Raw genomic sequence first — 55,915 nt, 5'->3', positions numbered from 1 at the left:
ACCTTGAGGCCCGGGTTGGCTGCCTTCACGGCCTTCAGCGCGTCCACGGTGCGCTGCTGGACCGTGCCGTTGCTGTAGGCGTCTGCCTCCAGGTCGATGTCGATGGCCTTGAGGCCGTAGGCGTTGATGACCTTCTGGTAGGCCGCGGCGAGTTCGCCCGCGCTGGAGCAGGAGCTCTCCAGCTTGTTGCCGCTGTAGCCGCCGAAGGACGGAATGATGTCGCCGCCGCCCGCCCGCACGGTGGTGACGGTCCGCTGGTCGACGCCGCCGGTCAGCGGTCGGCTGCCGTCCCACTGCGGGGTGCAGTACCCGTTGCTCAGGACGAAGGCCAGCGTGAACCACTTGACGCCGGTGGCGTTCATGACGGCGGCCGGGTCGGGCGGACTGCCCCAGCCGTTGTAGAGGTACGGGGCGACCGCCATCGGCGCGACCGGGGCCGGGCCGCCGGACCCGGTCGCGGTCCACTTCTGGTTGGCCGCGGCGATGCCGTTGCAACCGTAGATCTGAACGGCCGTGCCGTTGGCGGAACTTGCTCCGGCCACGTCGAGACACTTGCCGCCAAGACCGGTGATGGTGCCGGTGGCGGCCGCCGCGGGTGATGCGGTGAGAGCGCCGGCCGAGAGAGTCAGTACTGCGGTCGAGAGGGTGATGCGCAGTGCGGTGGAACGCGTGCGGGGGCGTTTGGCCATGGGGGCAGCCCTTCACGGGTGGCTGATGGTGGGGGGTGGGGTGCGTTCATGTGGGTGAACGACGAGCGCATGCGTGGAGGCTTGGTGATCGGTGAACTTAAAGGTCTGAACCAGACACGTCAAGAGATGAAGCACGAAGACGCCGGAATTGGCATGCGGGCAGTAGGAGTTGAAGACGCCTGCCGCTTTTCGGGCACTGATACGGCCGTCGCCCCGTCAGGTGGCGGGACGACGGCCGACCGACCGGACGGGCCAGTAGCCGGACGGGCCAATAGCCGGGCAGGCCGGCGGCCAGGCAGGCCGGTGCAGGACCAGCGATGCGGCCGTCAGGGATTCAGGGACGCCGGTGAGCGCCCGTGCGACGTCCGTCGGAGCCGCCCGCTCCCTGGCACGCGAGGGACTCGGCGGTCGGCGCCGCGAGGATACGTGGGCTCCCGCCACCGCGAGCCCCCGACCGGGCCGCGCCCCCGAGACACGCAGCCGCGGTCCCGAAGCTCTGCCCAGGCCGCTTCGAACGGCCCAAGTACCGGGGAACGCCGTTCACTTGTTAAACGGCGGGCATCCATTCCGCCCGCGCTGGGTCACCGCCACGACCTCCGAACGCTCGCCTCCGCCACGCCGAGATCCCCGAGGGCCCTCGCGTCATTTTCGCCAGAACAGGTGATGCGTCACGCCGCTCGGGCTGGGCACGACCTCCAGTTGGAACCGGTCGAGCAGCTCATCGGGCGACTCCCAGAGTTTGAGGCCGGACCCGAGCTCCACCGGCGAGACCACTACGTGCAGGGTGTCGACGAGGTCGGCGTCGAGGAACTGCCGGATGGTGGTGACTCCACCACCGAGTCGGACGTCCTTGCCCTGTGCCGCCTCCCGCGCCTGTTCGAGCACCGCGGCCGGGTCGCCGTCGACGAAGTGAAAGGTGGTGTCGGAGAGCGTGATCGAAGGACGCCCGTGGTGGGTCATGACGAACACCGGGGTGTGAAACGGGGGCTCGTCGCCCCACCAGCCGCACCAGTCGTGGTCCAGCCACGGCCCGCGCTGGGGGCCGAACTTGTTGCGGCCCATGATCTCGGCGCCGATGTTGCGTGCGAAGTCCCGCGTGAAGTAGTCGTCGAGGCCACGGCTCCCTCCGGCATCGGTGCGCATGGGCCAGCTCGCCGTGGCACCGGCCCAGCCGAACAGCCTTTCGGCGTGGGCGAGGCCGAACGGGTTCTCAAGGCTCTGGCTCCGGCTCTCACCGGCACCGATTCCGTCGCTTGAGACGTTGAAGTTCATGACTCTCAGCAGCTGCTCCATGTGTCTCCTCATCAGGTCCTGTCGCATCCCATGTGGCGATGCGCTCCACATCAGTACGTCGAACGGGAGATGGCCGGATCGACAGCGGCCCGTAAGTTCTCCGCAGCGTGCCCGGGCGTGGGGGCAGCCCAGCCGACCGTAACAAGGCGGCCGACAGCTGCGTCGGCGCTCCGTACCGGCGCGCCCTGCACGGCTGCCTGGCGTGTTCGACGGCATTCCGTCCGCCGAGAGGTGGAGTCACCTACTCACCGGCGCGGGCCATGAGCAGCGGCTGGAAAAAGCCTGTCTCCTGCGGCATCCGCCACTCGGGGTCGACAAGCCCGGCCTCGGCTGCGAGGCCGGCCAGTCGGTCCCGGCCAAGTGCCCAGTACGTGGTCCGGCGGACCTTGACGCGCCATGCTCCGCCTGCCGGAAGGAGTTGGAAGTGCTCCAAGTCGTAGTGCTCGCCGTCGTCGTGCCAGTCCCAGAGCTGGAAAGTGACGGTGCGTTCTTCGCCGTCGCCGCAGTCGACGTCCTTGTGGACTTGTGGAGGCATCGAGGTGGGGCGGTCGCCCAGCAGGTCGTCGTAGTTGCGTGTGCTGACCAGCAGCAGGCCGGCCGGACGCAGTACGCGGCGCATCTCGGTCAGGGCGGCGTGTACATCCTGCTCCGTCAGCAGGTGAGGCAGCGAGTTGTCGGCGCAGACGACTGTGTCGAACCGGCCGGCAGGAAACGGGAGGCGCCGCATGTCGGCAGCGGCCGTGCGCAGGCTCAGGTTCCGAGAGGCGGCCTCACGTGCGGCGCGGGCGGCGGCGCGGGGGCTGAGGTCGGTCCCGGTGACCCGGTGCCCGCGCTGCGCCAGAGCGATGGCCTGCGTGCCGATGCCGCAGGAACAGTCGAGAACCGCCGCGCGATCTTGGCCGATCAGGGCGTCGAGGGCGTTCCCCTGCCTGCGGATGCTCGCGTCCCAGTCCGGATAGATCAGGTGGTAGTCGTCAGCCAGTTCGTCGTAGAAGTGCGCCACCGATGTCTCGGGCATGGGCCGAGATTACCGTGCCACCCTCTACGGGCCCGTGCTGGTCCAAGCGCTGCGCGCTCCGGCAACGCAGCGGCGTCACTCTTCCTCGTGCCCCATTCCCTGGGCTGAGCGCTGTGTCATAACCTCCTGCAGGACGATGTCGGATGATCTGTGTATCCACGGTGTGGAGGCGATGGTGCTCAGAAGGGCCACGCGGTTGCTCGCGGGCGCCATGGCCGTGACCTGGGTGGTGCTCGTCGGGCCCAGTGCACCAAGCGGTGCTGTTTCCGCCAGGTCACTGCCTGTCGGAGCCGTCAGGGATGTCGTACCGAACCGGGTCATGACGTGGAACATCTGCAACCCCTGCGACAAGAGCAACGTCGACCGGGCGGCGGAGATCGCCGCGTTTGCGCCCCAGGTCGTCGGCCTGCAAGAAGCATGCGTAGGTGACGTGGAGAGGATCCGGGAGTATCTCGAGAACCTTCACGGACTCGTCTACCACGTCGAGTACGGGACGGTTCTTCGGAATTGGGGACGTTGCGGGGGTATGCCGTGGAGTCCGGGGGCCTTCGGCCAGGCGATCCTCTCGGCTGCACCGATGACTGACCTCGTCAACGTGGAGTATCCCGACGGTGGTTCGGAGGACCGTGGGTACATGGCGGTCACCACGACTGTGGGCGGCCGGCTCGTCCGGGTCTTCAACACACATCTCGCCCAACGACAGCAAGAGGCAGTCCGAGCAGGTCAGGTCGGCGTACTCGCCGCAGAGGTCGCCCGACACGACCGCGCGATCGTTGTCGGGGACTTCAACGCTGTGCCGGACGCCCCTGAACTCTCCAGGATTTGGGCACTGGCCGCGGATACAGACCCCCAGTGCCATCCCTCGCCCACTGGCAGCTGCAAGCCGACCACCGACTGGCAGGGCAAGTTCGACTACGTCTTCCTGCGAGGCGTCGTCCGGCTCGATCACCATGTGCATCCGACCCCGTACTCGGACCACCACCTGCTGTACACCGACCTGGACCTGACTTAAGTGGCATCCCGGCCGAGTCGGCCGACGACGGTCTGTTCGCCCTTCAAGCCATAGGTCCGCGCATCGCTTCAGCGGCAGCAGAACCGGAGAGCCCGCCCGACGGAGTCATTCGGCACGAGTCGCGCCGGCTCAGTGCTCCCGCTTGCCGTGGTAGCACTCGGCGAGGCGTGCCAGTGCGACGGCGGCGAGAAGGAGGCCGAAGTCGCGCAGTGCGATGTCGTAGTAGTCGGGGATGGTCAGCAGGTTGACGATGATGCCGGCCAGCCAGCCGGCCACCAGCCAGGCTCCGAAGCGGGGAGCCAGGGCCACGGCGATGCCTGCCACGATTTCGATCACACCCACGGCGTACATGGCTGCCTGGGCGCTGCCGGGCACGATGTCGTTGATCCACGGCGCGAGGTAGTTGGGCCAGTCCACGAGCAGGTTGGCGAACTTGTCCAGCCCGAACAGGATCGGCGCCACCGTGAAGGCGATGCGCAGGATCGCGAATGCCTGATAGCCGGGATCGGCGAACAGTGCGCGACGTGGGGTGGCGGACGTGGTGGTTGTGGTTGCGGAGGACATGGCAACCTCTCCTTCTATCGACAACTCTCATTACTTATAGAAGCGCCGATCCCTTCTTTAGTCAATGGCTGTTGGTTTTACACTGGTGTTCGTGGACGACCCGAAGGAAGTACGCGACGCCGATGTCTCCGCCATCGCCGCTCTGGACGAGCCGACGCGCAGGAGGCTGTACGACCATGTGGTGCGCCAGCCCGGCCCCGTCAGCCGGGACGACGCGGCCGCCGCGCTGGGCCTGGCGCGCCAGACCGCGGCGTTCCACCTCGACCGTCTGGCCGATGAAGCCCTGCTCGACGTGGTCTACGAGCGACGCAGCGGACGGGCGGGCCCGGGGGCGGGCCGGCCTGCCAAGCTGTACCGGCGTTCGACGAAACAGATCGCGGTCAGCCTGCCGGACCGGCGCTACGAGCTCGCCGGACGACTCCTTGCACAGTCCGTGGAGGAATCCGGCGCAACCGGTGAGCCGGTACGGGATGTGTTGCACCGCAAGGCCGAAGAGCTCGGCACGCTGCTGGGCGAGCCGGGCGGCGGGAACCTTTTCGACCTGCTGGAGCAGCACGGGTTCGAGCCGCGGCACGAAGAAGGCGCCATTGTGCTCGGCAACTGCCCCTTCCATGCCCTGGCCCGTGAGTACACACAGACGGTGTGCGGCATGAACCTGCATCTGCTGCGCGGTGTCCTGCACGGGCTGGGCGAGTGCGGGTACACGGCATGCCTGTCGCCCAGCCCGGGCCGGTGCTGCGTCCGCTTGGAGCCTGTCGCCTGATCACCTCATGTCAGAAGCCGCGCCGCAAGCATCAGGCGGCGCGTCACTGTTCGCCGACGGGTGGCTGCCGGGCGAGGAACTCCTCGAACGCCGCCTTCTGCTTCGGATCCATGAAGCCTTGGCGGACGTTGCGGGCCTTCTCCTGCAGCCAGTGCGCCTCGTTGGGGTCCAGGAGCTCGGCGACCACGACGCCTCCGCGAGCGACCGCCGTGCGCCCGCCCACGCGACGGCGAAAGAGCGTGAACGGGCCGAATTCCGCTGGGTGGGCCAGCTCCGGCTTTTCCGTATCGGCCGGGCTCTCGTCCCGGGCGTCACTCGTCGGGTAGGCGTTCGGGGCCCAGTGCTCCCAGAGCGCCAGCGTGGCTGCGGGCACCAGCACGGCACGCTCCCCCACTTCAGTCCCCTCCCAGATGAACGTGACACTGACCGGCTCGCCGACCGCCTCGGCCAGCCCGAGCACCCTCTCCATCTCATCGTTGATCGGGTAACCCACCACTACATCCATCTCAATCCCCATGATGCCCGAGGCTACTGGCCGCCACTGACAGGACAGCCACGTCAAGGACGAGCAAGGAGACCTCGGCGCGGGTCACGGGCGCGGACCATCGCGCACGCACCTCAACGCATCGCCCACGGCCGGAGCTTGTCCGGGTTGCGTACCGCCCAGATGCGTGTGATCCGCTCGCCCACCACCTCGAACGCGAACACGGTCACGATCCGGTCGTGCTGCTGGACCACCAGGCCGGGCAGGCCGTTGACGGTGCGCTCGAGCAGGGTGTGCGCGGGCGCGACCTCGGCGATCCGCAGGTATGCGCGGGCGATCTCCTCGCCGCCGACGATCGGATCCAGGATGGTGAGGGCCTTGCCACCGCCGTCCGCGACCCAGACGGCGTCCGGATCGAGCAGGCCGATCATCGCGCCGATGTCCTTCGCCCCCCAGGCCGCCTTGAAGTCCCGCACCACCGCGGCATGACCGGCGCTCGGGCCCGCGTCGGCCCGTGCCTCGCGAATCCGCCGCCGGGCCGAGGAGGCCAGCTGACGGCAGGCCGCGGAGCTGCGCCCGACGATCTCGGCGACGTCCGCGAACGGGTAGCGGAAGACGTCGTGCAGGACGAACGCGACGCGCTCGGCCGGGGTCATCGACTCGAACACGACGAGGAAGGCCATGCTGACCGACTCGTCCAGGCTGACCCGGTCGGCAGGGTCCATGCCGCCGTCGGCCGCTCCCCCGCTGATCCACTCGGTCGGCTCGGGCAACGGCTCAGGGATCCATTCACCCACGTACGTCTCCCTCCTGACCCGCGCCGAACCGAGCAGGCTCAGGCAGACACGGCTGGCCACCGTCGTCAGCCAGGCGGCCGGGACCTTGATGTCCGCTCGCTGGGCATCGGTCAACGCATACCAGCGGGCGTAGGTCTCCTGGACCACGTCCTCGGCGTCGGCGAGCGAACCGAGCAGCCGGTACGCCAGGTTGATCAGCCGCTGCCGCTCGTCCATGACCACGTCCTCGCCGCTCACGCGCACCCGGTCCCCGTTTCTGGCTCGTATCCGATCGTCCACACATCTTCGACCGGACAGGCCGCCGAAATGTGAGGTCGGGCGTCCGCGTGACAGCGCCGCCTCACATTCCAGGCGGCTACATGGTCGAAGTGGTGAAGACGAGTACGCCATCCATGGCAGGAAGAAGATGATGACCGACTTTCAAGCCATCGCGGACCGCGTCGAGATCGACGCGCTGCGCGCCGAGTTCACCGACGCGGCGATGATGCGGGACCGTGCCCGCCTGGCTGCGCTGTTCACCGAGGACGGCGTGCTGCGCATGCCCGATGTGCCGATCGAACTGACCGGCCGGGAGGAGATCCGCGTCGGCGGCGAGCGGCTGCAGGCCCAGTGGGACTTCTTCGTGCAGAACACGCACCCGGGCTCGGTGGTGATCGACGGCGACACCGCGACCGGGCGGGCCTTCATGTACGAACTCGCCCGCCTCCGCACCGGTGTCGAGGGACAGAACTTCGCCGTCTACCACGACGTCTATCGGCGCACCCCGGACGGCTGGCGGTTCGCCGAGCGGGTCTACGAGATCAGATACCTCGACACCACCCCGCTCGGCGGCTCCGCGCCCGCGCCGAACAACCGGACCCCGCACGAGCAGCAGGAAGGCAAACAAGCATGAGCACGCCGACCACGACAACGACCGAGACGGACTTCGCCGAGCCGGTGCCCGCGCCGCGGCTCGAGCGGGCGGCCGCAGCGCTGCGTGAGCACGGCTTCGCCGTCGAGATCCTGGACGACATGACCGCTGCCCGCGGCCGTGTCGGTGAGCTGATTCCCGAGGGCGCGTCGGTCTTCACCGGGGCCAGCGAGACGCTACGGCTTTCCGGCATCGACGAGGACCTCAACGCCGGCGGACGCTACGACGCGATCCGGCCGAGGGTGCTGGCCATGGACCGGGCCACCGAGGGTGACGAGATCCGGCGGCTGATCAGCAGCCCCGACGTGGTCGTCGGCAGCGTCGCCGCGGTCACCGAGACGGGCTCGCTGGTCGTCGCCTCGGGCAGCGGCAGCCAACTGCCCGCCTACTCCGGCGGCGCCGGCCGGGCGATCTGGATCGTCGGCGCGCAGAAGGTCGTGCCCGACCTGCCGACCGCGATGCGCCGACTCGAGGAGCACGCCCTGCCGTTGGAGGACGAACGCGCCCGGCAGGTCTACGGCGTGCCGAGCGCGATCAACCGGCTGCTCGTACTGCACGCCGAGCCTCACCCCGGCCGCGTCACCGTTCTGCTGCTGCGCGAGGCCGTCGGGTTCTGATCCCCGGCCCGCCCGGCGGCTGGTGCGTGGCCCGTATCCGGCCGCCGGGACAGGTCTGCCGGTCGACGGCGCGGCTCAGTGCACGGTGTCGTCCAGGGCTTTGCCGATCTGACCGAGTGCGCTGGTCAGTCGCGTGTATTCGGCTTGGGACAGCGGTCCTACGAAGTACTGCTCGACGACCTGGGCGTGAACGCCTGCTGCGAGGACAAAGGCGGTGCGGCCCTGGTCGGTCGGTTCCACCAGGACACTCCTGCGGTCCGCGGGCGCCGGCACGCGCCTGACCAGACCGGCTTCCTCCATACGGTCGACCAGTCGGGTGATGCCGCTGCTGGTCAGCGTGAGGTCGTCGGCCAGCCGACGCTGCGAGACCCCCTCCCCGGGCTGCCGGCAGAGTCTGATCAGCACCTCGAACATCGTGTGGCTGATCCCGCACCGCTGCCGCAGTGCCGCGTCGATCCGCAGTTCCAGCCGGGTGGCGGCCTTGATCAGCAGACCGAAATCCCGGACCAGCGCGCTGTTGGCGGCACGCTCCGCTTCCTCGCCTTGCCCATTCCCTGCACCCACCCGTACAAGCCCTTCTCCGTGCCCTGCGCAACCTCTCCTGAGTTTACTGCCCCCTCACCTACCAATGTCTCAAATACTGACTACTCAATTGCTGAGCAGTCAATGATATTCTAGAGTCGACACACCTCCACCAGGGACCGGGGGCCTGGAGACCAAGGAAAGTGGGAGAGGACCATGGATCTGCAGCACTGGCTCGGGCGGGCCACTCAGGCGATACAGGACTGGGCCGACACCTACGGCCCCTACGACACGCACCCGTCACTGCTCGTCGACGAGAACCACTTCACCGCGGCCTTCGGCGAGTTCACGGGGCGGCTGAAGGACAACTACCCCTTCTTCCACCCGCGTTACGCGGGACAGATGCTCAAGCCCCCGCACCCCGCCGCCGTGGTCGGCTACCTCACCGCCATGCTCATCAACCCCAACAACCACGCCCTCGACGGCGGCCCCGCCACCGCGGCCATGGAGCGCGAGGCCGTCGCACAGCTCGCCGCGATGTTCGGCTACGACACCCATCTCGGCCACCTCACCACCAGCGGCACCATCGCCAACCTCGAAGCCCTCTTCGTCGCCCGCGAACTCCACCCCGGCCGCGGCGTCGCCTACAGCGCCGACGCCCACTACACCCACGGCCGCATGTGTCACGTCCTCGGCATGAAGGGCCACCCCGTCCCCACGGACAGCCAGGGCCGTATCCACCTCGACGCACTCGAGGAACTACTGCGCACCGGCGAGGTCGGCACAGTCGTCCTGACGGCCGGCACCACCGGACTGGGCGCGATCGACCCCGTCCACCTGGCCCTGCCCCTCGCCCGACGCCACGGCGTCCGCGTCCACGTCGACGCCGCCTACGGCGGCTTCTTCACCCTGCTCGCCGGCGTCGACGGCCCCGAAGGACTCCCGCCCGAGCCCTGGCAGAGCATCGCGCAGGCCGACTCGATCGTCATCGACCCGCACAAACACGGTCTGCAGCCCTACGGCTGCGGCGCCGTCCTCTTCCGCGACCCCGACGTGGGCCGCTTCTACCTTCACGACTCGCCGTACACCTACTTCACCTCCAGCGAACTGCACCTCGGCGAGATCAGCCTGGAGTGCTCCCGTGCCGGCGCGTCCGCCGCCGCTCTCTGGCTCACCTTCCAGCTCCTGCCGCCCACCCGCGAGGGCCTCGGCCAGGTCCTGGCCGCAGGCCGCCGGGCCGCGCTCCGATGGGCCGACCTGATCACCTCATCCAGTCGGCTGGAGCTCTACCAGCAGCCCGAACTGGACGTCGTCACCTATTTCCCGATCGTCGCCCCCGCCACCCTGACCGCCGTGGACACCGCCTCGGCGCGCATCCTCGCGGACGGCATGACCACCCCCGACCCGGTCTTCCTCAGCACACTCAAAGCAGACCGCGAGGCGTTCAGCGCCCGCCACCCCAAGATCACTGCGGATGCCGACAGCGCGCGCATCCTCCGCAGCGTCCTGATGAAGCCGGAATCCGAGCACCACATCGACCACATCCACGCCCGCGTCGAACACCTCACCGGCTGAACGTCAAGCGGTCAGCGCCTCGACCCTGCGCATCACCTTGCGGCAGAACTCGCCGACTCCGTCCGGGTCATCGATGAACTGGTTCGGCTTGATGCAGAACGTGGTGAAGCCCTGTTCCCACTGCTCCGGGATGGAGGCGAGGGCCGCGCCGAGGTCCGCCGTCGAGTGGTCGTCGGGGAAGACGGCCTGGGTGCCGCCGATCATCTCCAGGTCGGCGACGTCCCGGCCGGCGGCGGCCATGGCGTCCTTGAGCAGTTGCCTGTCCTGCGGTGTCGGCCTGCCCAGGGGGTGGAACCCGTGGCCGTACCGGACGAGTCGGCGCAGGACAGGTCCGTGCAGGCGCTGTCCGCCGAACCACAGCCGTGGGCCGTCCGGGCGGTGGGCCTTGGGCTCGAAGTAGACGTCCCGGAACGGATAGTGGTCGCTGTCATGCGAGATCGGGGACGGCCCCCAGGCCTTCGCCCAGACCTCCAGATGCTCGTCGAGCAGCCGGCCGCGCTTGCCGAAGGGCACTCCCAGAGCGTCGTACTCGTCCTTGCTCCAGCTGACCGTGGGCTGTACCAGCAGTCGGCCCTCGCTGAGGAGGTCGAGGGTGCCCAACTCCCGTGCCATGAGCAGCGGATGACGCAGCGGGGCGAGGACGGCCGCGGCGGCCAGTCGCAGGCGCTCGGTGACGGAGGCGATGGCGGCGAGCAGGAGGAGCGAGTTGGGCCAGGGGGTGCAGGGGTCCTGATTTCCCGGGAGGGCGTAGTCGCGGGGGTTGCCCATGATGCCGTCCACGGCCGCGTCGGGACCGAGCACGACGTGTTCGCTGACCATGACCGCGTCGAAGCCGGCGTCCTCGGCCTCGCGGGCCCACCGTACGGCCTTGGGCAGATCGGCTCGGCCGCCGGTCAGGGTCCAGTTCTCGCTGAGGACGAGGAGCATGCGGGGCGTGCTGGTCATCGTCGTTTCTCTCCCGTTTCCCGGACGCCGGGCGCCCGCTCGACGAAGTACTCCAGATCCTCGGGCGCAGGTCGCAGTACACCGTCCCGCACGGCGAGCGCCGTGGCTTCGGCACGTGAGGCGCAGCCGGTCTTGCGCAGCAGGTGCTCGATATGGCTGTGCACTGTCCGCGGGGAGAGGAACAGGGCCTGGGCGATGGTCTGGTTGGCCTGCCCTCGGGCCGCCCGCGTGAGCACCTCCAGTTCGCGTGGGCTCAGGCCGTACGGCAGTTCTGCGCGCTCCTCGTACACCAGGACCGCCGTGCGCGGGGCCCCCGGTCCCACCGTGCACCGGCGCAATACCACTCGGCGCCAGCCGGACCCGACCGGCCACAGCATCCGCAGCCGCAGTCCGCGCGCGAGGACGAACACCTCGACGAGACGGGCGAAGTCCCCGTCCTCCAACACTTCGGCGGGCGCCCGGCCCGGCAGTTCGATGGTGCCCTCGGCGGTGACGAGGCTCGCCCGTGCCCCGGACGGCAGGTCGTCGAGGCCACCGGCATGGGCGGTGGGGTCGGTGAGTGCGCCCAGCGCGGGCAGCAGCGTGGCGAGGAGGTGGCGCGCCTCAATGTCATAGGTGTCCGCCCCTTCGGTGGACAGGTGGATCAGGCCGACCAGGCGCCCGTCGTGGCGCAGCGCCCCGGTCAGTCCGTCGCGGAAGCCGGCGGGCCGCACCCGCTCGGCGTAGAACCAGCCGTGCCGGAAGCGCGGTCCGGGGTCGTCGGCGTCCTCGGAGATGGAGCGCGGCAGTTTCTGTCGTACGACGTTGGCGTACCAGGGGGTCGCGACGAACTCGGCGGCCAGCGCCTGGGAGGTCTCGGCGGTGTAGCCGACTCCCGCGATCTGCACGTGGGTTCCGGAGAGGGGATCGATTCCGAGCAGGGTCCCCGCGTCGAACGGCAGGGCCCGGCCGAGTTCCTGCATGGCCTGGCCGCAGGCCCTGGCGGTGTCACGTTCGCGGGTGAGCATGCCGATGCGGGTCGCGGCCGCGATCTGCTGGTGGCTGAGCATGCGAGCCTCCCGAAGGCCCTGGTTGCTGCGGGGAGATTGTTTGGGCCCTAACGATATGCGTGTCCGGAGTGCCCGACAAGCGGTTCACCGTTGTCGTGGCCCGATTCCGGCTGGTCGGTACCGGACTCCGGGAGAGTCGGTATTTGTACGGATGGCGAGACGGGGAGCCCGGGGCTTTTCTGTTCGGCACAGCCGGACGCCCGCCGCGACGGGCCCCTTTCCCTGGGAGAGCACCGCCATGACCAGATTCCCGCAGGCCGTTTCCCCGGCCTCACGCCGGCAGTTCCTCTCGTGGTCGAGCGGGGTCGCGGCGGCCACCGCGCTGGTCGCCGCGGGCTGTTCGGCGCCGGGCGGCGGCTCGGGCTCGGCGAAGGCCGAGAACGCGGCGGCCGGATCGCCGGACACGAAGTCCCTCGGCACGATCGGGCTGGACTATCCGTTCACCCAACTCCCGCTCTACTCAACCCTGGTGAAGCTCTCCGGCGCCGCCGCGAAGAAGCACCACGTCACCCTGCTGACCACGAGCGACGCGAGCAACGCCGACACCCAGGCCACCAACCTGGGTGCCTGGGTGGGTCAGAAGGTCCCGGCCATCGTGTCGTTCCCGATGGTCTTCGAGGCCACCGAGGCCATCGCCAAGAGGGCGTTGGACGCCGGGCTGATCTGGGTGACGTACGGCGGAACGCTGGAGCACCAGAGCGCCGACATCCAGTTCAGCTTCCTCAAGGGCGGCACGCTGCTCGGGGAGGCCGCCGCGAAGTGGGCGGGCGAGCACCTCGGCGGCAAGGGCAAGGTCGCCTTCCTCACCGACAGCACGATCCAGCTGGGCCGCGAGCGCACCAAGGGCATGATCGACGCCTTCACGAAGCACGCGCCGGGTGTCGACGTGGTGGCGAAGGAGCAAGCCATCGATCCGGACACCGGACTCTCCAAAACGCGGGCCGTCCTTGCCAAGCACCCCGACCTGAACATCATCCTCGGGGTCACCGACGCCGCCGCCTACGGCGGCTACAAGGCACTCCAGCAGACAGGCCGGGCGAAGGACGACGCGAGGACCTTCGTCGGCGGGCAGGACGGTGCCGCCCCCTCCCTGCTCGCCATCAAGCAGGGCACGTTCTACCGCGCCTCGGCCGCCCTTGCGCCGCAGGACATCGCCTCCGCGGTCGTCGACGTACCGCTCGCGGTCGCCGCCGGGAAGAAGAACCCGAGCACCCAGATCCCGATCACGCTCGTCCGGCACGGCGACAGCGCGCGGATCGACGCGCTGCTCGCCCAGAACTCCTAGGCGCCTGTCATGACAGAGCCGAATCTCCGGATCCGCGGGCTGAGCAAGTCGTTCGGCGGTGTCCGGGCGCTGGACGGCGTGGACCTCACCGTTCCCGCGGGCCAGGTGCACGCCCTTCTCGGTCACAACGGCGCCGGTAAGTCCACTCTGATCAAGTGCCTCGGCGGGGCCTTCCCCCCGGACGCAGGCACCATCGAGGTGGGCGGGAGCAGTTACGCGCGGCTGAGCCCGCGCGAGTCGATCGCCGCGGGTGTGGCGATCATCTTCCAGCAGCTCAGCGTCGTCGACTCCCTGACCGTCGCCGAGAACATCTTCCTCGGCCAGGAGTGGACCCGGTACGGGCGGATCGACCGGCGCGCCCAGGAGGAGGTGGCGGCCGCACTGCTGGCGCGGGTCGCGGCGCACTGCTCGCCGCGCGACCGGGTGGGCGAACTCCCCATGGGTCAGCGACAGTTGGTGGAGATCGCCAAGGCGCTCAGCCGCAGCGCCTCGGTGCTGGTCCTGGACGAGCCGACCGCCGCGCTGTCCGGGGCCGAGAGCGACGCGCTGGCCACGCGGGTGGAGGATCTGCGCGGCCAAGGGCTGGCCATCGTGTATGTCACCCATCTGCTGGCCGAGGTGGAACGGCTCGCGGACGCCGTGACGGTGCTGCGGGACGGGAGGGTGACCCATCGTTCGGTGACGTCGGGGCGGACGCGGGGCGAGTTGGTCGACGCCGTGGTCGGCACGAAAGCAGGCGGAGGAGACGTTCGCCCCGGCAGGGTGCGGGACCGCACCCCGGAGGTCCCGGGCCCGGCCGGCCTCACGGTGGACGGGCTGCGCGGTCCCGGGTTCGGTCCCGTCGACGTCACGGTCGCCCGGGGAGAGATCGTCGGCATGTACGGACTCATCGGCTCCGGGCGTACGCGCATCCTGGAGACTCTGTTCGGCAGGCGCCGCTGTGCCGGCGGTACGGTGCGCGTCGGTGACCGCGCCGTCGCGGCCGCTCGGCCCGCAGAAGCGCTGGCCGCGGGGATCGCCCTGGTCCCGGCGGACCGACGTCGCCAGGGCATGTTCCCGGTGCTGAGTGCGCAGGACAACGCGCTGCTGCCGACGATCCGATCGTTGGCCCGGCGGGGTGTGCGGATGCCGGCCTGCGAGCGGCGCGTCTTCGGTGCGCTGGCCGAAGCCGTCGGGCTGCGCCCCGCCCGGCCGCGGCTGCCCGCGGCCGCCTTCTCGGGCGGCAACCAGCAGAAGCTCGTGCTGGGCCGGTGGATCAACGACGTCCGCAGTGTCGACGTTCTCCTGCTCGACGAGCCCACGCAGGGTGTCGACGTGGGCGCCCGGCAGGACATCTATCAGGTGCTCTCCTCACTCTCCGCCGAGCGGGGCACGGTCGTGCTGTTCGCCTCCAGTGACCCCGAGGAGGTCGTCGCGCTCGCCGACCGCTGTCTGATCGTCCGCGCGGGCCGGATCGTCGGCGAGCTGAGCGGCCCCGAACTCACCGAGTCCGCCCTTCTGTCGGCCGTGCACGACCCACACCTCACCACCTCGCAAGGAGCGGCATGAGCACCGCGACCACCTCACCCGCCGACCGCCTCGTTCCGGGCCCGCGCGCCCTCGCCGTCAGCGGCCTCTCCATCCTGCGGCGGCATCCGCTGCTCGTCGTCCTCGCCCTGATGGTGCTGGTCTTCCAGCTGACCACCGGCAGCTTCCTGGACACGGGCAACCTGCGCGGGATCGCCACCGACGCGGCCACCCTCACCATCGTGGCTGTGCCTTTGGCGCTGCTGGTCATCAGCGGCTACCTCGATCTGTCGGTCGGCTCCACCCTGGCTCTCGGCGGGCTGGTCGCCGGCCGGCTCGCCGGGCAGCACCAGTCACCGGTCGTCGCGGTGCTCGGCGCGCTGGTCGTGGGTGGGGCGGTGGGCGCCTTGAACGGCGTTCTCTGCTGCTACCTGGGCCTGTCCGCGTTCATCGTGACGCTGGGCATGCTGACCGCGGTGCGCGGGCTGGCTCAGCAGCTCTTCCCGCTGCCGCTCAGCAGTTTCGGTTCGGGGTTCGCCTGGCTCGGCGGGGCCCGCGTCGCCGGGGTCGACGCCCCGGTCGTCATCGCCGTGTTCGTGCTCGTGGTGGGCGCCCTCTTCCTGGCGCTCACCCCGGCCGGGCGGCACGTCTTCGCCATCGGCGTCAACCGGGAGGCCGCCTATCTCTCCGGCATCGGCGTCCGTCGTACGCCCTTCGCACTGTTCGTCGTCACGGGCGCCGCGGCCGCGCTGGCCGGGGCCATCAAGGCGTCGGTGCTGGACAGTGCCGTCTCCGGAACCTCGGGCGCCGGCTTCGAACTGACCGTGCTCACCGCCGTGTTGCTCGGCGGCGTCGCGCTGGCCGGCGGTTCGGGCTCGGTCTTCGGGGTGCTGCTCGGCGTGCTCTTCCTGGGGTGTCTGCAGAACGGTCTCACACTGCTGAACGTGCCGGCGTTCTGGCAGCAGATGGCGCAGGGCGTCGCGCTGGTGGCGGGCGCCGCCCTCGCCCGCTTCGGCCCGCGGCTGACACGGTGACCCGTCCCCCGGCCCTTCTTATCGCAAAGAGGTATCGCGTGAGCGACAGCAGCCCCACCCTCATCCTGACCGGCGGTCAGGTCCTGACCGTGGACGACGCCTTCACGGTGACCGAAGGCGTGGCCGTGCGCGGCCGCGAGATCGTCGCCGTCGGCAGCGACGCCGAGGTCCGAGCCCTGGCCGGCCCCGGCACACGGGTCGTCGAACTGGGCGGCCGCACCGTGCTGCCCGGTATCAACGACTCCCATCTCCACGGCGCCGCGTACGGCATGACGAAGCCGCCCTTCGCGATCGCAGTCGGCCACCCGGCGGTCGAGTCGATCTCCGGGATCGCCGCCGCCGTGGACCGGGCCGTGCGAGCTTCCCGGCCGGGCGAGTGGATCACCGGGCTGGGCTGGGATCCCGGCTATCTGGCGGAGTGTCTCGCCGATGCGCGCCGGTTCCCGCACCGCCGGGACCTGGACACCGTGGCGCCGGACAACCCGGTCTGTCTGACCGACTTCTCCTCGCACATGGTGTGGGCCAACAGCGCGGCGCTGCTCCGGTGCGGCATCAATGCGGCAAGTGTGCCGCCGGCAGGTGGTGTCATCGACCTCGACACGGACGGCGAACCCACCGGCATCCTGCGCGAGGCGGCCCAGCAGCTCGTGCAGACCGCGCTCCCCTCCCCCACCGTCGCTCAGCGACGCCGGGCCATCCGGAACGTGATCGCCGAGCTCCACTCCCGCGGCATCACCAGCTACACCGAGCCCGGCCTCGGCCCCGGGGGCGCCACAACTCTCTTCGGCGGACTGGGCACCGACAACTGGACCGCGTACGCCGACCTCGCGGCCGCCGGTGAGCTGCGGGCCCGGGTGAGTGTCCTGCTGCTGCCCGCCGCCATGGGCGGTTCCGCCGACGACCTGCGCAAGGGCCTGGCCGAGCTACGGCCCCCGCGCTCCACCGACCCGCGCCTCCTGCACGCCATCGGCGTCAAGATCTTCGCCGACGGGGTGCCGCCGAACCGTACGGCCTGGATGAACGAGCCGTACGCCGACGGCGGTCACGGCGCACTGTGCGTGCACGGCGACACCCCTGCCCTCCAGGCCGACGAACTGCGCGAGATGATCCGGGTGGCCCATGAAGCGGGTTTCCAGCTGGGTGTGCACGTCACCGGTGACCGGGCCATCGACACGGTCGTGGACGCCTTTGTCGCCGCGAACGAGGCCGCTCCCCGGCCCGATGCCCGGCACTACGTCATCCACGGCGACTTCATCGGTGCCGGCAGCCTCGCCAAGCTGGCCGCGCACGGGTACGGCATCAACATGAACCCGGCCATCAAATGGACGATCTCCGACCTGATGGACGAGGTCGTCGGGCCCGAGCGGTCCGCTTACCAGTGGCCGGTGCGGTCCGCCGTCGAAGCCGGGGTCGCGGTCTGCGCGAGTTCCGACGCCCCGATCACGGAGCCCGACTGGCGCCAGGGGGTGGCCGCGATGATGTTGCGGGAGTCGAAGGCAAGCGGGCGGCGCAGTGGCCCGGAGCAGTGCGTGGGTCTCGCCGAGGCCCTGCGGGCATACACGATCCACGCGGCCCGCCAGGACTTCGCCGAGGAGTGGAAGGGGTCGATCGAGGTCGGCAAGGTAGCGGACCTGTGCGTGCTGGACCGCCCGCTTCTGGACCTGGACCCGCACGCGATCACGGACGCGGAGGTGGATCTGACGGTGTTCGACGGTCGCGTCGTCCACGAGCGACAGCTCTCCTCGTAGGCTCTCTTCGTACAATTTGAGTCCGAACGGTAAAAGAGAGCTAGGGAGCGCCCGTGCCCGGCCAGCGATCCATCACCGAAGCCGAGAAGCTCGCCGCGGCGAAACTCGGTGGCGTCCCGATACGACGGGACCAGATGGCCGCCGTGGCCAACATCTACCGGGCCGCCTCCGCTGTGCGCCAGCACCTGGAGAACTCCGTGCTGCGCAGCTCCGACCTGACCTGGACGGCGTTCGTCGTGCTGTGGGTCGTGTGGGTGTGGGGCGAGTCGGAGACCCGGCACGTGGCGGAGGAGGCGGGGATCTCCAAGGGGACACTCACCGGTGTGTCCCGGACCCTGGAGTCGCGGGGACTGGTCAAGCGGGCCGGCCACCCCTCGGACGGCAGGCTGGTGCTGCTCAGCCTCACCGACGAGGGTGAGCAGCTGATGCGGCGGCTGTTCCCGGAGTTCAACGAGGAAGAGGCGTTCGTCACCGGGCAGTTGACGGGCGAGGAGTGCCGGGACCTGGCCGAGGGACTGCGGCGCGTGGTGCTCCAGGTGGAGGAGCACGGCGAGGAGCGCCGCCAGTCCCTGCTGGGCGGCGCCGAGCCCGCGCCGCGCCGCAGCGGGCGGCGCGCGAAGGGCTGACCTCAGCGGGCAGCTCGCACCAGGGCCGCGAAGAGGCCGTGGTGCGCGGCGTCTTCGTGCGCGGTGTCCTCCGGGTGCCACTGCACGGCGGTGAACCAGCCGCGGGCGTCGACGAGTTCGAGGGCTTCGCAGGTGCCGTCGGCAGCGGTGGCGGTCACCCGCAGACCGGAGCCCAGCCGGTCGACCCGCTGGTGGTGGTAGCAGGACGCGTCCAGCTTCTCCACGCCCGCCGCGTCGGCGACGACCGACCCCGCTTGCAGCGTGACGGGGTGCACGACGTGCCGGTGTTCACCTTCGACGCCGCCCATGTCCTGTTCCAGGGTGCCGCCGAGGGCGACGTTGACGACCTGGAGGCCGCGGCAGACCGCCAGCAGCGGCAGACCCGATTCCAGGGCGTGGCGGGCGACTTCGAGATCGAAGGCGTCCTGGAGGTCGTCGACGTCGTAGACGCTGTCGTGGGCGTCGGGGGCGCCGTAGCGGTGGGGTGCGAGGTCGCCGCCGCCGGGGAGCAGCACGCCGTCGAAGCGGGTCAGGCGGGCGGCGACCTCGGTGTCGGCGGGGTGGATGCTCAACGGTTCGCCGCCGGCCCGCCAGACGGACTCGATCAGGGCGCGGGCGTTGACCTCGGCCGCGTAGCGCAGGGCCGAGGTGGTGGCGGCGAAGCGGGCGGGGATCGCGATGAGCGGTCTCGTCGCAGAGGTCACAACTGGATCCAGGTGGTCTTGAGTTCGGTGTACTTCTCGATGGCGTGGGCGGACTTGTCGCGGCCGTTGCCCGACTGCTTCATGCCGCCGAAGGGGACGCTCAGGTCGCCCTCCTCGTAGCAGTTGACCCAGACCGTGCCGGCCTTCAGGGCGCGGGAGACCGTGTGCGCGGTGGACAGGTCGGAGGTCCACAGGCCGGCGGCGAGGCCGTACTCGGTGGCGTTGGCCAGGCGTACCGCCTCGTCCAGGTCGTCGAAGGCGAGCACGGACAGGACGGGGCCGAAGATCTCCTCGCGGGCCAGCCGCATGTCCGGGCCCACCCGGTCGAAGACGGTGGGCTCCAGGTACGTGCCTCCGGTGCCGGTGAGGGTGCGGTCGCCGCCGGTCCGCAGCCGGGCGCCCTCGGCCAGTCCGGCCTCGACGTGGCCCCGTACGCGGTTCAGATGCGCCTCGCCGACCAGGGCACCCATCTCGGTGGCCGGGTCCAGGGGGTCGCCGATGCGCAGCTCGTGGGCCCGTGCCACGACCGCCTCGGTGACGCGTTCCGCGACGGAGGAGTGCACCAGGAGGCGGGAGGGGGCGGTGCACATCTCGCCCTGGTTGAAGAAGATGCCCCAGGCGGCGGTGGCGGCGGCCTTCTCGAGGTCGGGGGCGTCGGGAAGGACGATGTTGGGCGACTTGCCGCCCAGCTCCAGCCAGACGCGCTTGAGGTTGGAGTCGGCGGCGTAGTGCAGGAAATGGCGGCCTACGGCGGTGGAGCCGGTGAAGGCCAGGACGTCGACGTCGGGGTGGAGTCCGAGGGCCCGCCCGGCGACCGGCCCCTCGCCGTTGACGACGTTGAGGACGCCCGGCGGCAGTCCGGCCTCGGTGGCGAGCCGGCCGAGCAGGAGCGCGGACAGCGGGGAGTTCTCCGAGGGCTTGAGGACGACCGTGCAGCCGGCGGCCAGCGCCGGGGCGATCTTCCAACTCGCCAGTGTCAGCGGGAAGTTCCAGGGCACGACCGCACCCACGACTCCGGCCGGTTCCCGGGTGATCAGGGCCAGGGCGTCCGGGGCGGTGTGCGGCAACTCGTCGGTGAGCTTGTCGGCCAGCTGCCCGTACCAGCGGAAGGTGTTGATGGCGGCGCGCAGTTCGATGTCATGGGCGTCCGTGATCGGTTTGCCCATTTCCAGGCTGACGGTGAGCGCGAACGTCTCGCGCCGTTCCTCCAGCAGATCGGCGATCCGCAGCAGGGCCCGGCCTCGTTCGACCGGGGCCAGGCGCGGCCAGGGCCCGGTGTCGAAGGCACGGCGGGCGGCGGCCACGGCCGCGTCCACCTCGGCGGCTCCGCCGTCGGCGACCTGGGCGACCACCTGCCCGTCCCGGGGCGAGACGACCGCGAAGGCCGCTCCCCCGCCGTCCTCGTCGGCGCCGTCGATGTGATGGGCGCCGGGCACCTCGAAGGTCTTGGCGCGGCGCAGCCACTCGTCGTGGGTGATGTCCGGCATGCGTGGCCTCCAGCTCACAGCAGTACTGTCATTTGATCCCAAACGATATGATCCAGAAGAGCCCTCCACAAGGGCCCCCGACAACAGCCGAGGAGCACCCGCCGTGCGCGCACTCGTCGTCCAGCACGACCATCTGACGGAGCCGGGGCCGGTCGGAGCCCGGCTCGTGGAACGGGGGTACGACCTGACCACCGTGACCGTCGTACCCGAACACCGCCACCACGCGCCGGACGTGGCCTTCGACTTCCCCGAGGCCGCCGACTGGGATCTCGTCGTGTCGCTCGGCGCCCCCTGGTCGGTGTACGACACGGCGGCCGTCGGCAGCTGGATCGAGGGCGAACTCGCGCTGCTGCGCAAGGCCCACCACCTCGGCGTCCCGGTGCTCGGGGTGTGCTTCGGCGCCCAGGCACTGACCACCGCCCTCGGGGGCTCGGTCGAGCCGGCGCCGCGGCCCGAGATCGGCTGGACCGAGATCGACTCGCATGACCCCTCCCTGGTGGGCCACGGGCCCTGGATGCAGTGGCACTACGACCGCTGCGTGCTGCCGCCCGGCGCCGAGGAGGTGGCCGTGAACGCGGTGGGCGTGCAGGCGTTCCGGGCCGGACGGAGTCTGGGGGTGCAGTTCCATCCGGAGATCACGATGCGGATGCTGTGCGGCTGGCTGGCCAACGGCGGCACCGAGCAGGCCCTGCGGCACCACGTGAATGCCGGCCAACTGATGAACCGCACCCGCGACTTGGCGCCGGCCGCACGGGCGAACGCCCGCCGTCTGGTCGACGCGTTCCTCGACCGGGTCGCATGCACGACGCACTGAAACGCACGCTACGGCGCGCCGCCCGGTGCGGTCCGCAAGGAGACCGCACCGGGCGGCGAAGGTCAGCCGCTCACCGCCGCCTTCCCGCGCTTCAGCCGGGCCGCGACGACGCTCAGGACGAGAACGGCCGGGACCGTGAGTTCGAGCCACAGGGCGGTTGCCGAGTCGCCGCCGATGAGGGTGGTGAAGTTCTCGAGGATCAGCCAGATCGCACCGGCGATGCCCACGGCACCGAGAACCGGGGCGATCAGCGTGTTCCACGGCCGGGTGTCGAGGCGTTCGCGGCGGAAGAAGACGATCACGGAGGCGGAGGTCAGGAAGTACAGCAGCATGATCGCCAGAACGGCCACGCCGCTGCCCCAGGAGAACAGCGTCAGGACCGGGTCCTTGCCGGCCGCCGCGAAGGGGACGACCAGGACGACGGCGATCGCCGTCTGGACGAGACCGGCGACTCCGGGCGAGTGACGGCGGTTGATCGCCGACAGTTTGCGTGGCAGCAGTCCCTCGCGGCTGAGCGAGAACAGGTAGCGGTTGGCCGAGTTGTGGAAGGCGAGGATGCCGGCGAACAGCGAGGTGGCCAGCAGCACGGGCAGAACGTCGTTGACCCAGGAGCCGAACTGGGCGGCGATCGGGCTGAACACGAAGCCCGTCGAGTCGCCGCTCGCCAGCGCCTTGCCGGCCGCGGCCGCCGCCTTCGAGGCACCGTAGGAGGAGACCAGCATCCAAGAGGCGAAGGCGAAGAAGCCGGTGACGAGGGCGACGGCCAGATAGGTGGCCCGGGGCACCGTCCTGCGGGGTTCGCGCGCCTCCTCGCCGTAGATCGCGGTGGCCTCGAAACCGATCATCGACGCCACGGCGAACATCAGCGCCACGCCCGGCGCCCCCTTCACGGCCGCGCCCGGTGAGAACGACTGCGCGACGGCGAGACCCTCGGGCCCACCGCCCTTGAAGAAGGTGACGAAAGCGAAGGCGCTGAGGATGCTGAACTCCGCCAGGACGAAGACGGCCAGCACCCTGGCACCCATCTCGATGCCGGATGCCCCAAGGACCTGGACGATCACCATGGTGACCAGGACACACAGCCACCAGGGCGGGTTCAGCGAGGTGTGTTGCGCCAGCAGGGAGCTCACGGTCGCCCCGTACAGGCCGTACATCGCGGCCTGTACGGAGCAGTAGGCGAACAGCGCGATCCCGGCGCTGCCGGTGCCGACATGCCGTCCGAGACCCTTGCCGATGTAGACGTAGAAGGCTCCGGCGTCCACGACGTGCCGGCCCATGGCCACGAAGCCGACCGCGAACAGCAGGGTGATCACACCGGCGGCCACATAGGCGGCGGGTGTGCCGGGGCCGTTGCCGAGGGCGACGGAGATGGGGACGGCGCCTGCTATGCCGGTCAGCGGCGCCTGAGCGGACAGCACGAAGAAGAGGATGCCCAGAACACCCAGGGAGTTGGGCTTGAGCTTGCCTGCGGTGGAGGCGTCGGCCGCGGTCTGGTTGACGACCGCTGTCTGACTGTCCACTCGAATCACCTGCCAGGGAGGAAGAGGGATTTCGTTTCAGGCCAAACGAGTTGCCCCATGGTGGGCTGGAACTGTCCGTTTGACAAGGGGGTGGGTGAATGTGGGCCGCACAGCAAAGCGCAGGCCCTGGACGAAAGACGTCCAGGGCCCACGAAGGCGCAGGTCAGAGGCGTCAGCCGGGCGTCTCGCCGGAGGTCTGCGCCGCGGTGTCCCCATCGGCGTCGAGCAGCCGGAGCAGCCCTCGGAGCTCCTCGATGGCCGCGTCGGTGGTCCCGGGATCGCCGAAGACGAGCTGATGCAGCACGAGCCCGTCCAGAGCCGCGAAGATCAGCCGGGTCAGCGGGCGGTCGGCGCCGCCGCCGGGCAGCATGCGGGCCAGTTCGCGTCGGGTGGCGTCGAAGTACTCGTCGTACAGGGCGCGCAGGTGGGGCAGCAGTTCGGGGCGGCGCCGGGACTCCAGCAGCAGCTCGTACTGGAAGGCCTGAATGTCCGGATCCGCGGTGACCATCTCGGACAGGCCCACTGAGAAGTCCGCCACCTTGCCGGTGCCCGGCTCGAGCGCGCTGGTGTTCAGCGAGGTGCGGATCGCATGCGTGAGCGCCTCCTCGATCAGCGCGTCGCGCGAACCGAAGTGATGGACGACCAGCCCGTGCGTGGTCCCCGCCTCCTGCGCGACCGCCCGGTAGGTGAGCTTGCGCAGACCGCCCTGCGCCACGACCCGCACGGCCGCGTTGAGCAGGGCCTCCCGGCCCTCCCCGTAGTTCATGCGCCTGCGCGGTTCGCGGCCTTCGGAAGGCTCGGCGGATGCGGTCATGGCTGCGACCCTACCCGCCCGCTCCGGAGCCCGGTCAGGGGCCGGAGCGGGCCTGAGGACCTGCCCGGAGCAGGTCCCGGACGGCGCCCGCCGGCGCCCCGCCCCGGGCGCCCCTGCGCATCAGGCCCGGTACGCATCCGCCTCCTCGGCGGCATCAGCGCCGGGGCGGGCGGATGCCGCGGAACTCCCAGTCGCCGCCGAGCGCGGTGGACAGCACCTCCTCGGACTCGGTGGGCTGTGCGCCGACGTCGGTACGGATGGCGGTCGGGCCGGTGACGATGTGGTTGGTGAGCCGGCCCAGGCCCTCGACCTCGACCTCGACGACGTCGCCGGGCTGTACGGGGCGGGAGTTGGCCGGTGTGCCGGACAGCAGTACGTCACCGGGGTGGAGGGTGATGGTGCGGGCGATGTCGGCGACGAGGTAGTGCATGTCCCACTTCATCTCGTCGGTCGAACCGTCCTGTACGACCTCGCCGTTGACGTACGTGCGCAGCCGTTTGCCGTGGAAGTCCCAGTCGGTGACCAGCCCGGGGCCCAGCGGGCACAGGGTGTCGGAGCCCTTGACGCGGAGCATGGAGCCGGCGTCGGTGTCGCGGAAGTCGTGCAGGCCGTAGTCGTTGGCGACGGTGTAGCCGGCGATGTGGTCCCCCGCCTCGGCCGGGGAGATGTTCCGCGCGGTCCTGCCGATGACGATGGCGACCTCGCCCTCGTAGTTGAGCCACTTGCAGCCTGCGGGGCGGACGACGGCGCCCTTGTGGGAGTTGAGGGAGGAGGTCGGTTTGTGGAAGTAGGTCGGGGTGTCGGGGAGTTCGATCCGGAACTCGTCGACACGGCTGCGGTGGTTGAGATGGACGGCGATCACCTTCGACGGCACGACCGGCGGCAGGTGCCGAGCGTCCTCGATCTCGACGCGGCGGCCGTCCCCGGCGACGAGTTCGTCCGCGTCGACGGTGGTCCGGACGATCGCGCCGTCCAGGAGGATGCGGCGGTATTCGGGCATGGCGGCCTTCCTAGGAGCGGCGGTGGGGGTGGTGGGGGGCGGCGGCCACGGGTGCTCCCGTGCCGGTCCAGCCCTCGGCCGGGCGGTCGAACCAGAGGTGGACCTGGCCGGTGCCGACGGAGTTCTCGTACTCGCCGTACTGGCGGGCCCTGGCGACGCAGGCCTGCTCGCCGAGCGCGCCGGCCATCATCAGGTAGTGGAAGAACTTCGCCTCGGGCTTGTACTTCCAGAACTCGTCCATGGTCTCCAGGACCTTGTCGTGACGGCCCTGCTTGAACCAGGCGATGCGCTCGAGGTCCGCCTCGCGCGCCTCGGAGGTGCGGATGTGCACCGGGTCGCTGGCCTCGTGGTCCCGGATCTCACGCAGGGGCCAGAAGGTGTGCGAGAGGGCGCCGGAGGCGATCAGCAGGACCCGTCGTCCGGGGGTGGCGGCGATGCCGTCGGCCAGTGCCCGGCCCAGGCGCAGATGGTCCTCCATGTCGCCGGTCTGGCAGACACCGATGCTCACCCAGCGCTTGTCGGGCAGGCCCTCGCCGAGGAACTTCCAGAGGTTGATGGTGGCGTAGTAGATCGGCAGGCAGTCGTCCTCGATCGGAGTGATCCAGGTGCCGTGCTTGTCGGCGAACTGCGCGATGTTGTGCGCGAGTTCGGGGTCGCCGGGGAAGTCGTACGGCATCCTGCACATGCCGCGCGGCAGCTCCTCGGAGGTGAACAGGCCGGCGCGGCGCTGCTGGGCGGTGACGACGAACTCGACGGTGGTGGCCCAGTGCGAGTCGAGGACGACGACGGTGTCGTAGTCGTCGGCGCCTTCGCGCTCGAAGACGTCGCGGCGCAGCTGGTGCAGGCCGGTGACGAGGGTGATCTCCTTGCCCTCGTTGAGTTCCATCCGGTCGGCCGCCGGGAGCACGATGGTGGGGACGTGGGCGAGCAGGCCCGCTCCGACGATTTCACCCATGGTTGCTCCATCCGTTCGGCGCGGTCACGGTGTTCTTGAGGTCGCAGTAGAAGTCGAAGCTCCAGCTGCCGCCCTCTCGGCCGACGCCGGAGAGGCGGGAGCCGCCGAACGGTGCCCGCAGGTCGCGTACGAAGAAGCAGTTGACCCAGACCGTCCCGGCGACGAGCCGAGCGGTGACGCGTCGGGCGCGTTCGGGGTCGCCGGTCGCGACGGTGGCGGCCAGCCCGAAGCGTGTGTCGTTGGCGAGACGGACGGCCTCGTCCTCGGTGGCGAAGGTCTGCAGGGTCAGGACCGGGCCGAAGACCTCCTCCTGCACGATCTCCGAGTCCTGGGCGACGTCGGTGAGCAGAGTCGGTGCGTAGTACTGGCCGTCCTTGCGGTGCCCGCCGACGAGCGCGCGGGCGCCCGCCGCGACGGCCCGCTGCACGAAGCCGTCGATCTTCTCCAGCTGGCGGGGATGGATGTTGGGGCCGACGTCGGTGGCCTCGTCGCGTGGGTCGCCCTGCGTCAACTGCCCGGCCTTCTCGACGAACCGGCGCGTGAACTCCTCGGCCACCGACTCCTCGACGAGGAATCGGGTGGCGGCGAGGCAGACCTGTCCGGCGTTGTCGTACTGCTCCACCGCGAGGTCGACGGCAAGGTCCAGGTCCGCGTCGGCGAACACCAACAGCGGTGACTTGCCGCCGAGTTCGAGGCTGAGCGGGGTCAGGTTGGCGGCGGCCGAGGCCGCAATCCTCCGGGCGGTCGGCACTGAGCCGGTGAAACTGATCCGCCTTACGTCCGGGTGCGAGGTGAGTGCGTCGCCGATCTCGGAGCCGTAGCCCTGGACGAGGTTGAGGACCCCGGCCGGGAGTCCCGCCTCGGCCGCGATGTCGGCGAGCAGCGAGGCGGTCAGCGGGGACCACTCGGCGGGTTTGAGGACGACGGTGTTGCCGGCCGCGAGGGCCGGGGCGACCTTCCAGGTGGCCAGCAGCAGGGGCGCGTTCCACGGGGTGATGAGGACGCTGGGGCCCGCCGGGTCCCAGCTGACGTGGTTGCCGTGTCCGCGGGTCTCGAAGTCCTCGTGGTCGAGCTTCAGCAGCCAGTCCGCGAAGAAGCGGAAGTTGTGCGCCACGCGGGGCATCACGCCGCGGCGGTGGGAGCGGAGCAGGGCGCCGTTGTCCGTGGTCTCGACGATTGCCAGTTCTTCGAGGCGCTTTTCCACGCCGTCGGCGATGGCATGCAGAAGACGGGCGCGTTCGGCGCGGGAGGTGGCGGCCCAGGCCGGGAAGGCGGCCTTGGCGGCGGCGATGGCGGCGGCGGCCTCGGCCGGGGTTGCCCGGGAGATCTCGCCGATGGTGCTGCCGTCGATGGGTGAGATGTCGGTGAAGGTGTCTGGGGAGGCGACGCGCTCGCCGCCGATCCAGTGCCGGGTGTCGACGGCGACACCGCCGACGGTGATCTTGTCAGTCATGAGAGGGCTCCAGCTGAACGGGGGATGGGACTGCACCTCTGCGGGGGCGCGGTAGCCGCGCTCACCCGGCCGCCGCTTGCGACGTTCCGGCCTCCAACAGCCGCCCTCCGTCCCAGACCACACCGACCTGGCGGTAGTACGCGGCGATCGGCTCTCGGATCTCCAGTCGGGCCAGCTCCTCGGTGGGCGCCTCGAACAACTCCAACTCGGCTTCACCGACCCACGTTTGACCCCCTTCGAAGGAGGCCGCACCCGACTCGATCAGTTCGTCGAGGGCGAGGCCCTTGCCCTTCTCGATCGACGGCAGCCATCGGTGGTGCGCCATCGGGTGCGCGTTGACGAAGCCGTTGGTCTCCGACGGCTCGCGCAGGGTGACCACGGTCTGGGCCAGGCGCCGGTCGGCGGCGGCGAGGGTTGCCCCGAAGCGCGCGCCGGCCTCGATCCGGGGAGCGGGTCCGTAGGGATGCGGACGCGTCTGGTGGATCGAGCCGAACTTCTTCGGGTAGCCCTGGTGCAGGCCGCGGGCGATGGCGAAGTCCTTGTCGACCCAGATGTACACGCAACGGGTGTAGGTCCGCCCCTGGTACTTGCAGCGGACGACGGCGAACGCCTCTCTGTACTGGGAGAGCACGGGGTCGAGCAGCTCGTCCCCGGAGGCGGAGCACGACTGCCAGTCGGCCCAGATCAGCGCGACCGCGCCGGGGTCCTCATCGGCCGGCTCCAAGGGCTCGGGCAGCAGTTCACGCACCCGCGAGGGATCCGTGCGGTACTCGACGGTGAGCAGGTCTCCGGAGTAGCGCCAGGGCGGGGACGGGATCAGCGACGAGACTCCGCTCGCCGTCTTGGGGTGGAAGTATCCACGGACGCTGGTCATGGCGGGGTTCCTTACGCGGTGAGGGCGGGCTGTTGCTGCAGCTGGGCCCGGTATCGGACGGCGCCCATGGCGGCGGCCCGGCTGCCGAGCGCGACGACGCCGACGAGTCGGCCGGCTGTGTGGTAGCCGACCAGGACGTCGCCCTCCGGGTCGCCGTCCAGGATCCGTACGTCGTCCTTGCCGAGGGCCGGCGCCCCGAAGGACTGCAGCCGGAACTCGTGCTGGTCGCTCCAGAAGGTGGGCAGCGGCGCGAAGGCGGCCAACTCCTCATCCCTGCCCGCAAGATGGGCGACGAGGGCCTTGGCCGCGTGTTTGGCGGTGTCCGTGGGGATGGACCAGTGCTCGACCCGCCTGGGAATGCCGCCGTATCGGGCGTTGGGGAAGCGGGCGACATCGCCTACCGCGAAGGCCTCCGGACGTCCGCCGACCCGCAGTTGTGCGTCCGTGAGCACACCGTCGGACAGATCGAGCCCGTTGCCCTCCAGCCATTCCACGTTGGCGATTGAGCCGACCGACTCGACCACCAGGTCGGCGGGCAGCACCGTGCCGTCGCTCAGGACGACTCCGCTCACCCGCTCGCCGCCCTCGAATGCGGCGACGCCCGCGCCGAGCGCGAAGCGCACCCCGCGCTCCTGGTGCCGCTTCAGCAGTGCGCGGCCCAGCAGCTCACCGAGTGGAGCCACCATCGGCAGGGCCAGCGGATCCACGACGGTCACCTCGCGGACGCCGAGTCCCACGGCGGTGGCCGCGACCTCGCAGCCGATGAACCCCGCGCCGACCACGACCACCCGCACACCGGGCCGGGTCAGTTCGTCGCGCAGGCCCTGCGCGTCGGCGAGGGTACGGACCGTGTGGCGGCCGGCGAACGGACCGGGGCATTGCAGCCGCCGGGGCCGCATGCCGGTGGCGGCGACCAGGCCGTCGTACTCGATCGTCCCGCCGTCGTCGAGCTCGACGATCCGCTCGTCGAGCCGGGCCGCGACGAGCTTCGTGCCGAGCCGCCACTCCACGTCGGACGCGGCCGCCTTGGGCGTGAAGGCCAGCGACTCGAACGGCGCCTTGCCCGCCAGGACCTCCTTGGACAGCGGAGGCCGGTTGTAGGGCATGTGCGGCTCGTCGCCGACGACCGTGATCGCGCCGGTCCAGCCCGCCGCGCGCAGTTGCTCGGCCGCCCGCAGGCCGCCCATCGAGGCGCCGGCGACGACGATGCGTCCGGTCATGGTTGCGGTCATGGACTCAGTCCTCGATCCGGATGGCCTGCAGCGGACACACGTCGGCGGCCTCGTCGACCTCGTCGCGCAGCGCGTCGTCCGGGTCGGCCACGTAGGCCAGGTGTCCGTCGTCGTCCATCGAGAAGACGTCCGGGGCCGCGAAGACGCACTGGCCGTGGTCCTGGCACTTGTTCATGTCGACGACGACCTTCATGGCGGTCCTCCTGAGGGTGAGGGCGTCGGAGCAGGACGGGGAAAGGCGGTGGGAGGGGCCCGACCGGTGTGCGACCGGGCCCCTCGGCCAAAGGGGTGCGACAGTGCCGCACCCCTGACTCGTTTGGCTTCAAACAACATAGGAACCGACTCGACGCTGGTCAATACCTGTCCATGTGGATAAATTTTTGGGGCCATCCCCTTGCGGGACGGCGAACCCCCTCCATACCGTTCGGAGTCAAACGACTAACCCGGGCCTCTCCCCAGCTCGCCTCCGGCCCGCGTCGTCTTCACGCCACCCAGCCCATCCGCCCGAGGAGACATCGGTGAGCGCTCAAGACACCCCAGACATCCGCCGGCACCAGGAGCGGCTCGCCGCCGAGGGCATCGACGTCGTCCGGGTCATCTATCCCGACCTGATCGGCACGGATCGCGCCCGCGACGTCCTGCTGGACCACCTGCCGTCGGCCTGCGAGCACGGCCTCGCCTTCTGCCGGGCCGTGTTCCACACCAGTCCGCAGGGCGATGTCGTCCCGGTAGCCGGCGGTCTGGACGCGGGCCTGCCGGACGTGACCGTGCGCCCGGACCTCGACACCCTGACCGCGCTCCCCTGGGAGCCCGGAGTCGCCGTCTGTCTCGGCGAGGTCAGCGACCCGGCGACAGGGGGGCCGGCCGCCGAGTCACCGCGCGATCTGCTGCGCGCGGTCCTGGCCCGGTGCGCCGAGCACGGGCTGCTGCCCGTCGTGGGCCCCGAGCTCGAGTACTTCCTGCTGGAGCCGGCCCCCGACTCCCCCACGGGCTGGCGCCGCGCCCCGGAGACGACCGGCGCCGTCTACACCGCCGGCCTGCGCGCCGACCCCGGCAACCACCTGCTGCGCACCCTGCGCCGGCTGCGCGACCTGGGTCTCGGCGTCGTCACCGGCAACCACGAGTTCGACGGCGGCCAGTACGAGATCAACCTGACCCACTCCGACGCCCTGCACGCCGCCGACCGCGCCTTCCGTTTCAAGGCCGCGGTCAAGGAACTGGGCCGCCAGGAGGGCAACCTCGCCACCTTCATGGCCAAGCCCTTCGGCGACGCCGGCGGCTCCGGCTTCCACCTCCACCTGTCCTGCGAAAGTACCGACGGCGACAACGCCTTCGACGACCCGTCGGGCGCGTACGGCCTCTCCGCCACCGCCCGGTATGCCGTGGCAGGCATCCTCGCCCATGCCCCCGCGCTCGCGGCGCTGGCCAACCCGACCGTGAACTCCTACAAGCGCTTCGGGCCCGACACCCTCGCCCCCTGGCTGATCGACTGGGGGCTGGACAACCGCAGCGCCATGGTCCGCATCCCGCCCGAGCGCGGCTCCGGCGCCCGCGTGGAGATACGGCTCGGTGACGCCAGCGCCAACCCGTACCTGCTGATCGCCGGCACGGTCGCCGCCGCGCTGCTCGGCGTCCGGGCGGGTGAAGAACCCCCGGCCCCGCTGGAGGGCTACGGCTACGACACCGCCAGGTCCGCGGTGCTGCCGATGAACCTGTCCGCCGCCCTCGACGCACTGGAGGCGGACACCGCGATGACCGAGCTGCTCGGCAAGGACTTCACCGCCTCGTTCCTGAGCTACAAGCGCAACGAGGTCGAACGCTTCCAACGGCACGTCACCGACTGGGAGTTCACCGAGTACGCCTACCACCTGTGACATCACCCGTGCCGCTGAGGAGCCCCCGATGACCGAAATCCTGACCGACGCCGTGCGCGAACCCCTCCCGCTGAAGGACGTCGACCTCGCCGACCTCGACAACTTCACCGACGGGATCACCCCCTGGCGCATGTTCCACACCCTGCGCCACGAGGATCCGGTGCACTGGCAGCCCGAGGAGGCCCCCAACTCCGGCTTCTGGGCGGTCACCCGGCACGCGGACATCGCAGCCGTCGACCGTGACGCGCAGACCTTCACCTCCACCAAGTTCGTCAACCTCGAAGAGGTCGACGACGACCAGATCAAGAAGCGGGCCTCGATCCTGGAGCTGGACGGCGTACGCCATCGCGCACTGCGCAGCGTGATCCAGCGACAGTTCGGGGCGAGCGTCATCAACAGCTACGCGGACTTCCTGCGCGGCCTGACCGCGAAGACCCTCGACGCCGCCCTGGCCAAGGGCACCTTCGACTTCGTCAAGGAGGTCTCCGCCGACTTCCCCATCAACGTACTGGCCCGACTGCTCGATGTGCCGCCGCAGGACAACCAGCAGCTCATCGACTGGGGCAACCGCATCATCGGCAACACCGACCCCGACTACGCGGACGTGCTCCTGCACAGCGCCGAGAGCGAGAAGTACCGCGACCTGCCCTTCCGCTCCCCCGCCTCCCTCGAAGTCTTCGAGTACGGACGGGAGTTGGCGCGACAGCGGCGCGGCGGCGAGGGCACCGACCTCGTCTCCAGGCTGGTCAACACCACCCCACGCGACGGCATCCCGCTGTCCGCGCAGGACTTCGACAACTACTTCCTGCTCCTGGTGGTCGCCGGTAACGAGACCACCCGCCACACCATCACCCACTCGATGCTGGCCCTGCTGCAACACCCCGAGCAGCTGGCCCGGCTGCAGGAGGACCCCTCCCTTATTCCCGCCGCGGTAGAGGAGTTCCTGCGCTGGGCCTCCCCCGTCTACCACTTCCGCCGCACGGCCACCCGCGACGTCGAACTCGGCGGCAAGCAGGTCAAGGAGGGCGACAAAGTCGTCATGTGGTTCGCCTCCGGAAACCGCGACGAGGAGGTCTTCGGCAACCCCTACGACTTCGACGTCACCCGCACCGACAACGACCACATCACCTTCGGCAAGGGCAGCCCTCACCTGTGCCTGGGCAACCTGCTCGCCCGGACCGAGATCCGCATCATGTTCGAGGAGCTCATCCCGCGGCTGTCGGACATCCGCCTCGTCGGCGACGTTCCCCGCGTCCGCTCCAACTTCGTCAACGGCATCAAGAAGCTGCCGGTGGAGGTGACCCCGGCCTGACGGCAGATGCCGCACGGTCAGCGTCTCCAGCGGGCTCCGGCAGCGGCGGCGATGGTGGTGGTGGTGCGTTCACCCCCCGAACCGGTCCCTCAACTCCCGCTTCAGGATCTTCCCGCTGGCGTTGCGCGGCAGCTCGTCCACGAACAGCACGCGCTTGGGGGCCTTGAAGTGGGCGAGGTTCTCGCGGGCGTGAGCGAGGAGTTCGGACTCGGTGACCTCGCCCCGGGGGACTACGACGGCGGTGACGGCCTCGATCCAGCGGTCGTCGGGGAGCCCGATGACCGCCACCTCGGCCACCTTCTCGTGGGTGTAGAGCGCGTCCTCCACCTGGCGTGAAGCGACGAGCACTCCACCGGAGTTGATGACGTCCTTCACCCGGTCGACCACGGTGAAGTAGCCCTCGGCGTCCCGTACGGCGAGGTCGCCGGAGTGGAACCAGCCGTCGCGGAACGCCTCGGCGGTCTCCTCGGGCTTGTCCCAGTACCCCTCGCACAACTGCGGCGAGCGGTAGACGACTTCACCGGACGTCCCGTCGGGGACGTCCTTGCCGTTCTCGTCGACCACCCGGGCGTCCACGAACAGGACGGGCCGCCCGCAGGAGTCCATCCGGCCTTTGTGCTCGTCGGGTGCGAGGACCGTGGCCAGCGGGCCGATCTCGCTCTGGCCGAAGCAGTTGTAGAAGGCCAGCTTCGGCAGCCGGGCGCGCAGCCGCTCCAGGACGGGCACCGGCATGATCGACGCCCCGTAGTACGCCTTGCGCAGCCCGCTCAGGTCGCGCGTCGCGAAGTCGGGACGGTTCGCCAGCCCGATCCAGACGGTCGGGGGTGCGAAGAGGCTGTCCGCGCGGCCCGCCTCGACCAGGTCGAAGAGCTGGTCGCCGTCGGGCGCGTCCAGGATGGTGTTGGTGGCTCCGACCGCGAGATACGGCAGCAGGAACACGTGCATCTGCGCCGAGTGGTACAGCGGCAGCGAGTGGACGGGCCGGTCGCCCGCGCTCAGGTCGAGGGCCGTGATCGCGCTCAGGTATTCATGGACGAGGGCGCGGTGCGTCATCATCGCGCCCTTCGGCAGGGCCGTGGTACCCGAGGTGTAGAGCAGCTGGACCAGGTCCCCGCTGCGCGGCTCGGGGCCGTCGTACGGAGCGGTCGTGGCCAGCCGCGCGAGCAGCGAGTCGTCGGTGTCCCGCAGCGCCAAAGTATGGACACCGTCGGGCAGTCGGTGTGCCAGGTCGGGGTCGGTGAGAATGAGCGTGCTGCCGGACTGTCCGACGATGTAGGCGAGGTCGTCGCCGGTGAGGTTCTGGTTGATCGGCACGTGCACGAGGCCGGCGCGGGCGCAGGCGAGGAAGCCGATCAGGTAGGCGTCGGAGTTGTGGCCGTAGGCGCCGACCCGGTCGCCGGGGGCCAGTCGCAGGTCGAGCAACAGGCGGGCCGCGCGGGAGACGGCGTCGTCGAGTTCGGCGTACGTCCAGGAGCGCTCGCGGTAGTCGACCGCGACGCGTGCCGGGGTGCGCCGGGCGGTGCGTCGCAGTACCCCGTCAACCGTGCTGCCGTATTCGCGCGTCATGACACATGATCCTCGGTCCGCCTCCGAAGGAGGTCAAGTCAGACACACGACGCAGCACATACCCGTTGGTACGCTCAACCGCCCCTTCCCTCAATGACGTTGGGAGGCACGAATGCGCACCCGCTTCAGACGGCTCGTCATCACGGCCGTCGCCCTGCTCACCGCCACGGCCACGCTGCCGGCGGCCGCGGCCGAACGACAAGGCCGTCAGGAACATCCCTCGCACGGCGGTCTGTCCGCCGTGATCCGCTACACCGAGTACGGCATTCCGCACATCGTCGCGAAGGACTACGCAGACCTCGGCTTCGGCACGGGTTGGGCGCAGGCCGCCGACCAGGTGTGCACGCTCGCCGACGGCTTCGTGACCGTACGCGGCGAACGCTCCCGCTGGTTCGGACCCGACGCCGCGCCCGACGGCTCGCTGTCCTCCGCCACCAAGAACCTCTCCAGCGACCTGTACTTCCGCGGGGTACGGAAGACGGGCACCGTGGAGAAGCTGCTCGCGGAGCCCGCCCCTCGGGGTCCGAGCCGCCAGGTGAAGGACCTGACGCGCGGATGGGCGGCGGGCTACAACGCCTGGCTCGCCCAGAACCGGATCAGCGACCCGGCCTGCAAGGGGGCAGGCTGGGTCCGGCCTGTGACGACCCTGGACGTGGCCGCGCGCACCTTCGCGCTCGCTGTGCTCGGCGGCCAGGGCCGCGCCGTGGACGGCATCACGGCCGCGCAGCCGCCGACGGCCACATCCGCGACCACGGCCGCCCCGGACGCGCAGAGCGCTGCCCGCGCCGCGCGCGACCTCTTCGCCGCCGACCAGGCCGACATGGGATCCAACGCGGTCGCCTTCAGCGGGACCACGACCGCGAACGGCCGCGGTCTGCTGCTCGGCAACCCGCACTACCCCTGGCAGGGCGGCCGCCGCTTCTGGCAGTCGCAGCAGACCATCCCCGGCGAACTGAACGTCGCGGGCGGCTCGTTGCTCGGCTCGGCGACGATATCCATCGGCCACAACGCACACGTGGCGTGGAGCCACACCGTCGCGACGGGCGTGACGCTCAACCTGCATCAGCTGACCCTGGACCCCGCCGATCCGACGACGTATCTCGTCGACGGCAAGCCGGAGCGGATGACCCGGCGGACCGTCACCGTCGACGTGAAGGACGGCGTGCCGGTGACCCGTGCGCAGTGGTGGACCCGGTACGGGCCGGTCATCACCTCGCTGGGCGCGCAGCTCCCGCTGCCCTGGAGCTCCACGACGGCGTACGCCCTCAATGACCCCAACTCCCAGAACCTGCGCGCCTCCGACACCGCGCTCGGCTTCAGCAAGGCCCGCGGCACGGCCGGCGTCCTCGCCTCCCTGCGACGCACGCAGGGGATGCCCTGGGTGAACACCGTCGCCGCAGACTCCGGCGGGCACTCGTTGTACACGCAGTCACAAGTACTCCCCCGGATCACCGACGAGCTGGCGCAGCGCTGCTCCACACCGCTCGGAAAGGTCACGTATCCGTCGGCGGGGGTCGCGATTCTGGACGGCTCGCGCGGCGACTGCGCACTGGGCAGCGACCCCGACGCCGTGCAGCCGGGGATCTTCGGACCGGCGAAGATGCCGGTGCTCAAGGACGCCCCGTATGCGGAGAACTCCAACGACAGTGCCTGGCTGGCCAATGCCGACCGGCCGCTGACCGGGTACGAGCGGGTCTTCGGCACGATCGGCACCCAGCGTTCGATGCGCACACGCGGCGCGGTCGAGGACGTGGCGGCGATGGCCGCGAAGGGCGGTCTGACCGTCGGTGACCTGCAACAGCAGCAGTTCGCGAACCGGGTGCCCGCGGGCGATCTCATCGCGGACGACGCCGCGGCCGGCTGCGCCTCGCTGCCGGGCGGCACGGCAACGAGCAGTGACGGAACCGCCGTTGACGTCTCGGGGGCCTGCGGTGTGCTGAAGGCCTGGGACCACTCCATGAACACCGACAGCCGGGGCGCGCTGCTCTTCGACCGGTTCTGGCGCAGGCTGACAGCCGCGGTCCCGGCCGCGCAGCTGTGGAAGGTCCCGTTCTCGGCGGCGAACCCGGTCCACACCCCAAGCACCCTCAACACCGCCGCGCCGGGCTTCGCGACGGCCCTCGCCGATGCGGTGACGGAGCTGCGTGCGGCCGGCATCGCCCTGGACGCGAAGCTCGGCGCGAACCAGTTCGTCGTTCGCGGCGGCGAGCGGATCCCCGTGCCGGGCGGCACCGAGTCGCTCGGCGTGTGGAACAAGATCGAGTCGGTGTGGAACGCGGCAGCGGGCGGATACGCGGAGGTCACCACCGGTTCGAGCTACATCCAGGCCGTCGGCTGGAACGGCGGCCGCTGCCCGGTCGCCCGTACGCTGTTGACGTACTCCCAGTCCTCGAATCCGAACTCGCCGCACTACAGCGATCAGACGCGGCTGTTCTCCGGGGAGAAGTGGGTGACGTCCCGGTTCTGCGAGCGGGAGATCCTGTCCTCGCCCGCGCTCAGGATCGTCCGGGTCGGCGAGCACCGCTGACAGATCGCTTCGCCCCGCCGGCCGCGGCGGGGCGAAGCGAAGCGGAAGGGTTCAGCTTCGGTTCGGCGCGTACCCGTGTCCTTCGCCGTACGGCACCGGCCGGCCCGTGAACGCGTCCAAAAGGACGCGGTCGCCGGCCGGCCGGTCCAGTTTCACCGTCACCTTCTCGCCGATCAGTTGGGCGGTGCAGGCCCCGTCCTTCGTGCCGACCATGGAGGCGTACAGCACCACACTTCCGTCCGTCTCCAGGACGTGCACGGCCGGGCCGTCGTCGCACGCACCGTGCTGGGCGATCACCGTGACGGACCGGCCGTCCGCGGCCACCTCCACCAGGCCGCCGAGCGGCCACAATTGACCGCTGGGCAAATCGGCGGCCGGTTTGATCGGCGGCGCGGGGGGCTTCGACGGGCTGAGGGCGACTTGCTTGAGCGGGGTGTCGTAGCCCTTCACGGTGAACAGCCAGGCCGGGACGGTCGCCCGGCCGCGACTGGTGAGCAGGCTCGTCTCGCCCAGTTCGGCGCCGGTCACCGTGAGGTGCGGCCCGTCGCCGCTGCCGTCGGCCAAAGCTTCGTACGCCGTCCGCGCCCCCGTCAGCGGCAGCGTGAGCGAGCCGCCGCTTTCCCACTTCACGTGCCCGTTCTTCGGTGCGGCGGTGGGGAGTCGAGTGTGCAGGACGAAGTTGTGGGCGCCGTAGGCCCGTTTGTCGGCGTCGTTGCGGAAGGCGCGCTCGGGCAGCTGGACCGTGTCGCCCATCGGGTAGTAGCCCTTGCGCCAGGCTGCGGCGGCCGTGGAGCCGTCCCAGGCGGCGGCGACCTGCCGAGCCCTGGCCTTCGACTTCGGCGCGGGGTCGGCGCCGGTGATCTCCGTGCCGAGGCCGTCGGCCCTCTCGCCGCCGCAGCCCGCGAGGGCGCTGGTTCCGATGGCGAACAGGGCAAGTGCCGCCAGGAGATGGACGATTCGGACGTTGTGCGTGCGCATGGGTCCCCCGGGGCTGACGGTGACGGGCGGCGGCCGTGCGGTACGAGGTGGAAGCCGTACCGCCTCTATGACGCGCCGGCCCCCGGCGACGTTCGGTCCGTGGGCGCGCGCCCGGGCTCGCTGAGGACCGCCCGTCGTCAGTGGCCGATCAGCGGCAGTGCAGGGAAGGTGTGGTTGTGCCAGAGCCGGCGGGAGGCCTCCTCCGGATACGCGGTGACGGCCGGCCGGGTGTCGAAGACCCGCGTGAGGCGGTGCTCGAGGTCGTACGCGGGCCAGCCGGGGTCGCCGTGGGCGGCGAAGGCAGTCCACGCGGTGCGGAACTGCGCGGACAGCTCCTCCGCGGCGGGCGAGGGACTCTCGCCGATCAGCACGGCGGGCCGGCCGCTGCTCAGGTTGCCGAACACGAGGGGTACGTCGAGGCCGTGGCAGGCGCCGAACATGCCTCCCATTCCCGGTGCGGGCCAGACCAGTTCGTACACATGGGCCCGCCCCCCGCCGGCGATCTGCGCGGTGGCGAGGTGGAGGCTCGGCATGCGGAACAGCCAGTCCGAGTTGACCAGTTCGTACAGCTCCTGCGGGCCCGCGGCCGGGAACGCGTCACGGTAGCGCCGTGCGCCGTCCGGGCCGGGGGCGAAGAGCTGGAGAGCGGTCGCCGCCTGGTCTTCCGTCACCTGCCCGAACATGCCCTCGATGACGGTGAACAGCCGCTGCTCGTCGCGGGTGTGTCCGACGAGAAGTTCGATGTCCCGGCCGGCGCCGTCGGCCAGGGCCTGCCAGGGGGTGACGGGCAGGACATCGCCGTCGACCACGGGAGAGAAGGGGATCGACCGGTGGGCGGCCAGACCCCAACGCTCCACGAGCGAGGCCGTCTTGGCGGCGACCGCGTCACCGGCGGCGGCCAGCCGGTCCGGAGCCACGGTCGACAGGTCGGCCGGCGTGGGCCGCAGCCCCAGCTCGGCGGCGCAGGCGGCGGCGACGTCGGCGGCGAGCGCGGGTGAGAAGAACGTGCCTGGCATGCTCTGTACGACCGCCCGGCGGAAGAGCCCGGCCGCACGTGGCATCGCCGACAGCGCGGCGACCGACCCCCCGCCCGCCGACTCTCCGAAGACCGTGACCTGCGCCGGGTCGCCCCCGAAGGCGCGGATGTTGTCGCGCACCCACTCCAACGCGGCGACCTGATCGAGCAGGCCGCGGTTGGCCGGCGCTCCGTCGAGGTGGGCGAAGCCCTCGATGCCCACGCGGTAGTTGAACGTCACCATGACGAGCCCGCCGTCCCGCGCGAGGCGGGCCCCGTCGTACTCGGGCAGGCTGGACATGCCGATGCTGTAGGCGCCGCCCTGGATCCACACCATGACCGGCAGTCCCGCTCCCGGGTGCGGTTCGGGCGACCAGACGTTGACCGTCAGCCAGTCGGCGCCCGCCGCGTCCCGCGAGAGGGCGTCCATGCCGAAGTGACCGGCCTGCGGAGGCGGCGGGCCGTAGGCCGTGGCCGGGCGCACGCCGTCCCAGCCCCGCACCGGCTGTGGCGCGGCGAAACGGAGCGCGTCCACCGGCGGCTCGGCGAAGGGGATGCCACGGAAGACCGCCACTCCCGCGTCCACGGTGCCGCGCAGCGCCCCGGCTGCGGTGCGGACCTCGGGCTCGGAGCCGGTCGGCTCGGTCGCGGCAGTCGCCATTGCAGTCCCCTCCAGGGCAGCGCGAACGCGTGCACGGACATCGCCGGCGGCACGTCATCCGCACCCACCGCGCGCAGCTTGGGCAGCAGCGTGCGACCGGCCCTTCTGTCCGGGCGGTCGCACGGCCGACACCACGAATCATCCCGCCGAGTCAGGATGAGGGCCAACGATTATCCGCGCACGGCTACGGCACCTGACACGTCACACGGGCCGGGCGTGTCCCTCCCAGTACGGGTCGCGCAGCCGCCGTTTGTAGAGCTTTCCGTTGGGGTCGCGGGGCATGACCTCGATGAAGTCGACGCTCTTGGGGCGTTTGTACCCGGCGAGCTGCTGTGCGCAGTGGGCCAGGAGGTCAGCGGCGAGGTCAGGGCCCGGATCGTGCCCGGGGGCGGGCTCCACGACCGCCTTCACCTCCTCGCCCCAGTCGTCGTGCGGGATGCCGAAGGCGGCGGCGTCGGCGACGGCGGGATGGCTGAGCAGCGCGGCCTCGATCTCGGCCGGGTAGATGTTGACGCCACCCGAGATGATCATGTCGATCTTGCGGTCGCGGAGGAAGAGGTAGCCGTCGGCGTCGAGGTAGCCGAGGTCGCCGACGGTGAAGAAGTCGCCGATGCGGTTCTTCCGCGTCTTGCTCTCGTCCTTGTGGTACGCGAACCCGCCGGTGCTCATCTTCATGTAGACGGTGCCGAGTTCACCGGCGGGCAGCCTGTTTCCGTCGTCGTCGAAGACGGCGAGTTCACTGATCGGCCAGGCCTTGCCGACCGTCCCGGGCTTCTTCAGCCAGTCCTCGGCGGTGGCGAACGCGCCACCGCCCTCGCTGGCCGCGTAGTACTCCTCGACGCTGTTGCCCCACCACTCGATCATGGCCCGTTTCACGTGGTCCGGGCACGGGGCGGCGCCGTGGATCGCATGCCGCATGGACGACACGTCGTACGTCTGTTTGATGTGGTCCGGCATTGCGAGCAGACGGTGGAACTGTGTCGGGACCATATGGGTGTGGGTGCATCGGTGGGCGTCGATGAGACGCAGCATCTCCTCGGGCGACCACTTGTCCATGAGCACCAGCCGGTGGCCGATGTGCAGGGACGCGCCCGCGAACTGGAGCACCGCCGTGTGGTAGAGCGGCGAGCACACCAGGTGCACGTTGCCGTCGAACGGCTTGATCCCGAAGATGCCGAGGAACCCTCCGAGGTAGGTCTCCTCCGGGAGCTTTCCGGACAGGGGCCGGCGGATGCCGCGGGGGCGTCCGGTGGTGCCCGAGGTGTAGTTCATGACCCAGCCGAGCGTGCGGTCGGCGGGCGCCGACCCGGGCTGCCCGTCCAGGAGTTCGGCGTACGGCCGGAAGCCCTCGACCGTGCCGACGGCGTACCGCTGCGCCGCGGGCAGCCCGGCCTCGTCGGCGGCGTGGCGCGCTGCCTGCGCGAACCGTTCGTGGGCGATGACGACCTTGGCGCCCGAGTCGGAGACGATCCAGGCGATCTCGGGGCCGACGAGGTGGTGGTTGACGGGCACGAGGTAGAAGCCGGCCTGCGAGGCGGCGAGATAGGCGACGAAGAACTCGACACCGTTGGGCAGGACGACCGCGAAGGCGTCGCCACGTTCCAGGCCTGCCGCCCGCAGTCCATGGACCAGCTGGTTGGCGCAGGTGTGCAGACGGCCGGCGGTCCACTCCTCACCGTCGGGGGTGATCAGTACCGGCCGCTCGGGGTCGGCGGAGGCCTGGGCCCAGAAACCGTTCGGGGGTGTGCTCACGACTGAGCGCTCCTTCCGGCGATGCGGTTGATCCGGTCGACCGCGTCCTCGAATCCCCGCGTCAGGTCGTCGAAGACGGCCTGGACGCTGCGCTCGCTGTTCATCCGGCCGACGATCTGACCGACAGGAGTGCCGAGCAGGGGCTCCACCTCGTGCTTCTGGATACGGGAGACCGCCTCGGCGACGAGCAGGCCCTGCAACGGCATGGGCAGCGTGCCGGGTCCGCTCGGGTCGTCCCAGGCGTCGGTCCATTCGGTGCGCAGCTGGCGCGCCGGTTTCCCGGTCAGCGCCCGCGAGCGGACGGTGTCGCCGGACCCGGCGGCAAGCAGCTTCTGCGTCAGTGCGCGGGAGTGCATGTCCGCCTCTGTGGTGGTCAGCCATATGGATCCCAGCCACACACCCTGGGCACCGAGACTGAGCGCGGCGGCCACTTGCGGTCCGCTGCCGATGCCGCCGGCGGCCAGCACGGGCAGCGGGTCGACAGCGTCCACGACTTCGGGGGTGAGCACCATCGAGGCGATCTCCCCGGTGTGGCCGCCCGCCTCGTAGCCCTGGGCGACGACGATGTCGATACCCGCCTCCGCGTGCTTGCGCGCGTGCCGGGCGCTGCCCGCGAGGGCGGCGACGAGCACGTCCTGTGCGTGGGCGCGCTCGACGACGTCGAGGGGTGGTGAGCCCAGCGCGTTGGCGAGCAGTTTGATCGGATAGCCGAAGGCGACGTCGAGCTGGGTACGGGCGACCTGCTCCATCCACCCCGTGATGCGCCACCCGGGCGCCTCCCCCTCGGCCAGCTCGGGCACGCCGTACTTGGCCAGCGTGTCCCTCACGTACTGCCGGTGTCCCTCGGGGATCATCGCCTCGACATCGGCTTCGCTCACGCCCTCCACCTTCTTGGCGGGCATGACCACGTCCAGGCCGTAGGGCTTTCCGTCGACATGGGCCTCGATCCAGTCGAGGTCGCGTTTGAGGTCGTCGGGGGCCGTGTAGCGGACCGCGCCGAGCACACCGAACCCGCCTGCCCGGCTGATGGCCGCGGCGACGGCGGGAAACGGCGTGAAGCCGAAGATGGCGTGCTCGACTCCCAGTTTCTTGCTCAGCTCCGTCTGCATGGCCGCAGGATGCCGCAGTCCCCCGGACGAGGGAAGCCCTTTTCTGATGCTCCGTCAGTTTTCTCCGGCCATCCGGGCGATACGACGACGGGGCCGACCGGCAGGGTTGACACACCCCACGACTGACACGAAAGTTTCACTCCGCACGACGAACCCCGAAAGATACTTTCAGGCGGCGCGGCGGGAGGCTCCTCGATGACCGAAGGCGCACACGGCAGAGCGGTCGGCGACGCGGCGGGCGGGATGCCGTACGGCGGCGGACTGACCCGCCGTCAACTCGCCCGCCGGGCCATGGCATTGGGCGGCGCCCTGGCCATCGCCCCCTTCCCCGCGGGGCCGGCGACGGCCGCGGAGAAAAGCCACCGGCACCCGACCCTGCGCCGCGGCACCGCCCACCGCGCCGGACTGCTGGATCAGCACCTGCGCCAACTCGTCACCGACGCCGAGTCGTTCCTCGGCCCCTCCCCCAAGCACCCCTGGTACGCGGGCGCCGTACTGCTCGCCGGACGGGGCGGCATCGTGGCCCTGCACCAGCCGATCGGCATGGCCGTGCGCTACGCGGCGTACGACGAGAAGACGGACACCGGCGTCGAGTTCCCGGCCGACCAGCAGATCCCCATGGCCGAGGACACCGTCTTCGACCTCGCCTCCGTCTCCAAGCTCTTCACTTCGATCCTCGCCGTGCAGCAGATGGAGCGCGGAGCGCTGGAGCTGGAGGCGAAGGTCGCCGCGTACGTCCCGGAGTTCGCCGGCGCGGGCAAGCAGGACATCACCATCCGCCAACTCCTCACCCACACCTCCGGCTTCCGCGCCTGGATCCCCCTCTACAACGCGCCGACCCGCGAGGGAAAGCTCCAACTGATCTGGAACGAGGCGCCGCTCAACCCGCCGGGCACCGCTTACCTGTACTCGGACCTGAACCTGATCTCCCTGCAACTGGTCCTGGAAAGGGTCACCGGCCGCACTCTCGACACCCTCCTGCACGACGAGATCACCGCCCCGCTGGGCATGCACCGCACGCGCTACAACCCGCCCGCCGCCTGGAATCCGAAGATCGCCGCCACCGAGGACGCCCGCAAGCCCTGGTCGGGACTCGACCGCGGCCTGGTGTGGGGAGAGGTGCACGACGAGAACGCCTTCAGCCTCGGCGGTGTCGCCGGACACGCGGGCGTCTTCTCCTGCGCCTGGGACCTGGCGATCCTCGGCCGTACGCTCCTCAACGGCGGCGTGTACGGCAGAGCGCGCATCCTGCGGCCGGAGACGGTGCAGCTGATGTTCACCGACTTCAACACCGCCTTCCCGGGCGACGAGCACGGCCTCGGTTTCGAGCTCTACCAGCACTGGTACATGGGCGCGATGGCCACTCCGCGCACCGCCGGGCACACCGGGTTCACCGGAACCTCGCTCGTCCTCGACCCGACGACCGACTCGTTCCTCATCGTCCTCGGCAACTCCGTTCACCCCGTGCGCACCTGGCGATCCGGCTCCGCTCCCCGGGTCGCCACCGCGAACAACCTTGCCCGGGCCGTGCCGGTGCGCCCCGCCCACGGCCGCACCGCCTGGTTCTCCGGCATGGCCGGCGCCGGCACGGCGACCCTGACGCTGCCCTCGCTCGACACCGCGGCCCGCTCCGCCCGTCTGCACTGCGCCCTGTGGTGGGACACCGAACCCCAGTCCGATGCCCTCTTCCTGGAGGCCTCGACCGACGACGGCGCCACCTGGCAGCCGCTCCCGTTCACCACCCGACACGCCGGCGAGGACCCCGCCGCACACCCCTCCGGCTCGGTCACCGGTTGGTCGGGGCGCGTCTGGCACCGCCTGGCCGCGGACCTTCCCGGGGCACAGCACTTCACCCTGCGCTGGCGGTACGCGACCGACCGGCTGTACGTCGGGCGAGGCGCCTACGTCGACGGACTGCGGGTCGCCACCGGCGAAGAGACCCTCTTCGACGAGGCGCGCCCCGCGGACGCGGCACGCATCCAGGCGGCCGGCTGGACGCCGTCGGCCGACTAGGGGGTGTCCGGGGGCGCGACGGCTCAGCCGTCGACCTGCTCCAGCACGGCCATCGCCGCATTGTGCCCCGGCACCCCGCTCACGCCTCCGCCGCGCACCGCGCCCGCGCCGCACAGCAGCACGTTGGCGTGCGGGGTCTCCACACCCCAACGGCCGGTGCCTTCCTGGGCGTAGGGGAAGGCGAGATCGCGGTGGAAGATGTTGCCGCCGGGCAGACGCAGGTCGCGTTCCAGGTCGAGCGGGGTCTTCGCCTCGATGCAGGGGCGGCCGTCGGCGTCGGTGGCGAGGCAGTCGGCGAGGGGCTCGGCGAGGTGGGCGTCGAGTTGCGCCAGCGTCGACTTGAGGAGTTCCTCGCGCACACCGTCGTTGTCGCGCGCGAAGAGCCGGGCGGGCGTGTGCAGGCCGAAGAGGGTGAGGGTCTGGTAGCCCTGGTCGACGAGGTCGGGGCCGAGGATGGTCGGGTCGGTGAGGGAGTGGCAGTAGATCTCCGAGGGCGGGGCGACGGGCAGTTCGCCGGATGCGGCCTGGGCGTGCGCGGTCGCCAACTGCTCGTAGCCCTCGGCGATGTGGAAGGTTCCGGCGAACGCCTCACGCGGGTCCACGGAGGTGTCGCGCAGCCTCGGCAGCCGTGTGAGCAGCATGTTCACCTTGAGCTGGGCGCCCTCGGCCGGGGCGGGCGGTGCGGCGCCGGTGAGGGCGGCGAGCTCCTGCGGCGAGGCGTTCACGAGGACGTGCCGGGCCGCGACCACGCCCTCCGTGTCGGCGGTCCGGTAGGTGACCTCGGCGGCCCGCCCGTCCGTCTCGATCCGCACCGCCTCGTGCCCGGTGGCGACGACGGCGCCCGCGGCGCGCGCCGCCGTGGCGATCGCGTCGGTGAGGGCCCCCATGCCTCCGACGGGCACGTCCCAGGCGCCGGTGCCGCCGCCGATCACGTGGTAGAGGAAGCATCGGTTCTGCCGCAGCGAGGAGTCATGGGCGTCGGCGAAGGTCCCGATGAGCGCGTCGGTGAGGACGACACCTCGGACGAGGTCGTCGGCGAAGTACTCCTCGACGGCCGTCCCGATCGGCTCCTCGAACAGCAGGCGCCAGGCCTCCTCGTCGTCGACGCGGGTGCGCAGTTCGTCGCGGCTGGGCAGGGGTTCGGTGAGAGTGGGGAACACACGCTGGGCGACGCGGCCCGTCATGCCGTAGAAGCGCTGCCAGGACGCGTACTCACCGTTCGAGCCGGTCAGCCGGGCGAACGCCTCGCGGGTGCGCCGCTCGCCGCCGCCGACGAGCAGCCCGGTGGGACGTCCGTCCCGCTCGACGGGCGTGTACGACGACACGGTGCGCCCACGGACGCGGAAGTCGAGCCCGAGGTCCCGCACGATCTTCCGGGGCAGCAGGCTGACCAGGTACGAGTATCGCGACAGCCGCGCGTCGACCCCGGCGAAGGGCCGGGTGGACACGGCGGCGCCCCCGGTGGCCCCCAGCCGCTCCAGGACCAGGACCGATTGCCCGGCCCGGGCCAGGTAAGCGGCGGCAACCAGACCGTTGTGACCACCGCCGACGATGACGGCGTCGTATCCCTCAAGTGCAGGCATGCCTCTTCGTAGCACGGGATGATCTACGGCGGCCAGAGCTGCGCGGCAGGCGGCGGGCACCCGTCCGGGCGCAGGCCTCGGGGTCCGGGGCGCGGGTCACCCCTGCGGCCGCTGGGCGCGGCGCTGCCCGTAGGGGCCCGCGGTCACCCACCGTCAGTCGTGGCTCAATGCCCGCCGGACGCCCGCTGCTGCCTCAGCACCGCCACCCTGCGGTACAGCTCCACGGCCTCCTGGCCTCGGCCGAGCTGTTCCAGGCAGTGCGCCTCGTCGTTGCGGCTGGCGAGGGCGTCCGGGTGGTCGGGGCCCAGGACCCGTTCGCGAGCGGCGGCGACACGCCGGTACTCGGTGAGCGCGTCGGCCCAGCGGCCGAGCCAGCCGAGGCCGACGGCGACCTCACGGCGGCTGACGAGGGTGTCCGGGTGGTCGGGACCCAGGACACGCTCGCGGATCGCGCACACGTCGCGGGACTCGGCGAGCGCCTCCTCCCAGCGGCCCATCCGGCCGAGGTTGACGCCGAGGCCGTGCCGGGCGCGCAGGGTCTCGGGGTGGGCGGGGCCGTGCACCCGGGTGCGGTCCTCGATCAGGTCGCGGTACAGCTCCAGGGCCTGCGCGCTGCGGCCGAGCCGGCCGAGGCTGATCCCGACCTCGTAGCGGGCGGCGAGGGTGTCCGGATGGTCGGGACCCAGCGCACGGGCGCGCGCGTCGGCCACCTCCTGATACGTCTGGAGCGCCTCGGGCCAGCGGCCCAACTGGCCGAGCGCGTAAGCCACTTCGTAGCGGGTGACGAGCGTGTCGGGGTGGGTCGCGCCGAGCACCCGGGCGCGGGCCGACGCCACCTCGGTCGCCATGCGGTACGAGTCCTCCAGCCGCCCGAGTCTGCTGAGGTTGAACGCGAGGTTGTGGCGGCAGCGCAGGGTGTCGGGGTGGTCGGGGCCCATGGCGTGCTCTCGGGCGGCGAGCACCGAGGTGTAGGCCTGGTGCGCCTCGAAGTGACGTCCCAACTGGCCGAGCACGTAGGCCATTTCCTGTCGTGCGGCGAGCGTGTCGGGGTGGTCGGAGCCGAGCACGCGCTCCCTGGCCTGAGCGACGTGCGCGTACTCGCGCAGCGCTTCGGCGGGGTGCCCGGTGCGACTGAGTGTGAAGCCGACCTCGTAGCGGCTGGCGAGGGTGTCCGGGTGGTCGGGACCCAGGGCGTGTTCGCGTTCGACGGCGACCGCGCGGTGCACCTCGCCCGCCTCGGTCCACCGGCCGAGCCGCCCCAGGCTCAGCCCTGCGTTGTGCCGCCCGGCGAGCGTGGTGACCAACTCCGGTGACGGCGCCGGGCGTTCACCGTGTGCCGGCTCACGCATATCGGTGGTGGCAGGGCGGGCGATCCACTCGCCGGTGAGCCCCGCAGCGGCGTCCGGCGGCGTGGAGCGCAGGTCGGCGCCGGTCGCCTTGTGGCCGGTGGTCATGCCGCGGGTCCAGGAGGGCAGGCGGGGTTCACGCGCGGGCGGCTGCTCCGGGCGTGTCCGGATCGAGGGTGCCGCGGGCCGGCGCTCCGTCGCGGGCCGGTGCACGGCGGGCGTCACCACCGTCGGTACGTACACCGGTGTGGTGCGGCCCGCACTGATCCGTCGGCCTACCTCACGGGCGTCCTGCGGCCGCTGCTCGGGCTGCTTGGCCAGCAGATCGAGGATGATCCGCTCCAGGTACTCGGGGAGTTCGGTCCGCCGGGCGCGCGGCGGTTCGGGCGGCGTGTCGCGGTGCCCGACCAGCACCGCCCACGCGTCGTCGAGGTCGAACGGCGGGGCCCCGGTGGCGATTTCGTACAGCACGCAGCCGAACGAGTACAGGTCGCTGCGGTGGTCCACCTGGGAGCCGCCGATCTGCTCCGGCGACATGTAGTGCGGGGTGCCCATCGCGATTCCGGTGCCGGTCAGCCGGGAGGTGAAGCCGATGTCATGGCCGAGGCGGGCGATGCCGAAGTCGCAGATCTTCACGGTGCCGTCGGTCAGTCGCATGATGTTGGCGGGCTTCAGGTCCCGGTGCACGATGCCCTGTTGGTGGGTGTAGGCGAGCGCCGCGGTCACCTGGTCGGCGATCTCGACCACGTCGGCGACCGGCAGCGGGTGCTGCTTGTTGTCCTCCAGGACCTGGCTGAGGTTGCGTCCCTCCAGCAGCTCCATGACGAGATAGAGCACGCCGTCGGACTCGCCGAAGTCGTGCACGACGGTCACTCCGCGGTGCTGGAGCGAGGCGGCCACCCGGGCCTCGCGCCGAAACCTCTCCCGCAGGACACGCGTGAAGGACTGATCGTGGTGCGGGCCGAGGGGCTTGAGGCACTTCACGGCGACCTGCCGGCCCAGCGACTCGTCGCGGGCGCGCCACACCTCGCCCATACCGCCGCGCCCGATCAGATCGAGCAGCCGGTACCGGCTCTGGATCAGCCTGGTTTCCGCCATCTCGCGCGATCGCCCCCGTCGCTGCTCGCCTCGCCCTCCCCCGGCCCGTCCAGTATGGCGAGCTGTCTGCCGACTTTGTACGGTGCCGGGCGCGAGCCGGGGCCGAGCCGTGACATGGCGCGGATAATGTGTTTGGGCGGGAGTTGCCAGCGCAGACGCGCGGGAACACAGCGCAGCAAGGTGCCCGTGAGACGCAGGCGCCGGGTCACCACGGCCGATGGCGGGGCCGCTCTGCCGTACAACTCGTGGGCGTACGGAGGCAGAGCGGCGTACGCCAGACCGGCCACGCGCCGCCACAGCAGCGCACGTGCCGGGACGAGCAGCGGGTGCGTGGGCGGACGGCGAAGGAAGTCGTCCACGTCCCGCGCCTCCGGGCCTGCGGCCAGCTCCGGCAGCACATTCTCGAAGTAGGCGGCCAGCTCGGTCCGATTCGCCGGTACGTCCTCGGGGTCGAGGCCCACCAGCCGTGCGCTGACGCGGTGCTCACCGATGTAGCGGTCGGCCTCGGCGTCCGTGAGCCGGAACCCGGAGCGCCGCAGGACGTGCAGATAGGAGTCGATCTCGGCGCAGTGCACCCACAGCAGCAGTTCGGGCTCGTCGATCCGGTACCGCTCCCCGCTGTCCGGGTCCGTCGCTCGCAGCATCGTGTGGATCTTCCGTACCCGCGTGCCCGCCCGCTCGGCGGCCTCCGCGGTGCCGTACGTCGTCGTCCCCACGAAGTTCGCGGTCCGCATCAGCCGGCCCCACGCGTCGCGCCGGAAGTCGGAGTTCTGCATGACGCCCCGCACCGCGCGCGGGTGCAGCGCCTGCAGATAGAGCGCACGGACTCCGGCGACCCACATCATGGGGTCGCCGTGCATCTGCCAGGTCACCGAGGAGGGTCCGAAGAGCCCGGGGTCCGCGTCCACACCAGCAGGCTAGCGCCGTACCCGCGGCATCCCCAGACCGATCCAGGAGATGATCTCGCGCTGGATCTCGTTGTTCCCGCCGCCGAAGGTGAAGATCACCGCCGAGCGGTAGCCGCGTTCCAGGTCGCCGTGGAGGACGGTGCCCGCCGATCCCTCCTTGAGGATGCCGGGGGCGGCGACGATCTCCATCAGCCAGGCGTAGGCGTCGCGGCGCGTCTCGGAGCCGTACACCTTGACGGCGGAGGCGTCCTGCGGGGTGAGGGTGCCTTCCTGGACGGCGTTCACCATCTGCCAGTTGAGGAGTTTCATCGCGTCGAGGCGGGTGTGGGTCTGCGCGAGGCGGCGGCGGACCCAGGGGAGGTCGACGACGCGGCGGCCGTCGGCGAGCTTGGTCTCCATCGCCCAGCGCTGTACGTCGTGCAGGGCGCGGATCGCCATGGTGCCGTGCGCGGCGAGCGTGACGCGCTCGTGGTTGAGCTGGTTGGTGATCAGCCGCCAGCCCTTGTTCTCCTCGCCGACCCGGCGGGAAGCCGGGACGCGGATGTTCTCGTAGTAGCTGGCGGTGGTGTCGTGCGAGGCGAGGGTGTTGATGAGGGTGCAGGAGTAGCCGGGGTCGGAGGTCGGCACGAGGAGCATGGTGATGCCCTTGTGCGGCGGCGCGTCAGGGTCGGTGCGCACGGCCAGCCACACCCAGTCGGCTGTGTCGCCGTTGGTCGTCCAGATCTTCTGCCCGTTGACGACGTACTCGTCTCCGTCACGTATGGCCCGGGTCTTGAGCGCGGCGAGATCCGTCCCCGCGTCCGGCTCGCTGTAGCCGATCGCGAAGTCGATCTCGCCGGAGAGGATGCGCGGCAGGAAGTACGCCTTCTGCTCATCGCTGCCGAACTGCATGATCGTCGGGCCGACCGTGTTGAGGGCCATCAGCGGCAGCGGGACGCCCGCCTGAGCGGCCTCGTCGAAGAAGATGAACTGCTCCATGGGGCTCAGACCGCGCCCGCCGTACTCCGTGGGCCAGCCCACGCCGAGCCAGCCGTCCGTGCCGAGCCGGCGGATCGTCTCGCGGTAGAAGCGCTTCTGGGCCGCGGGGTCGCCGTAGCGCGCGTAGGCGTGGTCGGGCACCAGGTCCGCGAAGTATCCGCGCAGCTCGGTGCGCAACCGCTGCTGCTCGGGCGTGTATTCGAGATGCACGGCGCCTCCTGGCTCCCAAGGCCGGACCTGACGGCGCACACCGTAGAACGTGTTTCAGAAATTGGGAATGCCGGTGACGTACGCATGCGAAAGGCCCCCAGGATTCGCGCCATATCCGGGGGCCCTGCGCAGTCGAGCGGCACTTCGGTGGATCGATCGGTGGATCGATGAAGCCGTGCGGCGATCGAGTGGTGGTCAGCGTGCGACGGGAGTCGCCCGCGCCTCCGCTCGCTTCTCCGCGGCCTTGGCCGGTTTCGGTGACAGCACCCGCTCCGCCAGCACACCGAAGATCAGCCCGAAGGCCGTCCACAGGGTCAGCTGAATGGCCAGGGCGGCCAGCCGGAACTGCCAGATGAGGGTGGCCGAGAAGTCCTTCGGCACCTCGTTCACCGTGGGCAGGAACGCGTATGCGAGGCCGATGGCGAGGAGGAAGAACGCCCCCGCGGCCAGTGTCGCGTTCCAGTTGCCCAGGCGTGGCGCGAGGCGCTTGCCCAGGATCACGGTGGCGACGGCCAGCAGCACGCTGAGCACCATCATCAGGAAGTACAGCGTGGTGCGCTTACCGATGGTGTCGGGCTCGCCCACGGACGGCGGGTTGGCGGGGTACTTCAGGAACGGCACGACGTAGACCGCGAAGAGGCCCGCCGCCGCAAGGAGCAGCGCACTGGCACGCGGTCCGAAGCGCCCGATCCTGCCGAGCGCGAAGCAGTACGCGAGGGCGGCGATGCCACCGAAAGCGACCCCGTAGACGAGGACGCCGGTGGCCAGGCCACCGGTGGACTGCATCGTGCGGGAGACGACCTCCATACCGTGCTCGTGACTGTGCGACTCCTCGTAGGCGATCGCCGAGTCCACGCGCGGCTCACCGAGGAAGTAGGCGACGACCAGGGCGAGCAGGCCCGCGGCGAGACCCGCGAGCATGCCCCGTACCAGGAGGTTTCTGACAGTTGCGGAATTCATGAGCTTCTACGATTCCCCGGCGCCGTCAGTGGCAGGGGAAGCCGAGCAGGTGGCGGGCGTCGTGCACCCACTCGTGAACGTCCGAGCCCGACATCACGGATGTGGCGCCCTGTTCGGCGCCGACGAAGTAGAGCAGAACCAGCATCAGGATGCCGAAGAAGACCGCCCAGGGGGCGATCGCACCGATCGGCAGCTTGGCGGGAACAGCGGTGGGTGTAGCGGTCGGCTGAGCGACGGACTGCGCCATGGGGCAGAACCTCCTGGGGAACTCGCGTCCCATTTCGGTGGTGCACAGGACGACGGCTGCGGGTCTGACTTGCTCGACCTTCACCACCCCTGGTGGGAGTGGTTCTTGCTGGGCTTACAGTGGCGCGACCGTGCCGGATTCTCACCGGCTTCCGCCGAACCGTCGTCAATATCGACGAGACCGTACCGCGAACCGGGGTTGCGGCCAAGGGCGCACGAAGGCGCGGAGGGCGCGCCGGTGGCCTGGTCACGTCGTCAGTTCCCCGATTTCACACGGGTGTTGAGCACGAGAGTGGACGTATGACGAGCCGAGTGATGTTGATCTCAGCCGCAATGAGTGTGGCCGTACGGGAAGCCCGCTTCGACGACGGATGTCCGGTTGATACCACGGGGCTGCGCCTCGCGCGGGCGGCCGCGGGGGCGGTTGCGGCCGTGGACCGGCCGCTGGTCTCCCCCTCGGTGCGCTGCCGCGAGACCGCACACGCACTCGGCCTCGGTACGGCGGCGGACGCGCCGGAACTCGCGGGCCTGGACGTGGGCCGCTGGCGCGGCGCGACCCTGGAGGAGGTGAGCACGAGGGAACCGGAGGCGGTGGCCCGATGGCTGTCCGATCCGGGCTCGGCGCCGCACGACGGCGAGTCGGTGGAGGCCTTCTGCACACGGGTGGCGCACTGGCTGGACGCGACCGCACACGTCGCGGGCCGGACGGTCGCCGTGGTGGAGCCCGAGGTCGTACGCGCCTTGGTGGTACGGACGTTGGGGGCACCGGAGTCCGCGTTCTGGCGGGTCGACGTGCCGCCGTTGACCGCCACCGAGTTCAGCGGGCGATCGGGGCGCTGGAACGTACGGGCCGGACGGCCGCTCGGGGTCTCGGACTGACGCCGGGCACGAGGTGAGCTCCGCGCTCGGAGCGGTGTCGCGAGGAAGTCCGTCAGAGCAGTGTCGCGATGAAGTCCGTGCAGGCCTGGGCGCAGATGCGGCAGGCCTTCGCCCCGTCCTCGGCGCCGGCGTACTCGTCGAAGACCCGGGCGCACGCCAGGCAGACCTCGCGGCACCACTCCGCCTGGATGCGCAGGCCGGACTCGTCCTCGCGGATCTGCTCGGACAGCACGCGACAGGTCGCGTCGCACACCTCGGCGCACAGGACGCCTTCGCGCCTTACGCGTTGGTCCTCTTCGGATCCGTCCGGCTCCGCGAGGCTCGCACGCAGCGCGCACTCCCGCGCGCATTCCGTGCAGGCCTGTGCGCAGGCAAAGCGGTCCTCCAGGAATTGATAGAGCTCCTGCTGAGATGTCGTCGTAGTCACAAGACGCGGGTAGCCGAAGGAAATGGGGTCAAACCAGCAGCCTGCGGCACCCAGGCCGAAGCCGAGGCGCCCACGCCTCGCAGACCGTCACCGCAACCCGCGTACTCAAGCCACGAAAGCGCTCAGGCGCCCTCCGCCCGCGCCGCCTCCGCCGCGATCTCCTCGAACTGCGCGCCCATCGCCTCGGAGAGGGCCAGCGCCGCCGACAGCGGGCGGACCATGACCGTCAGTTCGTCGATCCTGCCGTCCTCGTCCATGTGCAGGAAGTCGCAGCCGTGAATCTCCCTCTCGCCCACCTTGGCCTTGAAGACGAGGGCGTGGTCGCGGCCGTCGGCGATCTCCCGCACGTACTCGAAGTCGGTGAAGACACGGGAGACGCCGCGCAGGATGGCGGCGGTGATCGCCTTGCCGGGGTAGGGCTTGAAGACGACGGGGCTGGTGAAGACGACGTCGTCGGCCAGCAGGCTCTCGATGCCGGTGAAGTCGTCGGCCTCCACGGCCTTGCGGAAGGGGTGCATCACGCCCACCTTTCTTACTCAATTAGTTGACTAGATGCGGAGTAGGTTAGTCATCGCGGCGGGTGCCGTCTAGCCTGGGGGCATGGCATTGCGCAACGCACTCCTGGCCACCCTTCTGGAGGGCGAGGCGTCGGGATACGACCTCGCCAAGGGCTTCGACGCCTCGGTGGCCAACTTCTGGATGGCGACCCCACAGCAGCTGTACCGCGAACTCGACCGCATGGAGTCCGAAGGGCTCGTGGCGGCCCGGCTCGTGGAGCAGGAGCGCCGGCCGAACAAGCGGCTGTTCTCCCTCACCGAGGCCGGCCGCCGGGCCCTGTACGCGTTCACGGCCGAACCGCCGAAGCCGACGGCCATCCGCTCCGAACTCATGGTCAAGGTGCAGGCCCTCGACGAGGGCGACGAGCAGGCCGTACGGTCGGCGGTCGCCGGGCAGCTGGAGCGGTCACGCGACAAGCTGGCCCGCTTCGACCGGCTTCGCGACCGTCTCCTCGACGGCCGCACCGAACACGAGTTCCTGGAACGGGCCGAGCGCGTCGGGCCGTATCTCTCCCTGATGCGGGGCCGCGCCTTCGAGCAGGAGAACATCCGGTGGGCCGAGCGGACCCTGAGCGTCCTTGAGCAACGCGCCTCCGTGCGGCCGTAGTCCCGGCGCCGCGGACAGCCTGCACGACGGGTGACCTCCGGGACCAAAGCGCAGATACTGCCGGTGGACGGACCCCTCCTCCCCACTCGGCCGCCTACCCTGATCACGAGACCCAGAGCCCTGCCTGTTCATCGCACCAGGAGGTAACCATGAGGATGCTCATCAACGTCGCGGAGACAGTCGTCGCGGACGCGCTGCGGGGCATGGCGGCCGCTCATCCGGAGCTGACGGTGGACGTGGAGAACCGCGTGATCGTACGGCGGGACGCTCCGGTGGCCGGAAAGGTCGGCCTCGTCTCCGGTGGCGGGTCGGGGCACGAGCCGCTGCACGGCGGTTTCGTGGGTCCCGGGATGCTGTCGGCGGCCTGCCCCGGCGAGGTCTTCACGTCTCCGGTGCCGGACCAGATGGTGCGTGCGGCGGCCGCCGTGGACAGTGGCGCGGGCGTGCTGTTCATCGTGAAGAACTACACGGGCGACGTACTGAACTTCGACATGGCCGCGGAACTCGCCGAGGACGAGGGCATCCAGATCGCGAAGGTCCTCGTCAACGACGACGTCGCCGTCACCGACAGCCTGTACACGGCAGGGCGGCGCGGTACGGGCGCCACACTGTTCGTGGAGAAGATCGCGGGCGCCGCCGCCGACGAGGGCGCGCCGCTGGAGCGGGTCGAGGCGCTGGCCCGGCAGGTCAACGAGAACTCCCGCAGCTTCGGGGTCGCCCTCAGCGCCTGCACCACCCCGGCCAAGGGCAGCCCGACCTTCGACCTGCCGAGCGGCGAACTGGAACTGGGCGTCGGCATCCACGGCGAGCCCGGCCGGGAGCGGCGCGCGATGATGACCTCGCGCGAGATCGCCGACTTCTCCGTGCACGCGATCCTGGACGACTTCACGCCGCGCAACCCCGTGCTCGTGCTGGTGAACGGCATGGGCGCGACCCCGCTCCTGGAGCTGTACGGCTTCAATGCGGAGGTCCAGCGCGTCCTGACCGAGCGCGGGGTCCCGGTGGCGCACACCCTGGTGGGCAACTACGTCACCTCCCTCGACATGGCCGGCGCCTCGGTGACGCTGTGTCAGGTCGACGAGGAACTGCTGCGCCTGTGGAACGCACCGGTCAGCACGCCGGGCCTGCGCTGGGGCATGTGAGCTTGCCTGACCCTCCGTCAACATCCGTACCACGCAAGGAGATTCCGTGCTCGACGCCGACTTCTTCCGCCGTTGGATGACGGCGACCGCCGCGTCCGTGGACCGCGAGGCGGAACGGCTGACCGACCTGGACTCACCGATCGGCGACGCCGACCACGGCAGCAACCTGCAGCGCGGGTTCACCGCGGTGGTGGCCACTCTGGAGAAAGAGGCACCGGACACGCCCGGCGCCGTCCTGACACTCGCCGGACGGCAGCTGATCTCGACGGTCGGCGGCGCCTCCGGACCGCTGTACGGGACACTGCTGCGCCGTACCGGCAAGGAACTCGGTGACGCGGCCGAGGTCGACCGGGCGCGGTTCACGGACGCGCTGCGCACCGGCGTCGACGCCGTGATGACGCTGGGAGGCGCGGCACCGGGCGACAAGACCATGATCGACGCGCTGGTGCCGGCCGTCGACGCGCTCGCCGACTCCTTCGCGGCGGCCCGGGGGGCTGCCGAGGAGGGCGCCGCCGCTACGACGCCGTTGCAGGCCCGCAAGGGCAGGGCGAGCTATCTGGGCGCGCGCAGCATCGGGCACCAGGACCCGGGCGCCACCTCCTCGGCGCTGCTGATGGCGGCACTCGCCGAGACGGCGGATGAGTCCGGTGAATCCGGTGAATCCGGTGAGTGACGCCGGGGACAAGGCGGACAAGCTCGTCGGGATCGTGCTTGTCTCCCACAGCGCCGCCGTCGCCGCCTCGGTGGCCGAGCTTGCGACGGGCCTTGCGGGCGGTGGCGCCACGGCGCCCGTCGCGCCGGCCGGCGGCACGTCGGACGGCGGCCTCGGCACGAGCGCCGAGTTGATCGCCGAGGCGGCCGCCTCGGTGGAACACGG

At 70.6% G+C, this 55,915-nt stretch carries 52 protein-coding genes and 1 riboswitch (1 of these 53 cut by a window edge); of the genes, 20 read left to right on the top strand and 32 right to left on the bottom strand.

What is annotated here, in order from left to right; translation table 11 throughout:
- The 3 genes from ACN6LB_RS25115 to ACN6LB_RS25105 form a co-directional block, all read right to left on the bottom strand.
- Positions 1 to 689, bottom strand: partial view of a ricin-type beta-trefoil lectin domain protein gene (locus ACN6LB_RS25115; protein WP_445027880.1) — the 5' portion only. Its footprint begins 448 nt before the window's first position; only the first 689 of its 1,137 coding nucleotides appear in the window; it begins with the start codon at positions 687 to 689; the stop codon falls past the left edge of the window.
- Positions 690 to 1,331: 642 nt separating this feature from the next.
- A complete protein-coding gene (locus ACN6LB_RS25110) occupies positions 1,332 to 1,982 on the bottom strand; it encodes a dihydrofolate reductase family protein (RefSeq protein WP_445027879.1) in 651 nt (216 codons plus the stop codon).
- Positions 1,983 to 2,223: 241 nt separating this feature from the next.
- Positions 2,224 to 3,000, bottom strand: coding sequence for a class I SAM-dependent methyltransferase (locus ACN6LB_RS25105; protein WP_445027878.1), 777 nt, complete (start codon positions 2,998 to 3,000; stop codon positions 2,224 to 2,226).
- 172 nt (positions 3,001 to 3,172) lie between these two features.
- On the opposite strand from ACN6LB_RS25105, the gene ACN6LB_RS25100 reads away from it, so the two are divergent.
- The gene (locus ACN6LB_RS25100; RefSeq protein ID WP_445027907.1) at positions 3,173 to 4,012 is read left to right on the top strand and encodes an endonuclease/exonuclease/phosphatase family protein; all 840 of its coding nucleotides are present in this window, start codon (positions 3,173 to 3,175) and stop codon (positions 4,010 to 4,012) included.
- Positions 4,013 to 4,141: 129 nt separating this feature from the next.
- Here the strand turns inward: ACN6LB_RS25100 and ACN6LB_RS25095 are convergent, their stop codons facing one another.
- The gene (locus ACN6LB_RS25095) at positions 4,142 to 4,576 is read right to left on the bottom strand and encodes a DoxX family membrane protein (protein ID WP_445027877.1); all 435 of its coding nucleotides are present in this window, start codon (positions 4,574 to 4,576) and stop codon (positions 4,142 to 4,144) included.
- A gap of 85 nt (positions 4,577 to 4,661) precedes the next feature.
- On the opposite strand from ACN6LB_RS25095, the gene ACN6LB_RS25090 reads away from it, so the two are divergent.
- A complete protein-coding gene (locus tag ACN6LB_RS25090; protein WP_445027906.1) occupies positions 4,662 to 5,339 on the top strand; it encodes a helix-turn-helix transcriptional regulator in 678 nt (225 codons plus the stop codon).
- Positions 5,340 to 5,382: 43 nt separating this feature from the next.
- On the opposite strand, the gene ACN6LB_RS25085 is transcribed toward ACN6LB_RS25090, so the two are convergent.
- Positions 5,383 to 5,856 (bottom strand): hypothetical protein, encoded by a 474-nt coding sequence (locus tag ACN6LB_RS25085; RefSeq protein ID WP_445027876.1) that lies wholly within the window; start codon positions 5,854 to 5,856, stop codon positions 5,383 to 5,385.
- 101 nt (positions 5,857 to 5,957) lie between these two features.
- Positions 5,958 to 6,836, bottom strand: coding sequence for an RNA polymerase sigma factor SigJ (gene sigJ, locus ACN6LB_RS25080; protein WP_445027905.1), 879 nt, complete (start codon positions 6,834 to 6,836; stop codon positions 5,958 to 5,960).
- A gap of 193 nt (positions 6,837 to 7,029) precedes the next feature.
- Here sigJ and ACN6LB_RS25075 point away from each other — a divergent pair, with 193 nt between their 5' ends.
- Positions 7,030 to 7,512: a nuclear transport factor 2 family protein gene (locus tag ACN6LB_RS25075; RefSeq protein WP_356140493.1), complete on the top strand. Its 483-nt coding sequence runs from the start codon at positions 7,030 to 7,032 to the stop codon at positions 7,510 to 7,512.
- On the top strand, positions 7,509 to 8,147 hold the full coding sequence (locus tag ACN6LB_RS25070) for an LUD domain-containing protein (protein ID WP_445027875.1): 639 nt from the start codon (positions 7,509 to 7,511) through the stop codon (positions 8,145 to 8,147). The genes ACN6LB_RS25075 and ACN6LB_RS25070 overlap by 4 nt, the downstream gene beginning before the upstream one ends.
- Before the next feature lie 75 nt (positions 8,148 to 8,222).
- Here ACN6LB_RS25070 and ACN6LB_RS25065 read toward each other — a convergent pair whose 3' ends face one another.
- Positions 8,223 to 8,711, bottom strand: a complete 489-nt coding sequence (locus ACN6LB_RS25065; RefSeq protein WP_445027874.1) for a MarR family winged helix-turn-helix transcriptional regulator — start codon at positions 8,709 to 8,711, stop codon at positions 8,223 to 8,225.
- A 174-nt stretch (positions 8,712 to 8,885) separates the two neighbouring features.
- Between ACN6LB_RS25065 and ACN6LB_RS25060 the strand changes: the two genes are divergently transcribed.
- A complete protein-coding gene (locus tag ACN6LB_RS25060) occupies positions 8,886 to 10,244 on the top strand; it encodes a pyridoxal phosphate-dependent decarboxylase family protein (protein WP_445027873.1) in 1,359 nt (452 codons plus the stop codon).
- A gap of 3 nt (positions 10,245 to 10,247) precedes the next feature.
- Here the strand turns inward: ACN6LB_RS25060 and ACN6LB_RS25055 are convergent, their stop codons facing one another.
- Together ACN6LB_RS25055 and ACN6LB_RS25050 are read right to left on the bottom strand one after the other, a co-directional pair.
- Positions 10,248 to 11,189: an LLM class flavin-dependent oxidoreductase gene (locus tag ACN6LB_RS25055; protein ID WP_445027872.1), complete on the bottom strand. Its 942-nt coding sequence runs from the start codon at positions 11,187 to 11,189 to the stop codon at positions 10,248 to 10,250.
- Positions 11,186 to 12,238: a response regulator transcription factor gene (locus ACN6LB_RS25050; RefSeq protein ID WP_445027871.1), complete on the bottom strand. Its 1,053-nt coding sequence runs from the start codon at positions 12,236 to 12,238 to the stop codon at positions 11,186 to 11,188. Before ACN6LB_RS25050 ends, ACN6LB_RS25055 begins: the two co-directional genes overlap by 4 nt.
- Before the next feature lie 238 nt (positions 12,239 to 12,476).
- On the opposite strand from ACN6LB_RS25050, the gene ACN6LB_RS25045 reads away from it, so the two are divergent.
- Genes ACN6LB_RS25045 through ACN6LB_RS25025 form a run of 5 tightly spaced genes read left to right on the top strand, consistent with a single transcriptional unit; the run spans position 12,477 to position 18,437 of the window.
- Positions 12,477 to 13,523, top strand: coding sequence for a sugar ABC transporter substrate-binding protein (locus ACN6LB_RS25045; RefSeq protein ID WP_445027870.1), 1,047 nt, complete (start codon positions 12,477 to 12,479; stop codon positions 13,521 to 13,523).
- A gap of 9 nt (positions 13,524 to 13,532) precedes the next feature.
- Positions 13,533 to 15,071 (top strand): sugar ABC transporter ATP-binding protein, encoded by a 1,539-nt coding sequence (locus tag ACN6LB_RS25040; protein WP_445027869.1) that lies wholly within the window; start codon positions 13,533 to 13,535, stop codon positions 15,069 to 15,071.
- Positions 15,068 to 16,063, top strand: coding sequence for an ABC transporter permease (locus ACN6LB_RS25035; protein WP_445027868.1), 996 nt, complete (start codon positions 15,068 to 15,070; stop codon positions 16,061 to 16,063). The genes ACN6LB_RS25040 and ACN6LB_RS25035 overlap by 4 nt, the downstream gene beginning before the upstream one ends.
- Positions 16,064 to 16,101: 38 nt before the next feature.
- A complete protein-coding gene (locus tag ACN6LB_RS25030) occupies positions 16,102 to 17,811 on the top strand; it encodes an amidohydrolase (RefSeq protein ID WP_445027867.1) in 1,710 nt (569 codons plus the stop codon).
- A 53-nt stretch (positions 17,812 to 17,864) separates the two neighbouring features.
- On the top strand, positions 17,865 to 18,437 hold the full coding sequence (locus ACN6LB_RS25025; protein ID WP_445027866.1) for a MarR family winged helix-turn-helix transcriptional regulator: 573 nt from the start codon (positions 17,865 to 17,867) through the stop codon (positions 18,435 to 18,437).
- 2 nt (positions 18,438 to 18,439) lie between these two features.
- Here the strand turns inward: ACN6LB_RS25025 and ACN6LB_RS25020 are convergent, their stop codons facing one another.
- The gene (locus ACN6LB_RS25020) at positions 18,440 to 19,141 is read right to left on the bottom strand and encodes a gamma-glutamyl-gamma-aminobutyrate hydrolase family protein (protein ID WP_445027865.1); all 702 of its coding nucleotides are present in this window, start codon (positions 19,139 to 19,141) and stop codon (positions 18,440 to 18,442) included.
- On the bottom strand, positions 19,138 to 20,628 hold the full coding sequence (locus tag ACN6LB_RS25015; RefSeq protein WP_445027864.1) for an aldehyde dehydrogenase: 1,491 nt from the start codon (positions 20,626 to 20,628) through the stop codon (positions 19,138 to 19,140). The genes ACN6LB_RS25020 and ACN6LB_RS25015 overlap by 4 nt, the downstream gene beginning before the upstream one ends.
- 103 nt (positions 20,629 to 20,731) lie before the next feature.
- On the opposite strand from ACN6LB_RS25015, the gene ACN6LB_RS25010 reads away from it, so the two are divergent.
- Entirely contained in the window at positions 20,732 to 21,442 is a 711-nt protein-coding gene (locus ACN6LB_RS25010) for a type 1 glutamine amidotransferase (RefSeq protein ID WP_445027863.1), read from the top strand.
- A 62-nt stretch (positions 21,443 to 21,504) separates the two neighbouring features.
- Here ACN6LB_RS25010 and ACN6LB_RS25005 read toward each other — a convergent pair whose 3' ends face one another.
- The 8 genes from ACN6LB_RS25005 to ACN6LB_RS24970 form a co-directional block, all read right to left on the bottom strand.
- Positions 21,505 to 22,962, bottom strand: coding sequence for an APC family permease (locus tag ACN6LB_RS25005; protein ID WP_445027862.1), 1,458 nt, complete (start codon positions 22,960 to 22,962; stop codon positions 21,505 to 21,507).
- A gap of 172 nt (positions 22,963 to 23,134) precedes the next feature.
- Entirely contained in the window at positions 23,135 to 23,776 is a 642-nt protein-coding gene (locus ACN6LB_RS25000) for a TetR/AcrR family transcriptional regulator (RefSeq protein WP_445027861.1), read from the bottom strand.
- A 154-nt stretch (positions 23,777 to 23,930) separates the two neighbouring features.
- Entirely contained in the window at positions 23,931 to 24,776 is an 846-nt protein-coding gene (locus ACN6LB_RS24995; protein ID WP_445027860.1) for a fumarylacetoacetate hydrolase family protein, read from the bottom strand.
- A 10-nt stretch (positions 24,777 to 24,786) separates the two neighbouring features.
- A complete protein-coding gene (locus tag ACN6LB_RS24990; RefSeq protein ID WP_445027859.1) occupies positions 24,787 to 25,731 on the bottom strand; it encodes a 3,4-dihydroxyphenylacetate 2,3-dioxygenase in 945 nt (314 codons plus the stop codon).
- On the bottom strand, positions 25,724 to 27,184 hold the full coding sequence (locus ACN6LB_RS24985; protein ID WP_445027858.1) for an aldehyde dehydrogenase: 1,461 nt from the start codon (positions 27,182 to 27,184) through the stop codon (positions 25,724 to 25,726). The genes ACN6LB_RS24990 and ACN6LB_RS24985 overlap by 8 nt, the downstream gene beginning before the upstream one ends.
- A 61-nt stretch (positions 27,185 to 27,245) precedes the next feature.
- A complete protein-coding gene (locus ACN6LB_RS24980) occupies positions 27,246 to 28,058 on the bottom strand; it encodes an acetoacetate decarboxylase family protein (protein WP_445027857.1) in 813 nt (270 codons plus the stop codon).
- A gap of 11 nt (positions 28,059 to 28,069) precedes the next feature.
- Positions 28,070 to 29,278 (bottom strand): NAD(P)/FAD-dependent oxidoreductase, encoded by a 1,209-nt coding sequence (locus ACN6LB_RS24975; RefSeq protein ID WP_445027904.1) that lies wholly within the window; start codon positions 29,276 to 29,278, stop codon positions 28,070 to 28,072.
- Positions 29,279 to 29,294: 16 nt separating this feature from the next.
- Positions 29,295 to 29,483, bottom strand: a complete 189-nt coding sequence (locus tag ACN6LB_RS24970; protein WP_445027856.1) for a ferredoxin — start codon at positions 29,481 to 29,483, stop codon at positions 29,295 to 29,297.
- 325 nt (positions 29,484 to 29,808) lie between these two features.
- Between ACN6LB_RS24970 and ACN6LB_RS24965 the strand changes: the two genes are divergently transcribed.
- Positions 29,809 to 31,164, top strand: coding sequence for a glutamine synthetase family protein (locus ACN6LB_RS24965; RefSeq protein ID WP_445027855.1), 1,356 nt, complete (start codon positions 29,809 to 29,811; stop codon positions 31,162 to 31,164).
- 28 nt (positions 31,165 to 31,192) lie between these two features.
- Positions 31,193 to 32,476, top strand: coding sequence for a cytochrome P450 (locus tag ACN6LB_RS24960; RefSeq protein WP_445027854.1), 1,284 nt, complete (start codon positions 31,193 to 31,195; stop codon positions 32,474 to 32,476).
- Positions 32,477 to 32,545: 69 nt separating this feature from the next.
- Here ACN6LB_RS24960 and ACN6LB_RS24955 read toward each other — a convergent pair whose 3' ends face one another.
- A complete protein-coding gene (locus ACN6LB_RS24955; protein WP_445027853.1) occupies positions 32,546 to 34,042 on the bottom strand; it encodes a fatty acyl-CoA synthetase in 1,497 nt (498 codons plus the stop codon).
- Positions 34,043 to 34,154: 112 nt separating this feature from the next.
- On the opposite strand from ACN6LB_RS24955, the gene ACN6LB_RS24950 reads away from it, so the two are divergent.
- On the top strand, positions 34,155 to 36,569 hold the full coding sequence (locus ACN6LB_RS24950; protein WP_445027852.1) for a penicillin acylase family protein: 2,415 nt from the start codon (positions 34,155 to 34,157) through the stop codon (positions 36,567 to 36,569).
- A 51-nt stretch (positions 36,570 to 36,620) separates the two neighbouring features.
- On the opposite strand, the gene ACN6LB_RS24945 is transcribed toward ACN6LB_RS24950, so the two are convergent.
- The 4 genes from ACN6LB_RS24945 to ACN6LB_RS24930 all read right to left on the bottom strand — a co-directional run bounded on the left by ACN6LB_RS24945 (position 36,621) and on the right by ACN6LB_RS24930 (position 42,084).
- A complete protein-coding gene (locus ACN6LB_RS24945; protein WP_445027851.1) occupies positions 36,621 to 37,547 on the bottom strand; it encodes a hypothetical protein in 927 nt (308 codons plus the stop codon).
- Between the two features lie 137 nt (positions 37,548 to 37,684).
- The gene (locus ACN6LB_RS24940; protein WP_445027850.1) at positions 37,685 to 39,223 is read right to left on the bottom strand and encodes a carboxylesterase/lipase family protein; all 1,539 of its coding nucleotides are present in this window, start codon (positions 39,221 to 39,223) and stop codon (positions 37,685 to 37,687) included.
- Positions 39,224 to 39,424: 201 nt separating this feature from the next.
- Entirely contained in the window at positions 39,425 to 40,975 is a 1,551-nt protein-coding gene (locus ACN6LB_RS24935; RefSeq protein WP_445027849.1) for an acyl-CoA synthetase, read from the bottom strand.
- Positions 40,972 to 42,084 (bottom strand): NAD(P)H-dependent flavin oxidoreductase, encoded by a 1,113-nt coding sequence (locus tag ACN6LB_RS24930; protein WP_445027848.1) that lies wholly within the window; start codon positions 42,082 to 42,084, stop codon positions 40,972 to 40,974. The genes ACN6LB_RS24935 and ACN6LB_RS24930 overlap by 4 nt, the downstream gene beginning before the upstream one ends.
- 243 nt (positions 42,085 to 42,327) lie before the next feature.
- Here ACN6LB_RS24930 and ACN6LB_RS24925 point away from each other — a divergent pair, with 243 nt between their 5' ends.
- Complete coding sequence (locus ACN6LB_RS24925) at positions 42,328 to 44,097, top strand: serine hydrolase (RefSeq protein ID WP_445027903.1); 1,770 nt, start codon at positions 42,328 to 42,330, stop codon at positions 44,095 to 44,097.
- A 23-nt stretch (positions 44,098 to 44,120) separates the two neighbouring features.
- Here ACN6LB_RS24925 and ACN6LB_RS24920 read toward each other — a convergent pair whose 3' ends face one another.
- The 6 genes from ACN6LB_RS24920 to ACN6LB_RS24895 all read right to left on the bottom strand — a co-directional run bounded on the left by ACN6LB_RS24920 (position 44,121) and on the right by ACN6LB_RS24895 (position 51,427).
- Entirely contained in the window at positions 44,121 to 45,680 is a 1,560-nt protein-coding gene (locus ACN6LB_RS24920; protein ID WP_445027847.1) for a phytoene desaturase family protein, read from the bottom strand.
- 164 nt (positions 45,681 to 45,844) lie between these two features.
- Positions 45,845 to 48,124 (bottom strand): tetratricopeptide repeat protein, encoded by a 2,280-nt coding sequence (locus tag ACN6LB_RS24915; RefSeq protein WP_445027846.1) that lies wholly within the window; start codon positions 48,122 to 48,124, stop codon positions 45,845 to 45,847.
- Positions 48,106 to 48,984 carry an oxygenase MpaB family protein gene (locus tag ACN6LB_RS24910; RefSeq protein WP_445027902.1) on the bottom strand — a complete coding sequence of 293 codons (879 nt, stop codon included), beginning with the start codon at positions 48,982 to 48,984 and terminating at the stop codon, positions 48,106 to 48,108. Before ACN6LB_RS24910 ends, ACN6LB_RS24915 begins: the two co-directional genes overlap by 19 nt.
- A 57-nt stretch (positions 48,985 to 49,041) precedes the next feature.
- The gene (locus ACN6LB_RS24905; protein ID WP_445027845.1) at positions 49,042 to 50,220 is read right to left on the bottom strand and encodes an acyl-CoA dehydrogenase family protein; all 1,179 of its coding nucleotides are present in this window, start codon (positions 50,218 to 50,220) and stop codon (positions 49,042 to 49,044) included.
- Positions 50,221 to 50,415: 195 nt separating this feature from the next.
- Entirely contained in the window at positions 50,416 to 51,180 is a 765-nt protein-coding gene (locus tag ACN6LB_RS24900) for a CbtA family protein (protein ID WP_445027844.1), read from the bottom strand.
- A 25-nt stretch (positions 51,181 to 51,205) separates the two neighbouring features.
- Complete coding sequence (locus ACN6LB_RS24895; protein ID WP_356140505.1) at positions 51,206 to 51,427, bottom strand: CbtB domain-containing protein; 222 nt, start codon at positions 51,425 to 51,427, stop codon at positions 51,206 to 51,208.
- A gap of 37 nt (positions 51,428 to 51,464) precedes the next feature.
- Positions 51,465 to 51,627: riboswitch (cobalamin riboswitch) on the bottom strand.
- 99 nt (positions 51,628 to 51,726) lie between these two features.
- On the opposite strand from ACN6LB_RS24895, the gene ACN6LB_RS24890 reads away from it, so the two are divergent.
- The gene (locus tag ACN6LB_RS24890; RefSeq protein ID WP_445027843.1) at positions 51,727 to 52,305 is read left to right on the top strand and encodes a histidine phosphatase family protein; all 579 of its coding nucleotides are present in this window, start codon (positions 51,727 to 51,729) and stop codon (positions 52,303 to 52,305) included.
- A 52-nt stretch (positions 52,306 to 52,357) separates the two neighbouring features.
- Here the strand turns inward: ACN6LB_RS24890 and ACN6LB_RS24885 are convergent, their stop codons facing one another.
- A complete protein-coding gene (locus tag ACN6LB_RS24885) occupies positions 52,358 to 52,732 on the bottom strand; it encodes a ferredoxin (protein ID WP_356140507.1) in 375 nt (124 codons plus the stop codon).
- A gap of 122 nt (positions 52,733 to 52,854) precedes the next feature.
- Positions 52,855 to 53,250 (bottom strand): nuclear transport factor 2 family protein, encoded by a 396-nt coding sequence (locus tag ACN6LB_RS24880; RefSeq protein ID WP_356140508.1) that lies wholly within the window; start codon positions 53,248 to 53,250, stop codon positions 52,855 to 52,857.
- Positions 53,251 to 53,332: 82 nt separating this feature from the next.
- Between ACN6LB_RS24880 and ACN6LB_RS24875 the strand changes: the two genes are divergently transcribed.
- The 4 genes from ACN6LB_RS24875 to ACN6LB_RS24860 all read left to right on the top strand — a co-directional run.
- A complete protein-coding gene (locus ACN6LB_RS24875; protein ID WP_445027842.1) occupies positions 53,333 to 53,896 on the top strand; it encodes a PadR family transcriptional regulator in 564 nt (187 codons plus the stop codon).
- A gap of 149 nt (positions 53,897 to 54,045) precedes the next feature.
- Entirely contained in the window at positions 54,046 to 55,038 is a 993-nt protein-coding gene (gene dhaK, locus ACN6LB_RS24870; protein ID WP_445027841.1) for a dihydroxyacetone kinase subunit DhaK, read from the top strand.
- A 46-nt stretch (positions 55,039 to 55,084) separates the two neighbouring features.
- Positions 55,085 to 55,711, top strand: a complete 627-nt coding sequence (dhaL, locus tag ACN6LB_RS24865) for a dihydroxyacetone kinase subunit DhaL (RefSeq protein ID WP_445027840.1) — start codon at positions 55,085 to 55,087, stop codon at positions 55,709 to 55,711.
- On the top strand, positions 55,704 to 55,915 hold a 212-nt coding region (locus tag ACN6LB_RS24860; protein WP_458576040.1), incomplete at its 3' end, for a PTS sugar transporter subunit IIA domain-containing protein. The genes dhaL and ACN6LB_RS24860, both read left to right, overlap by 8 nt.

The organism is Streptomyces sp. SAS_270, assembly GCF_052543295.1.
Note: the sequence above shows the minus strand (reverse complement) of the source record. Positions and strands in the feature narration are given on the sequence as shown.

Bases quoted from the DNA above. Each gene is read 5' to 3' on its own strand.
- ACN6LB_RS25110 (WP_445027879.1), bottom strand. From the start codon at position 1,982: ATGGAGCAGCTGCTGAGAGTCATGAACTTCAACGTCTCAAGCGACGGA.
- ACN6LB_RS25105 (WP_445027878.1), bottom strand. From the start codon at position 3,000: ATGCCCGAGACATCGGTGGCGCACTTCTACGACGAACTGGCTGACGAC.
- ACN6LB_RS25100 (WP_445027907.1), top strand. From the start codon at position 3,173: ATGGTGCTCAGAAGGGCCACGCGGTTGCTCGCGGGCGCCATGGCCGTG.
- ACN6LB_RS25095 (WP_445027877.1), bottom strand. From the start codon at position 4,576: ATGTCCTCCGCAACCACAACCACCACGTCCGCCACCCCACGTCGCGCA.
- ACN6LB_RS25085 (WP_445027876.1), bottom strand. From the start codon at position 5,856: ATGGGGATTGAGATGGATGTAGTGGTGGGTTACCCGATCAACGATGAG.
- sigJ (WP_445027905.1), bottom strand. From the start codon at position 6,836: ATGGACGAGCGGCAGCGGCTGATCAACCTGGCGTACCGGCTGCTCGGT.
- ACN6LB_RS25075 (WP_356140493.1), top strand. From the start codon at position 7,030: ATGACCGACTTTCAAGCCATCGCGGACCGCGTCGAGATCGACGCGCTG.
- ACN6LB_RS25070 (WP_445027875.1), top strand. From the start codon at position 7,509: ATGAGCACGCCGACCACGACAACGACCGAGACGGACTTCGCCGAGCCG.
- ACN6LB_RS25060 (WP_445027873.1), top strand. From the start codon at position 8,886: ATGGATCTGCAGCACTGGCTCGGGCGGGCCACTCAGGCGATACAGGAC.
- ACN6LB_RS25055 (WP_445027872.1), bottom strand. From the start codon at position 11,189: ATGACCAGCACGCCCCGCATGCTCCTCGTCCTCAGCGAGAACTGGACC.
- ACN6LB_RS25050 (WP_445027871.1), bottom strand. From the start codon at position 12,238: ATGCTCAGCCACCAGCAGATCGCGGCCGCGACCCGCATCGGCATGCTC.
- ACN6LB_RS25045 (WP_445027870.1), top strand. From the start codon at position 12,477: ATGACCAGATTCCCGCAGGCCGTTTCCCCGGCCTCACGCCGGCAGTTC.
- ACN6LB_RS25040 (WP_445027869.1), top strand. From the start codon at position 13,533: ATGACAGAGCCGAATCTCCGGATCCGCGGGCTGAGCAAGTCGTTCGGC.
- ACN6LB_RS25035 (WP_445027868.1), top strand. From the start codon at position 15,068: ATGAGCACCGCGACCACCTCACCCGCCGACCGCCTCGTTCCGGGCCCG.
- ACN6LB_RS25015 (WP_445027864.1), bottom strand. From the start codon at position 20,628: ATGCCGGACATCACCCACGACGAGTGGCTGCGCCGCGCCAAGACCTTC.
- ACN6LB_RS25000 (WP_445027861.1), bottom strand. From the start codon at position 23,776: ATGACCGCATCCGCCGAGCCTTCCGAAGGCCGCGAACCGCGCAGGCGC.
- ACN6LB_RS24995 (WP_445027860.1), bottom strand. From the start codon at position 24,776: ATGCCCGAATACCGCCGCATCCTCCTGGACGGCGCGATCGTCCGGACC.
- ACN6LB_RS24990 (WP_445027859.1), bottom strand. From the start codon at position 25,731: ATGGGTGAAATCGTCGGAGCGGGCCTGCTCGCCCACGTCCCCACCATC.
- ACN6LB_RS24985 (WP_445027858.1), bottom strand. From the start codon at position 27,184: ATGACTGACAAGATCACCGTCGGCGGTGTCGCCGTCGACACCCGGCAC.
- ACN6LB_RS24980 (WP_445027857.1), bottom strand. From the start codon at position 28,058: ATGACCAGCGTCCGTGGATACTTCCACCCCAAGACGGCGAGCGGAGTC.
- ACN6LB_RS24975 (WP_445027904.1), bottom strand. From the start codon at position 29,278: ATGACCGGACGCATCGTCGTCGCCGGCGCCTCGATGGGCGGCCTGCGG.
- ACN6LB_RS24970 (WP_445027856.1), bottom strand. From the start codon at position 29,483: ATGAAGGTCGTCGTCGACATGAACAAGTGCCAGGACCACGGCCAGTGC.
- ACN6LB_RS24960 (WP_445027854.1), top strand. From the start codon at position 31,193: ATGACCGAAATCCTGACCGACGCCGTGCGCGAACCCCTCCCGCTGAAG.
- ACN6LB_RS24955 (WP_445027853.1), bottom strand. From the start codon at position 34,042: ATGACGCGCGAATACGGCAGCACGGTTGACGGGGTACTGCGACGCACC.
- ACN6LB_RS24950 (WP_445027852.1), top strand. From the start codon at position 34,155: ATGCGCACCCGCTTCAGACGGCTCGTCATCACGGCCGTCGCCCTGCTC.
- ACN6LB_RS24945 (WP_445027851.1), bottom strand. From the start codon at position 37,547: ATGCGCACGCACAACGTCCGAATCGTCCATCTCCTGGCGGCACTTGCC.
- ACN6LB_RS24940 (WP_445027850.1), bottom strand. From the start codon at position 39,223: ATGGCGACTGCCGCGACCGAGCCGACCGGCTCCGAGCCCGAGGTCCGC.
- ACN6LB_RS24930 (WP_445027848.1), bottom strand. From the start codon at position 42,084: ATGCAGACGGAGCTGAGCAAGAAACTGGGAGTCGAGCACGCCATCTTC.
- ACN6LB_RS24925 (WP_445027903.1), top strand. From the start codon at position 42,328: ATGCCGTACGGCGGCGGACTGACCCGCCGTCAACTCGCCCGCCGGGCC.
- ACN6LB_RS24920 (WP_445027847.1), bottom strand. From the start codon at position 45,680: ATGCCTGCACTTGAGGGATACGACGCCGTCATCGTCGGCGGTGGTCAC.
- ACN6LB_RS24915 (WP_445027846.1), bottom strand. From the start codon at position 48,124: ATGGCGGAAACCAGGCTGATCCAGAGCCGGTACCGGCTGCTCGATCTG.
- ACN6LB_RS24910 (WP_445027902.1), bottom strand. From the start codon at position 48,984: ATGCACGGCGACCCCATGATGTGGGTCGCCGGAGTCCGTGCGCTCTAT.
- ACN6LB_RS24900 (WP_445027844.1), bottom strand. From the start codon at position 51,180: ATGAATTCCGCAACTGTCAGAAACCTCCTGGTACGGGGCATGCTCGCG.
- ACN6LB_RS24895 (WP_356140505.1), bottom strand. From the start codon at position 51,427: ATGGCGCAGTCCGTCGCTCAGCCGACCGCTACACCCACCGCTGTTCCC.
- ACN6LB_RS24890 (WP_445027843.1), top strand. From the start codon at position 51,727: ATGACGAGCCGAGTGATGTTGATCTCAGCCGCAATGAGTGTGGCCGTA.
- ACN6LB_RS24880 (WP_356140508.1), bottom strand. From the start codon at position 53,250: ATGCACCCCTTCCGCAAGGCCGTGGAGGCCGACGACTTCACCGGCATC.
- ACN6LB_RS24875 (WP_445027842.1), top strand. From the start codon at position 53,333: ATGGCATTGCGCAACGCACTCCTGGCCACCCTTCTGGAGGGCGAGGCG.
- dhaK (WP_445027841.1), top strand. From the start codon at position 54,046: ATGAGGATGCTCATCAACGTCGCGGAGACAGTCGTCGCGGACGCGCTG.